Source organism: Candidatus Nanopelagicales bacterium (genome assembly GCA_041393815.1).
GTDB lineage: Bacteria > Actinomycetota > Actinomycetes > S36-B12 > JAWKJK01 > JAWKJK01.
On the sequence record JAWKJK010000005.1, the window covers coordinates 1 to 56997 of the forward strand.

Genomic DNA, 56997 nt, shown 5'->3' on the forward strand with positions numbered 1-56997 from the left:
GGCGCCACCCGCTACCGGCCCAGCGACCGGCTGCGCGAACTGGTCACCGCCAGGGACACCACCTGCACCTTCCCCGGCTGCACCATCCCCTCGGTCCACACCGACCTCGACCACGCGGCCACCTACGACGGGGCGAACACCACGGCGGGCAACCTGCACCCGGCCTGCCGACGGCATCACCGGATCAAGACCCACACCGGCTGGTCCGCGGCCCCCGACCCGGACAGCGGGCAGATCAGATGGACCAGCCCCACCGGCCACACCTACCCCACACCCCCCGATCCGATCTGGGACACCGGACCCCCGCCGCCCGACGAGGGCACTACTGACCCGACAGTCAGCGCACTCGAGACCTGGCTCGGCGCACACCTCGCCGCCTGACCATGGGCCTGCAGGCCTGTCCCGGTCGCAGGGATCCGCTCGTTGTCTGGCACGTCGCTGCCCCGCGCTCCTAGGGTCGGCGCGTGACCGAGTCAGAGCCCGAGCTCGAGCCCGGCGGTGCCCACGCACGACCCGAGCAGCGCGACCTGCCACAGCGGCCAGAGCCACCGATGGCGGGGGACGAGACGGCGACACTCCTCGGCTCCCTGGACCGTCAACGAGCGACGCTGGCCTGGAAGTGCGGCGGTCTCGGTCCCGAGGGGATGCGCGCCACCGTCGGCGTCTCCACCATCACCCTCGGCGGACTAATCAAGCACCTCGCGCTGGTGGAGGACGACTGGTTCTCCTGGCGACTGCACGGCAACGAACGACAACCGCTGTGGCTGAATGCCGACTGGGACTCCGACCCCGACTGGGAATGGCACTCCGCCGCCGATGACGACCCGGACGAGCTACGCGAGCTGTGGCAGGACGCCGTCGACCGATCCCGCCTCCTGATCCAGCAGGCGCTCGACGAGGGCGGCCTCGACTTCCGCGCCCGACGCGCGTGGCCGGACGGGCGGGCGCCCAGCCTGCGACGCATGCTTGCCGACCTGATCGAGGAGTACGCGCGCCATGTGGGCCACGCGGACCTGATCCGCGAGTCAGTCGACGGTCTGGTCGGCGAGGACCCGCCCTGGCCCCCGGAGCCGTAGGCACCGGCCACGACCGCACGCCGACGCCTCGACGCCGACGTCCGACCTGCACGACGACCGCGCCGATCACTCCCGCGGGACCGACTCACCGAGGCCGGGAGCGGGACGCCGCACCCCCGGCCGCGCGCCGTCGAGCGTCAGCGGCAGCCCGGGCACCAGCACCTCGCGGCCCGGCGCCACCTCCAGACCCTGCAACACCCCCAGCGCCGCCGCCTGCGGATCCGCCAGCAGGTCCTCCGGCAGCTGCACCCGGTCCGCCGGCACCCCGTGCGCCGTCAGCCTGGACACCACCTCCGCCGCCGGCAGCGCACCGAGGATCCGCTCCAGGTCCGCCCGCAGCTCCGCGTCATGGGCCACCCGGTCGGTGGTGCTGGCGTACCGCGCGTCCGACAGCAGCTCCGGTGCCCGCAGCGCCGTGCAGAGCGCCGCGAACCCCGCGTCGCCACCCACTCCGATGCACACGTCGCCGTCCGCGGCCGCGAAGATCCCGTACGGCGAGAACGCGGGATGCCCGCTGCCGAACCGACCGGACTCCGCGCCGGTGAGCTGGTGGGCGACGACGTGGTACGAGACCCAGGTCGCACCGGTCTCGAACAGCGACGTCGCCACCGCACCACCGCGCCCGGTGCGCTCGCGGCGCAGCAGCGCGGCCAGCACGCCCAGCGCCAGCCAGGTTCCGGCACCGACGTCCAGCACCGACACCCCCGCCCGCACCGGTGGGCCGTCCGCCTCGCCGGTCACTCCCGCAACCCCGGTCCGTGCCTGCAGCACCGCGTCGTACCCGGCGCGGTCCCGGTCCACACCCCCGTCGCCGTACCCGGACAGCGTGGCGTGCACCAGCCGCGGGAAGCGATCGGACAGCGCCTCCGCATCCAGCCCGTACCGGACCAGCTTCGCCGGCCGCAGGTTGCAGACGAACACGTCGGCGTCCGCCAGCAAGGCGTCCAGCGCGGCGCGCCCGGACTGCGTGCGCAGGTCCAGCCGGACCCCGGTCTTGTTGCGGTTCACGACGTGGAAGTACGCCGACCCGTCACCCGCCGCGGGCGCCATCCGCCGCGCGTCGTCGCCGCCGGGCGGCTCCACGTGCACCACGTCCGCGCCGAGGTCGGCCAGCACCGCCGCAGCCCATGGGGCGGCGATGTTCGACGTCAGGTCCACCACCGACAGGCCCGCGAGCGGGAGCTCCTCGTCCACGGGCCCAGCATCCCGCGTGCCCCGCCGTTCGACGGGTGCAGGGGCTCATCCCCGAGGACGAGGGACCCCGTGCCATCCGACCCTGACGACCGGGACCGCCCGGGTCGACGCTGGGGCTGGAAGCGGTCCCGGCTCGGGTCCGGACCGCCCTGGACCAGGGGGTGCCCCATGTCGTCGTCCCTACCCGCTCCCTGCCGTGCACCGCGACCGCGGATCCGGCTGGCCGCAGCCGTACTCGGACTGTTGCTCCTGCCCGGGCTCGCCGGCCTGACCGCCGCGTCCGCGCAGGACGTGTCTCCGTACGAGGCCGCCGTGACCAAGGAGGTGGCCGCGTTCGGCAAGCAGCTGGAGAACTTCGACCACTTCGCCGAGTCGCTGAAGCGGATCGCCGCCAACATGGCCCCGGTCATCGGCCGCACCGACGCGAACTCGGTCCGCCTGCGCAAGCAGCTGCAACTGATGGCCAGCGGGAACCGGATGGGGATCAGCACCTGGCGGCTCGGGCAGAACGACCAGCTGACCAAGCGGCTCACCTCGGCGCAGGCTCGGCTGATCAGCATGCTGCCGTCTCAGCGGAGCGTCATCGTCGCCGGCATCGCGCTGATGAAGAAGGGCGTGAAGACCCTGACCATGAAGGCCGGCCTGGAACTGGAGTCCGCGGCCGCCAACCTCGCCTCCGCCAGCATCGGCGCGTACAAGACCGACGCCACGGCGGCGAAGCGGGCGCGCAGCACGGCCAACGAGCAGTTCCTCGACGGCCGTGACAAGCTCATGTCGGTGGTGTTGCCCGCCGTGGAGTAGACGGACCACGCGCTGCCTCGGGTCGTCAGCCGCTCGCCGCGCAACGAGGCTGTCCCCGGTGCCACAGTGCGGACATGCGTCGACTCACCCTGCTGGCGACCGCCGCGGCCGTCGCCGTCGTCACCGCCGTCCTCACCGCTCCCGCCCAGGCCCTCGCGCCGGCGGCCAACAACTTGCCCACCCCCTCGTCGAGCGTGTGCTCGGAGTGGGTCTACGGCGGGAACTACGCCTGCATGAAGGTGAACAAGAAGGCCGTGCCCTCCGGGGAGACGGCGCTGTTCACCGGCACGTTGTCCTCGGCCGCGATGAAGGCGCTGAAGGACTGGACCAAGGGCGACAACGTCGTCTGCCTGACCCGGTACAACACCAAGCCGCTGGCCGGCGGCGCCTGGCCGTGGCAGTACATGGAGGGCGTCTGCACCACGGTCCGCAAGAGCGGCGGGTTTACCCTGCGCGCCGAGTTCGGGCGCAAGGGCACCTTCTACTACGGCCTGGAGATGGGCCCGTGCCGCGCCGGCACCGACCTGTGCGGCGACGGTGACCCCGGCCTGATCGGCGTCTACAACCGCGGCGACAAGGCGCTGCAGCTGAAGACGACCTGAGCCCCTGACGGGGGCCCACACTCGTCGAGTGCTCGCCGGTGGGGGTTCCGGGACGGTCCTGGAACCCCCACGCGCGAGCACTCGACGCAGGGCGAGGTCGGCTCAGCCGGTCACGGACCAGATCGGGGTGCCCCGTTCGATCGTGCGGCTCACCGTGCACAGCCGGTCGTGCGACTTCTTCATCGCGTCCGGGAGAACGGCGCGGGCGGCGTCGCCTTCCTCGCCGGCGGGGAACTCCACGGTGAACGTCACCCGCAGGTTCTCCATCCGGTTGCCCTCCTCGTCGCGCACCTTGTCGCCCTCCCCGGTGACGACGAACACGACCGGCTCGGCGCGCTTGGACGTGATGTAGTCGACGTCCGCCCCGGTGCACCCGGCGATGGCGACGAGCAGAAGCTCGGTGGGCGTGAACGCGTCCGCGCCCGCGGCCCCGAAGCGCAGGGTCGCTCCGCGCTCGTTGCGTGCGACGTAGCTTCCCTTCTCGAGCCGCTCGATGGTCACGGTCCTGTGGTGATCAGCCATGGCCGCACCCTGGCATGCGCCGCAGCACGCCGACACCCGGGGTCCGATCCGGACCCGATGGAGCGCGATTCCTAACGGCCGCGGGCCTCGCGGCCGCGCCGGACGTACACCACGCCGACGCCGAGCAGGACGAGCGTCGCGACGAGACCGCTGAGCCAGTGCCACCACTCGGACGCCCAGAGGATCGTGAGGACGAGCCCCACCGCGGCACAGAGCAGGAAGACGGTGCCCCACAGCAGGTCGCGTCCGCCGCGCTTCTGGTAGGTGGCGCTGTCCTCGGTCGCCATGGCTCCACCACCTCTCGTCGGCAGGATGATCCCATCCTTCCGCGGAGGGTGTCGCGCCCACGCTCAGGGCCGGGCGTCCCGTGGGATACACCGGGTGCGGGACGGCTCGATACTCGGCCGACGAGATCCAGCAACAGCCGGGGAGGCCCCGTGCAGCGCAGCCCGTACGCGCGACGACGGCGGACAGAGGGCAGGCCTCAGGGTCGCGTCAAGGGGCCGGTTCCCCGGAGGGAACACAGGTCAGCCTCGAGCGGCGAGCAGGTCGCGGACCTGCGCGGCGGTCGGCACACGACCGGTGAGCACGACCTCGTCGTCGACGACAAGGCCGGGCGTGGACATGACGCCGTAGGCGGCGATGTCGGCGTAGTCGGTGACCTTCTCGATCGTGGCGTCGAGGCCGAGCTCGTCGACGGCCTGCCGGGTGGCCTTCTCGAGGTTCTGGCAGTTGGCGCACCCGGGGCCGAGCACCTTGATGATCACGTCGGGCTCCCTTCTGGTTGTGAGGCGGGGTGGGCCGTCCGGTCAGGTGGCGAGGACGACGTTGAACAGGTAGCCGACGGCGACGATGGCGGTGCCGACGACGAGGGCGAAGGTGGCGATGAGCGGCAGCTTGAGGACGCGGCGCAGCAGGATCATCTCCGGCAGCGACAGGGCGACCACGCTCATCATGAAGGCGAGCAGGGTGCCCATGGGCAGTCCGGCCTCGTGGAGGGACTGCACGAGCGGCATGACACCCGCGGCGTTGGAGTACAGCGGGATGCCGAGCAGCACCGCGACGACGACACCGAAGGGGTTGGTGGGGCTGGCGTACGTCGTGAAGAAGTCGGTCGGGACCCAGCCGTGGATGGCGGCCCCGAGGCCGATGCCCACCAGCAGGTACGGCCAGATCTTGCGCAGGATGGTGGCGACCTCCTCGGCGCCCATCCGGAGCCGGTCGTCGAACGACAGTCCGGCGGTGGTGTCGACGACCTCGCCGCGCAGTCGCGTCTCGAAGACGAAGGGCTCCACCCAGCGCTCCAGCCGGAGCCGGCCGATGACCCAGCCGGCGACGATGGCCACGGTCATGCCGGCGGCCACGTAGAGCAGGGTCGGGCCGAGGCCGAACATGCCGAACAGCAGCCCGATGGCGATCTCGTTGACCAGCGGGGAGGCGATGAGGAACGACATCGTCACCCCGAGGGGCACGCCGGCGGCGACGAACCCGATGAACGCCGGCACCGCGGAGCAGGAGCAGAAGGGCGTCACGACCCCCAGGGCGGCGGCCAGGACGTTGCCGAGGCCCTCCCTCTTCCCGCCGAGCAGGGCGCGGGTGCGTTCCAGCGACATGTACGAGCGCAGCACGGTGACCACGAAGATGATCGCCACGAGCAGCAGGACGATCTTGACGGTGTCGGCGAAGAAGAACAGCAGGGCCGAGCCGAGCCCGCTGGCGGGGTCCAGGCCGATGCGGTCGACGAGCAGCCAGTCCCAGAACGGCTCGTTGAGACGGTACAGCGCGACCCAGACGAGGCCGGCGGCGGCGAGGGTGAGCCAGCGCCGGGTCGGGCTGGTCGGGCGGACCCGGTCGAGCAGGCTCACGGCGACACCGTCACGACGACACGGCCATCAGGGCACCCGGAAGCGCCGCGCGCATGCGGTCCCCGGCGTCGTCGGCGAGGGTGTAGTCGACCCAGCGGCCCCGCTTCGCCGCGGTCACCAGGCCCGCCTCGCGGAGCACCTTCAGGTGGTAACTGAGCAGGTTCGCGGCGACCGGGATCTGCTCCTGCAGTTCGCACACGCACGTGGTGCCGCCGCCCAGCCGGGACAGGACCGACCAGCGGACGGGATCCGCGAGCACGGCGAGCAGACCGACGGCGTCGCCCTGGTCACCCGACAGTTCAACGGTGCTTGATCCAGCCACGCTTGAAGCATCGGCCACCCGGCCAGGGCGACGGGAGGGGCGAACGACCCATCCGCCCGGTCTCTCGAACCACGGGATGCTTGTAGCGCGGGCGTCGGAGTCGGCCCGTCGTCACGCGTCCGCGGGGGCGAGGTGGGCGATCAGGGCCTCGACGCGGCTGCGGATCTCGTCGCGGATCGGTCTCACGGCGTCGACGCCCTGCCCGGCGGGGTCGTCGAGGACCCAGTCCTCGTATCGAGTGCCGGGGTAGTACGGGCAGGTGTCGCCGCAGCCCATGGTGATGACGACGTCGGAGGCCTCGACGGCCTGGTCCGTGAGGATCTTGGGCTGCTCGGCCGACATGTCGATGCCCTCCTCGAGCATCACGGCCACCGCGGCGGGGTTGACCCGGTCGGCGGGCGCCGAGCCGGCCGAGCGGACCTCGATCCGATCGCCGGCCAGGTGCTGGAGGTAGGCGGCGGCCATCTGCGAGCGGCCGGCGTTGTGGACACAGACGAACAGCACGGACGGCCTGGTACTCAACGGGAGCTGCCCTTCGTTTGTGGTGACGACGGTCGGTCGGTCGTGTCTAGCCGGCGACGGCGGGGGCCGTGGGTGCCAGCTCGGCGAGCAGGCCGTAGACCCGGCGGCGGATGTCGTCTCGGATCGGGCGCACCTGCTCCAGCGGCAGGCCGGCGGGGTCGGCCAGGTCCCAGTCCAGGTACCGCTTACCGGGGTAGACCGGACAGGCGTCTCCGCAGCCCATCGTGATGATGACGTCGGCTGCCCGCACCACGTCGTCGGTGAGCGGCTTGGGGAACGCCTCGACCAGGTCGACGCCGACCTCTGCCATGGCCTGGGTGGCCACCGGGCTGACCTGGTCGCCGGGCTGGGACCCGGCGGACCGTACGTGGACCCGCCCGCCGGACAGGTGGTGCATCCACGCAGCCGCCATCTGGGATCGACCCGCATTGTGGACGCAGATGAACAGCACCTCCGGTGTGGCCTTCGCGACCTTGCCCTCGGCCTGGGCGACCGCCAGCAACCGGTCGCGGGAGAACCGCTCGGTCAGCATCGGCAGGTGGGTCCGGACGGTGGCCGACGCCGCGAGCTGGTCGTAGGACTCCTGCACTACCTGCTCGACGGTCTCCCGGGAGAAGACGCCGTCGTAGCGGTACGCCAGGTCGGCGGTGACCTTCCTCAGCGCGAGGTGGGTCTCCAGCTCGCGGCGCCGCGCGTCATCGGGACTGGTCATGGACCGCCTCCGGCAGGTCGAGCGGCTCGGGCACCACGCCCGGCCGCGGATGGAAGACCTCGGTCAGCACGGCCCCCGCCGCGGCGCCGAGGAGCTGGAAGGCGATGAACGCCGGCACCGACGCAGGCGCGATGCCGGCGAACGTGTCGGTCAGCGACCGGCCGATCGTCACCGCCGGGTTAGCGAACGAGGTGGAGGAGGTGAAGAAGTACGCCGAGCCGATCCACGCCGCCACCAGCACCGGCCCCAGCGCCCCCCGCCCGGTGCGCGTCAACGCGCCGATGATCCAGAGCAGGCCGGAGGTGGCGACGACCTCGCCCAGCCAGATGCCGGCACCTGAGCGCACGTGCGTGGACGCCTGCCATGCGGGCAGCCCGAACATCACGTTCGCGACGGCGACACCCGCGACTGCACCGGCGATCTGCGACCCGACGTAGCCGAGCGCCTCGACCGGGGGCATCTCCCTGCGGACGACGGCGACGCCGGTGACGGCGGGGTTGAAGTGGGCGCCGGAGATCGGGCCCATGGTCCAGATCAGCACCCCGAGACCGGCGACGGTCGCGAGCGCGTTGACCAGCAACACGATCGCGAGGTTGTCGGTCAGGTTCGTCCCCATGATCCCGGACCCGACCACGATCGTGACGAGCAGTCCGGTGCCCAGGAACTCCGCCGCAAGCCGCCGCGCCAGCGGATGCCCGGTCATCAGGCCCCGGCCTCGTCGGTCGCGTTGAGCGGGCTGCCGAGGGTGCGGTGCGGCATGGCGGGCTCGTCCTCCAGCGTGGTGCGGTGCGCCGGAGCGTACTTGACGCCGCCCTTCATCTCAACCAGCATTGAGGCAGTTGCTGTTGAGTGAACGTGAGGTGACCTGGCGGTGGACGCTCAGCTGGAGCAGCGTGTGGCGGTCTTCCATGCGCTGGCCGACCCGACCCGGCTGGCGATCGTCGACCTGCTCGCGGTGCAGGACCTGTCCCCGGACGCCCTCGCCGTCGCGCTGAAGGTGCCCAGCAACCTGCTCGCTCACCACCTCAAGACCCTGCGCAACGCCGACATCGTGTCGCGTCACCACTCCCAGCACGACCGGCGGCGCGCCTACCTCCACCTCGAACTCGACACACTCGAAGGGCTGCTGCCCGCGCAGGCGCCTGTCAGTGTCGTCCCTCGGGTCGTGTTCGTCTGCACGCAGAACTCCGCGAGGTCCGTCCTCGCCGAAGCGATCTGGAGCACCGTCAGCGACGTGCCCGCCGCGTCCGCCGGCACTCTGCCGGCACACCGGGTGAATCCGCGCGCCCGGACCGCGGCCCGCCGCGCCGGCCTGACCCTGGCAACCACGACCCCGAAGCCGTTGGACGACGTACTGCTCGACGACGACCTCGTCATCTCGGTGTGTGACGCGGTCAACGAGGAGCTCGGCGACCTCGCCAACCCGCGACTGCACTGGTCGGTGCCGGATCCCGCCATCGGCGACACTGACGCCGCCTTCACCGCCACCGTCGAGGACCTCCGGACTCGGGTAGGCCGGACAGCACCGACCGTGCTCCACCGCGCTGGGCGGGCCCGCCGAGGAGTCCGCGCCCGGACGTAAGGGGGCCCGTCCCGCGGCGGCCCTCGCGGGCGCGCCCATCGGGGGCAGCGTGGCTGACGCATCCCTGGACTCGCACGGCAGTTAGGAACGGGGGATCAGCCCCAGCTTGGTGGCCCGTGCCACCGCCTCGTCCCGGTCGTGCACGCCGAGCTTGGCGTACAGCCGGCGCAGGCGGGTCTTGATGGTGTTGACCGACACCCCGAGCTGATCCCCGAGCTCCCGGTTGCCGGCCCGGGTCGGAAGCAGCGTCAGCAGCTGCAGGTCCCCGCGTGTCAGGGAGACGCCGACCGGGGCCGGGGCGGACTCCGTGGTCGCGGGGCGGGAAGGCGACCTGCGCTCGCCGTGCGCGGCCCGGGCCTGGTACGCGACGTCGACCGCAGCCAGCAGCGGGTCGTGCACGTAGTGGGTGCCCACGCGGCGGGCGAACTCCACGAGGTCGTCCGGACACGTGACCAGGTAGCGCGTCAGGCCGCGCCGGTCCGCGATGTCCGCGGCCCGGACGAGATGCTGCTCGGCGCGCTGCCGCGAGCCCTTCTGGTACGCCATCGCCCCGAGCAGCTCGTGCTCCACCTGCTGCCGAGGGGTCGACGGCTCGATGTCCCGCACGAGGGCGACCGCCCCCGGGGTGTTGCGCAGGAGCGCGAGACGAGCGTGCAGCAGCCTTCGGGGCACCCCGGCCGGCAGCACCGGGATCGCGCGCGCCGCCCGGACCCCGTCGCCGGAGGTGAGCCGGAGCCGGGCCTCGGTCAGGGCTAGGACGGGGAGCAACCCTCCGCGCGGCGCGCGGTCCAGGACCGCGGCGCGGGCGAGAGCGACCTGGCGCAGCGCCGCCTCGACCTCGAGGACGCTCTCCAGCACGTCGGCCGCGGCGACGCGGGCCAGGACCAGGTCGGTGAGCGAACCACCCTCCGCCCTCGACGCGGCCGCGACGACGCCCCGCGCAGCCTCGCGCGGCTGGCCCGACTCGGCCAGGCACAGCAGCCCGGTGACACCGGACTGGAATCGGCGGCCGGCGCGACCCGGGTCCTGGCCGCGCACCCATCGGTCGTGGCGCGCCGCCCACACGCGGGCCTCGTGCACATCCCCCCACTGCCACGCCAGCATCGCCTCGGTCGCGGCCCTGCGACCCTCGCTGACGGCCAGCGTGAACGGACTGTCACGCACCGACGCCAGGAGGTCCCGAGCCGCGTTCAGGTCGCCCTGGAGCGCCAGTCCGCGGGCCAGCACGAGCACCGCCACCTGGGTGGCCGTCGAGGTCGACCACGCCTCCCCGAACAGCTCCCGTGCGCGCGTCGCCGCATCGACCATGCGCGGGAGATCACCGCGGTACTCGGCCAGCCACGCCCGCAGAGTCTGGGTCTCGGCGTCCAGGCTCAGCATGGGCGGATGCGTCGTGGCGGACGGCGGGGTCCAACCGTCGAATGAGGAGCGGAGCCGATCCAGGGACGCCTCGGCCTCCGGGATCCGTCCCGACAGGGCGAAGGCCCAGCCCTCCCGCAGCAGGTTCTCGGCGGCCTGGCGCCGATCCGGCAGCGTCTCGTACCACTGCAGGGCCAGTGGCGCCCGGCCGGTCGCCATCAGCTCGCTCTCGACCGCATGGAAGCGGTCCGCGACCTGATCGGCGTCTCCGGCGAAGAGCCGATGGGCCAGCTCGTCGGCTGGATCCCCGTGGTCCCGGAACCAGTCCGCCGCCCGGCGGTGACGGGCCTGCTCACCCGGTCGCCCCGAGGCCAGGTAGCGCACCAGGCAGGTCAGCAGGGGGTGCCGGTCGAACCAGGCACCCTCGGCCGTCGGTGCAGCCCGCACCGGACCGCCGGGCGTGGCCACCATCGCGAGGAGGGAACCCGTCGATGCCTGCGTCACGGCATCCACCAGGCCGGGCTCCAGCCGGTCGAGGACCGCTGTGTCCAGCAGCATCTCCCGCACCGCAGCGGGCTGGACGTCCAGCCAGGGGCCCAGCAGTCGGTCGGCGCCGTGGGTCCGCAGCCAGCCGAGGAGGTCAGCGTCCGGGTGCAGCCCGTGGAAGCGGGCGGTCTCGACGAGGGCGGCCGCCCAGCCGTCGCAGAGCCTCGCCACCTCGACCGCCAGCGCCGGCTCGAGTGCGGGAGCGAGCGCACGCAGCAGGGCCAGGCTCTCGTCGCCGTCGAAGGCGAGCGAGTCCGCATTCAGCTCCACGAGTCGTCCCGCGAGGCGCACCTGGGAGAAGTCGCGACCCAGGTTCTCGGTGGTCGTGATGGCGATCCGCTGCCCGGCCGGGCCGTGGGGTGACCAGGAGCGGAGGTCGGCCACGGCCGGACCATGGCGGGCAGGGTCCAGGTCGAGGACCGCGAGCCACGGTGCCTTCTGCGGCAGCAGGTCGGCGAGGTCCTCGGCCTCGGCGCGGACGCCGGTCGCGCGGGCCACCAGGCGACGCCATCCGGCCAGGTCCAGGTCCTCGGCCGGGAGCTCGACGACCACGGCCTGACCCGCCGTGGCCTCCTCGACGAGCGTGCGCCGCCCGTAGCCCGGCGGCGCACTGAGCACACAGACGCCTCCACGGGGGACCGACCGGACGACCTCCACCAGTCGGGAGCGCGGCAGTCGCCACGACGGCTCAGCACGGCTGGGCCCGGCACGACGCACGCAGGCGACGGTACCCGCCCTCGGACATGGGCGCCCCCGCTCACAGTGGACGTCGGCGGAACGCTGGCGCTCAGTGGTTGACGGCGATCTTGAGGGCGAGGATGGCAGCGATCACGACAACGAGTCCGATCACGTACACCAGCGCATGGGTACGGCTCGCGCCACCCGATCGGGCGGCGAGGAAGCCCACGACGCCCACGAACGCGAGCAGCGTCAGCTCCGCCACGGTCAGCCCGATCTCCCCGAGGAGCAGCACGGGGACCGAGGCGATGAAGGCGACCGGCAGGCCGCCCAGGGTCTGCGCCCGCAGCAGCGCCACGGACCCCACGTCCACCACACCGCGGTTCGTCAGCTTCGTCGACAGGCGGAAGGCCACCTGGTGCGCGAGCAGCAGGCCGACCGCGGTGAGGAACAGCGTCAGGGCGACGCCGGCGCGATCCTCGCCGACGTCCGGGGTGGGCGTCGCGAGCGCGACCGTCTGCAGCGAGAGGCTCACGTACAGCCCCATGGTCAGCGCCTCGCGGAACTCCTCGCCGCGACGCTCCTCGACTGCGACGTCCATCTACCGCTCCACGATCGCCTGGGTGAGCAGGCCGTGGTCGTGCTCGGTGATGTCGGCGTAGGCCATCGCGAACTCGGCGACAGCGCTGTCGAACTCGTCGCTGGTACCGAGGTATCCCGAGATCGCAGAGGCGTCGCCCGCGCGGGCGTGCGCCCTCGCCAGCGTCGCGCCGCAGAGCTGGGCGTAGACGCCGAGCGCCTCCTGGTCCAGCAGGGTCGGCTCGATGGAGCCCTTCATGTCCTTGAGCTGCCGCACGTAGAAGTCGTAGGGCGCCTTCTTGCCGCCGCGGGTCCAGCCGAGGAAGGGGTCACCGGTGGTCTGCAGCACGCGCTGCCCGACGACCACTCGCTTGCCGGCGTTGTCGAACCGGCTGGCCCCGAGGTAGGGCTCGAGCACGGAGGCGTTGGCCTGCTTGACCTGCAGGAGCATCGGGTCCCCGTCCCCGGACTCCAGGAGCAGCACCAGGGCCCGGGTGCCCACGCTCCCGACCCCGACGACCTTGTGCGCGATGTCGACGAACGAGTACCGCATGAGCAGCGCGATCCGGTCGGGGGGCAGTGTCTGGAGGTACTGCCCGTAGGTGTGCGCAAGGGACTCCACCGTGGCGTCGAACTCGGCGGGGGGGACCGGCACGAGCAGCGGGGGGTCGGTGCGGAACCGGCGCTGCCCGTCGACCGTCTCGGTCAGCTTCAGCACCGCCGCGTCACCGGTGCTGCGCCTCGCCTTGGATCCGGCCTTGACCGTGGCCTGCCTCAGGGCGGTCTTGCGCAGCCTCTCCACGAGCAGGTCGACGTCCAGCTCCGCGAACCACACCCGCAGCGTGGGCATCTCGGCAAGGTCGGCCATGGTCACCCGGTAGGCCGTGACCGCGGCGCGCGCGGCCCGGGTGGCGTGCTTGTCCTTGAAGCCGTTGTTGCGGGCGGCCACGGCGAACGACGCGGCCAGTCGCTTGACGTCCCACTCGAACGGGCCCGGGTGCGTCTCGTCGAAGTCGTTCAGGTCGAACACCAAGGAGCGCTCCGCCGAGGCGAACATCCCGAAGTTGGCGAGGTGGGCGTCCCCGCACAACTGCACGCTGATGCCCGAGCTGGCGGTCTTGGACAGGTCCGCGGCCATCACCGCGGCCGAGCCGCGGAGGAAGGCGAACGGGTCCGTCGCCATCCGCGCGTAGCGCAGCGGTACCAGGGCCGGCTCACGGCTGGACTCCTGTGCCTTCAGCAGCGTCAGCGGGTCCTCGCGGTCGTCCGGTCCGGGGAGCTCGGCGTGCGACTCGAGAGGGACGGAGCGGCGGCGCTGCACCCCGTCGGCACGGCGAGCATCCCGGCTCGGGCGCCGCTGGGTGAAGAAGGCCTGGACGTCGATGTCGTCGGCGGTGGTGCCGGCGGTGCTGTGAGCGCTCATGCGGGAGCCTCCGAGGCAGTCACGGGTCGGGCCGCCTCGGCATCGCCGAGGTCGGGTGGGGCGTCACGGTGGGCCGGGTCGTCGGGGTGGGCCGGCCCGTCGAGGTCGGGGCGCAGGTCGTACCGCTTCCGGTAGATGCCGCCGAGGGTGATGATCATGGCCCCCACCGGAATGGCCAGCAGCGCACCGGCCACCCCGAACAGGGCGGTGCCCAGCATCACCGCGGCGAACGCGAACGCCGGGTGGACGTCGACGGCCTTCGCGCTGATCCGCGGCTCGATGGTGAGGTTCTCGACCTGCTGGTAGAGCAGGGCCCAGCCGAGGGCGATGACCCCGATCCACGGGTTGTCGCTGAGCAGCCCGACGAGCACCGGCAGCGCGATCGCGATGTAGGTGCCGATCGTGGGGACGAACTGCGCCACGACCCCGGTCCAGATGCCCAGGGCCAGCCACGACGGCATGCCGATGAGCAGGAAGATCACCGCGCTGGATGCCCCGTTGATCAGGGCCAGCACGAGCCGGGCCGCGACGTAGCCGCCGGTCTTCTGCGCGGTGACGTCCCACACCGTGACGGCGACCGGCTGCACCCGCGGTGGGAACAGTGAGGCCGCGGCCCGCCGCATTCGGGGCCCGTCGGCGGAGAAGTAGAAGGTGAACAGGGCGAAGGTGAACAGGGAGAACACGCCGCCGACCACGGATCCGAGCAGGCCGAGGATGCCGCCGACGACGGTGGCCGCGTACGAGGCCACCTGGCTGGACGTGATGTTGAGGCTGTCCAGGATGGTGGCGACGTCGTAGTTGCTTCCGGTGCGCTCGTTGACGAACCGGATCACCGAGTCGACCAGGGCCGGCAGACCCTCGAGGAGCTGGGCGATCTGCTGCACGAGCAACTGGCCGAACGCGAGGGTGAAGACAACGGCGAAGGCGGCGATCGCCGCCAGGACCAGGCCCGTGGCAGCACCCCGGCGCATCCTCCGGGCGAGCCTGCCCGCGGCAGGTTCCATGGCCAGGGAGGCGAACCACGCCATGAGAAGGGTGAAGATCACCGACCCGGCGTCACCGATGACGAACCTCAGGAAGAGGGCGACGGCGGCGAGGGCAATGCCCACGAACCCGACCCGCCAGATGTTGCCCGGGTCGAGGCGGACGGTCACGTCGGGCGAGGCGCCGGGGGTGGACACGGGCCGAACGTACGAACGCGCGGGTGGCCCAGTCATCGAGATCACCCTGCCGGGGTGACAGCCGGCAGAGACGCCGCTTCCCCGCCGTCACCCCGTCGCCGGCCCTACGTGCGGGCGCCCTCCCGGAAGGTCTGCCAGCCCATGTACCCCGCGGCGAGGAGCAGGAGCACGCCCACGCCCTGGCGGAAGTTTCCGACGATCACGGAAACGACCGCCCAGACAGTGGCGAGGAGGACCACGAGCACGAGGCCGTTGAGCAGGAGCTGGACGAGCCGACCCCGCAGCGCCGCCTCGATGACCACCATGACCAGGACGAGTACGAGCAGCGCCCCGACCACGTTGGGCACCCCGAGCAGCATGAGGACGCCGGCCGCGCCGAGCAGGAGCGAGGCCGACGCCGCGGCCCAGATCCGGAGCAGCCGCTGACGCAACCCGGCCGCGCCCGCGTGCGCGAGCGGGACCGCGCGGTGGCGCAGGTGCGCATGGACCGGCTCGGCGACCGCCGCCCGGGACCGGGCCCGCTCGACCCCGCCCAGCTGCTCGGCGAGCTCGGCGTCACGGGAGCGCAGGTCCGCCACCTCGCGACCGAGCCGGCGTACGGCCGCGGTCGGGTGCCGAGGGTCGTGCCCGCCGACCCGGTCGGCGTACCGCGCGCCACGCAGCCGCCTGCGGGTCCGGTCGAGCTCGGTCTGCAGCTCCTTGCGTTGGTGGCGGAGCTCCGTGCCCAGCTCGTCCAGCTCCTGGGTCGCCTCCGCTTCGGTCGGGGCCTCCTTGTCCAGACCGGCCCAGGCCACCGGCTGGCGCCAGGACTCGCGCACCGACCCGTCCCGGTCGTAGCGCGGGCCTGCGGGGCCACGCTCCCCGCCGAGCGGGTCCCGCGTGTCCAGCCCCCACAGCCCGCGGTAGCCCACCACCCAGTCGGTGTCGTCGTCGATCAGCACGGGGGTCCAGGCACGCTCCTGGCCGGGACCGATGGCCACGCCGTCGCCGCGGCGGTAGTCGATGTACGGGATGCCGATGTCTCCGCTGTCGGAGTCGCTCCACGGCAGCACCCGGGTCAGCCCGCGGCGCAGCCGGTCCACGAACGAGGGCAGCGGCAGTCCGACGCTGATCACGTACTCGCCGGGCAGGTCGGCGCCGGAGTGCGACCCCGCCCCCGCGTAGACCACCGGGTGCGTGCCCTCGGCGAACGTGATGTCCGGGTCGTCCCATCGGCGGCGCAGATCGTCGCCGACCTCGTCGTGGGAGGAGAACGCGACCCAGGCGGGCTCCGGGTCCGCGTCCGGGCCGCGATCGAGCAGGAAGATCGTCACCTGCTCCCAGTCGGCCTCGTGGTCGTTCACCCCGCCGAACGTGGACCGCCAGTCGTTCATCGCGTACAGGTACCAGTACTGCAGCACGACGTAGCCGGCGTCGCGGGTGACATGACCGTAATAGGCGAACACGGACTGGTCGCCCACCTGCCGGTGGGCTGCCGCGGCGTAGCCCCCGGGCACCCGGCCGCGCAGCAGCAGGGTCAGTCGCATGGTCGTGTCGATCAGCCGGGACAGCAGCCCCACCGATGCGAACCTGCTGCTGGCCGTGAACCGGGGCCGGTCGGGGTCCTTACGCCATTCCTTGAACTCGCTGCGCGACAACGGCGAGCTGACGTACTGCAGGTACAGCGGCTCCTCGTCGTGCTCGCGACCCAACCGGGCCAGCGTCCGCGGGTCCAGGGTCCCGGGAGCCGCGATCAGACGCGGCTCGTCCCGATCCCTCGTCGCGGCATACAGCGCGGCACCGGCGAGGTAGTCCCCGGACCTCAGGGGAAGGAAGAGCTCCCCCTGGGTGTAGTGGACGACCGGCTCGTAGCGGCGCAGCAGCTCCAGGTCACTGTCCATCGCCGGTCACGCCTCCGCCGCGTCGAGGGCGCGCGGGTCGACCGCCTTGCGGGCCGTCGAGCTCAGGACCCGGACAGCGGTGCCGATCAGGGCGAGGTCCGCCAGCATCTGCAGCGACACGACGACGCGGGCGAGGTCGCTGGACGCGGTGATGTCGCCGAACCCGACCGTCGACAGCACCGTGATGGACAAGTACACGCCTCCGACCCGGTTGAGCTGCTCGTCGAACGCCGCGGGGTCGCTCTGGGAGAGCGCAACGTACAGCACCGCGAACTGGATCAGGAACGTCCCGTACACCAGCACGAGCGCCTCGACCGCGGTCAGCGTCGGGGTCGCGCTGCGGCGGATCCGACGCAACTGGTGGACGAAGACCCAGCTGAAGACCACCAGGCCGACGACCGCGGTGACCACCACGACCAGACCGGCGGCGCCGCCCCCACCCAGGGGGGCAATCGCGTAGACCAGCAGCATCACGACGATCACCACGGTCGGCCGCAGTGCCGTCAGGACAAGGTCGCGCCGAGCGACCTCGCGGGGCGGGTCCGACCTCTCGGACATCGACGATTCCCTTCGCGTGGGCCGGACACCTCCACGGACCCTGCCGGGTCGAGCGGTGTCAGGGGCCGCCCGGCCGGCCGTTCACCCTCGCGGGGTGACCTGCTTGGTCGTGGCCGATCGGGTGCTGTCACCTGACGCTCCCAGGACCCACAGAGGGAAGGGACTCAAGGCAATGCGTCTCGGCCGCCAAGGAACTCGACTCCTGATCGGGACACCGTCGTGACCGTGGACATGCAGGAGAAGCAGCCCCCCGGCGTTCCTGCGCCCGTTCGCGCTGACGGTCGCCGGCGTCCTGGCCATGTATCTGGCCACGGAGGTGGGGTTCCTGCAGAACTGGCTGGAGACCGTCCCGCTCACCGGCGGGCAGTGGCTGGTCTGCTTCGCGGCCGCGGCCGTCCTGCCGGTCGTGGTGGAACTGGACAAGGCACGTCAGCGCCGCCGGGCAGTGACCGGGTGACGCACGAGACGACGGCTCCGGGAGGAGCCGGTCACACGAAGGCCCGGCAGCGTGCTGCCGGGCCTTCTTCTCTTTCGGGTGTGGTGCGCGAGGGGGGAGTTGAACCCCCACGCCCTTTCGGGCACACGGACCTGAACCGTGCGCGTCTGCCTATTCCGCCACTCGCGCGCGTCGCCCGGGACATCCCGGGCGAAGCCCCGCAAGGGTAGCACCCGGTAGGGCCTACCCTCGCCGCCGTGGAGTACCCCCACCTGTTCTCCCCGCTGGCTGTCGGCGGGCTCACGCTGAAGAACCGGATCTTCTCCTCCGGCCACGACACGGTCATGGCGGAGGATGGCCTCGTCAGCGATCGGCTGGTCGCCTACCAGGAGGCCCGCGCGGCCGGTGGCGTCGGCCACGTGGTGCTGCAGGTCTCCGGAGTCCACGACTCCGCGTACTACACCTCGCACGTCCTCATGGCGACCACCGACGACGTCATCCCGTCCTACCGCCGGCTCGCCGACGCGGTGCACCGGCACGACTGCCACGTCTTCGGCCAGCTGTTCCACCCCGGCCGGGAGATCATGGAGTCCCGCGACGGCAGCCTCCCGGTCGCGTACGCGCCCTCCGCGGTGCCCAATCAGAGATTCCACGTCCTCCCGCGGCCGATGTCGGTCGAGCTCATCCACGAGATCGTGGCCGGGTACGGCAACGCCGCGCGGCGCATGGTGGAGGGCGGACTCGACGGGGTCGAGGTCGTGGCCTCGCACGGCTACCTGCCGGCCCAGTTCCTCAGCCCGCGCGTCAACCTGCGCGACGACGCGTACGGCGGCTCCGCGGAGAACCGGCTGCGGTTCCTGCGCGAGGTGCTGGCCTTCGTGCGCGCCGCCGTCGGTCCGGACGTCGTCGTGGGCCTGCGCATCAGCGGTGACGAGGTCACCGACGACGGCCTGCGCCCGGACGAGGTGCACGACGCGTGCATCGCGCTGGATGGCGACGGGACCCTCGACTACCTGTCGGTGACCGCGGGCACCAGCGCGAGCTACCGCGGATCGGTGCACATCGCCCCGCCGATGTCGCGCCCCCACGCCTACACCGCACCGCTGTCCGCGGCGCTGAAAGCCGTTGTCTCCGTGCCGGTCTTCGTCACCGGCCGGATCAACCAGCCGCAGGACGGCGAAGCCTTGCTCGCCCGCGGTGACGCCGACGCGGTCGCGATGACGCGCGCGCTGATCTGCGACCCGCTGCTGCCGGTGAAGGCGCGGGCCGGACGAAGTGACGACATCCGCGCCTGCATCGCGTGCAACCAGGCCTGCATCGGCCACTTCCACCTCGGCTTCCCGATCTCGTGCATCCAGCATCCCGAGACCGGGCGTGAGCGGGAGTACGGCGACCTCGCGCCGGCCTCACCGCGGCGGCACGTCGTCGTCGTGGGCGGCGGTCCCGCCGGGCTCAAGGCGGCCGCGGTCGCCGCGGAGCGCGGTCACCGTGTCACCCTGCTGGAGGCGGGCCGCCACGTCGGCGGCCAGGCACTGCTGGCGCAGGAGCTCCCCGGCCGCGCCGAGTTCGGCGGCATCGTCACCAACCTGGAGGCCGAGGCCCGCCGCGCGGGCGCGGACGTCCGCACCGGCACGGCCGCGACCGTCGAGTCCGTACTCGCCCTGCAGCCGGACGTCATCGTCCTCGCCACCGGCGCCGTGCCGCACCGCTTCCCACTCGAGCGCACCGACGACGCCGTCGTTCTCGACGCGTGGGACGTACTGCGAGGAGCCGACCTCCCCCGAGACGGGCGCGTGCTCGTCGCCGACTGGCGCTGCGACTGGGTCGGCCTCGGGGTCGCCACCCTGCTCGCCCAGCGCGGACACCGGGTCACCCTCGCCGTCGACGGCTGGGCCGCCGGGCAGTCGCTGCAGCAGTACGTGCGCAACGAGATGCTCGCGGCCGCCATACGCGGCCGGGTCGAGGTCCGCACAGACCTCCGGCTGCTGGGAGTCGACGCGGACACGGCGTACCTCGAGCACACCCTGACCGGCGAGGTCGTCGAGATCGACGACGTCCGGGCCACTGTTCTCGCCCAGGGGCACCGCAACGTCGACGACCTGCTGGAGCCGTTGGCGGCCACAGGCCTGGAGGTGCACGTCGTCGGCGACGCCCTCGCGGCACGCACCGCGGAGGAGGCCGTGCTCGACGGCCTGCGCACCGCCGCCGCCCTGTAGCGCGGACCGGCTTTCGGCTTCCGCCGCAGCAGCGGTCACCGCACCGGCGTCACCCGCAGCCGCGGCACGATGGCAGGAACCTCGAGCCGACCGCCCGCGACGTCCATGACCAGCGCGAACGCCTCGTCGTCGGTGAGGTCGGGGAGATGGCCGTTGAGGTCGAGGAACACCACCGTGGCGAGCCAGGCCAGGCGCTTGTTGCCGTCGACGAGCGGGTGATTGCCGGCCAGCGAGTGCAGCAGGGCGGCGGCCTTCTCCGCCAGCGAGGGGTAGGCGTCGGTCCCGAACACGCAGGCCCTCGGTCGCGCCATCGCAGCGTCCAGCAGGCCCACGTCGACGACCGGGCCGATCCCGAGCCGCCGCACCAGCCCGAGCGCGTCCTCGAGGTCGAGGTACTCCACGGACGGACCGGTCACGCCGAACCGAGGCGGTCCAGCACGTCTGCCCACCGGGCCCGCATCCGGTCCGCCGCGTCCTCCACCCGGACGCGGTGACCGGCCCGCTCGTACCGATCGAGGACCGCGCGACGGATGACCTCCTGGCGGGAGGTGCCCTCCTCGTGGGCCAGCACGCTCAGCGCGTGCTCGAGCTCGGAGTCCGGTCGTACGGTGAAGGCCACGCGCCGATGATACCGCCGTGATACCACACCGCCCCGAATAGGCCCGTCGCCGACCGGCCCGGTCGGGCACCGGCTCCCGGGCCGCGGACCGCCCGGCGGTTACGATCACTCAGGGCGCCGGACCGGCGTCCCCGCGCGCGCTCAAGGAGGGTCCGTGGGACTCCTGGACCGGTTCGAGGCCAAGGTCGACAGCCTCGTCAACGGTGCGTTCGCGCGTGCCTTCAAGGCCGAGGTGCAGCCGGTGGAGATCGCCGGTGCCCTCCAGCGCGAGATGGACGACCGGGCCGCCATCGTGTCGCAGGGCCGCACCGTCATCCCCAACCTGTTCGTGGTCGAGCTGTCCGGGCACGACTTCGACCGGCTCGGGGTCTACCAGGACACCCTGCAGGCGGAGCTGTCCGGCATGGTCCGCGAGTACGCCGAGGAGCAGCGCTACACGTTCCTCGGCGGCGTGGAGGTGACGCTGCGCCGCGACGACGAGCTCGACACCGGCATCTTCCGCGTGCGCAGCGAGGCCCGGGCCGACGTCGTCGCCCAGCCGTCCCCCGCCACGCCCGCCACCCCGCCGGCCGGCGTCGGCCACCCGCGGCTGGTCGTCGACGACACGTCGTACCCGCTCACCCGTGCCGTCACCCGGCTCGGCCGCGGCAGCGACGTCGACATCCGCATCGACGACCCCAGCGTCTCCCGCCACCACGCCGAGGTGGTCCTCGGCCAGCCCCCCGTCGTACGCGACGTCGGCTCCACCAACGGCACCCTGGTCAACGGGGAGCGCGTCAGCGAGGCGGCGCTGGCCGACGGCGCGACCATCCGGCTGGGCGGTGTCACGCTGGTCTTCCGGACCGGGTGAGCGCGTGTCCGAGCTGGCACTGACGCTGCTGCGGCTGGGGTTCCTGGCCGCGCTGTGGCTCATGGTGCTGGTCACCGTCGGAGTGCTCCGTCGGGACCTGCGCGCCCCGCGCGAGGCCCGCCCGGCCCCGACCCGGCCGCCGAAGCCGGCCAAGCAGCCCAAGCCCGCGAAGCAGCCGAAACCGGCGAAGCCCCCGAAGACCCGCGGCGCCGCCCTCGTCGTCGTCGAGGGCCCGCTCGCGGGCACCGTCGTCCCGCTCGGCACCGGGCCGATCACCCTCGGCCGCGCCCCCGACTCCACCCTCGTCATCGACGACGACTACGCCTCGTCGCGCCACGCGCGGCTGTACCCCACCCCCGACGGCTGGGTGGTCGAGGACCTCGGCTCCACCAACGGCACCTGGATCGACCGCACGCGCGTCACCGGGCCGACCGTGGTCGCCGTCGGCGCTCCCCTGCGGGTGGGCCGCACGACCCTGAAGCTGCAGAAGTAGGCGCGCAGTGCCCCTCGTCCTGCGGTACGCCGCCCGGTCCGACGTCGGCCTGGTTCGCTCCGGCAACGAGGACTCCGGCTACGCCGGCCCGTCGCTGCTCGTCGTCGCCGACGGCATGGGCGGGCACGCGGCCGGCGAGCTGGCCAGCGCCACCGTCGTCGCGACCCTCGCCCAGCTGCAGGTGAGCCCGCCGCCGGACGCGGAGCTGCTGCCGGCGCTGAGCGACGCGGTGGACGACTCCGGCGCCAGCATCGGCGACGTCGCGGACGCCCAGCCCGACTTCGCCGGCATGGGCACCACCGTGACGGCGCTGTACTGGAACGGCACCCGGATCGCGATCCTGCACGTCGGCGACTCGCGGGCCTACCTGTTCCGAGACGGCGAGCTGACGCAGATCACCCACGACCACACCTACGTGCAGACCCTCGTCGACGCCGGGCGCATCACCCCCGAGGAGGCCCGGACCCATCCGCGCCGCTCGCTGATCATGAAGGCGATCGACGGCGCGCACCCGGTGGAGCCCGACGTCTCCGCGCGCGAGGCCCGCGTCGGCGACCGCTACCTGCTGTGCAGCGACGGGCTGACCGGCGTCGTGACCGACGACGCGCTGGCCGCCGAGCTGGCGACCGGCGACCCGCCGGGCACGGTGACCCGGCTGGTCGAGCTCGCGCTCGAGGGCGGCGCGCCGGACAACGTCACCGTCGTCGTCGCCGACGTCGTCGAGGTCGACGACGACACCGCGGCGTCGCTGCGCGAGGGCGAGCCCGTGGTCGTCGGAGCCGCCGGCGAGCCCAGGGTCCGCGCCCGGCTCCCCGGGCTGTCGTTCCCCGAGGACGAGCAGCCCGACCCGGACCGGCCCGACCCGCTGCCGCCGTCCGAGGGGCCGCCCACCCGGCCCACCGCCGTCATCACCGCGCCGCTGGCCGAGCCGGAGGAGCCGGACGAGGACGCGTACGAGGCGCAGGTGCGCGCGGGGCGCCGGCGCCGGATCGCGTTCTGGTCCGCCGTCGTCCTCGGGACCGTGGGCGTGCTCGCCGCGCTGGTCTGGGCCGCCACCTCGTGGCTGTGGGCGCAGTACTACGTCGGCGACCACGACGGCCGCATCGCGATCTACAACGGCGTCCCGGGGACCCTGATCGCCGTACCGCTGCAGCGGGTGGAGGAGGAGAGCCTCACCCTGGTGTCCGCGCTGCCCACGTTCGACCAGGAGCTGGTCATGCGCGGGATCACGGCATCCGACTTCGACGACGCCGTCCGGATCAAGGACGAACTCGAGCGTCGCGCCGTTGCGTGCACCCTGCTGCCCACCCCCGCGGGCTGCCCGGGCTACGACCCGACCGTCCCCCAGCCCACGCCACTGCCTACTCCTGAGCCGACGGTCAGCACGAGCGCAGACCCGCTGTTCTCCCCCGGGACCGGTCCGTGACCGCGCCCGCGCCCGCCGTGGCTCCCGGGGGCGCCGGAGGGACCACGCCCCGCCAGCCGACCCGCCGCGGCGCCGAGCTCGGCCTGATCCTGCTCGCCTGGGCCATCGGCGCCTTCGGCACCTGGCAGGTGGCCGTGGCCACCGGGGAGGGCATCACCGACCGGTTCTGGATCAGCGTCGGCGTCGCCGGCGCCATCCCGCTGGCCATGCACGTCGCCGTCCGGCTCAGTGCCCCGTACGCCGACCCGGTCCTGCTGCCCGTCGCCACGATGCTCACGATGCTCGGGCTGACGATGATCTACCGGCTCGACGTCGCCAACCTGGACCGCGCGCAGCGCAACGGCTCCCCGCCGCCCACCCCCGACGTCTACGCGCAGCTGACCTGGTTCGCGGTCGCCGCCGTGCTGTTCATCGGCGTGCTGGTGCTGGTGCGCGACCACCGCCGGCTGCAGCGCTACACGTACACGTCGATGATCGTCGGCCTGGTGCTGCTGCTCCTGCCGCTCGCGCCCGGCATCGGCACCACCGTCAACGGCGCGACCCTGTGGGTGCGCATCGGCGGCTTCTCGTTCCAGCCCGCCGAGCTGGCGAAGATCATCCTCACCGTCTTCTTCGCCGGCTACCTGGTGGTGCGGCGCGACTCCCTCGCGCTGGTGCGCACCAAGTTCCTGGGCCTGGGGTTCCCCCGCGGCCGCGACCTCGGCCCGATCGTCGTGGTCTGGCTGGTCTCGCTGGCGATCCTGGTGTTCCAGCGCGACCTGGGCACCTCCCTGCTGTTCTTCGGCCTGTTCGTCGGGCTGCTCTACATCGCGACCTCGCGCAAGTCCTGGCTGGTCATCGGTGCCCTGCTGTTCGCCGCCGGTGCGACGTTCGCCTACCTGGCCTTCGGGCACGTGCGGGTCCGCGTCCAGGTCTGGCTGGACCCGTTCGCCTACCAGCAGGAGCAGGGCTACCAGATCGTGCAGTCGCTGTTCGGCCTGGCCAACGGCGGCCTGCTCGGTGCGGGCTGGGGGCAGGGCTACCCGCAGCTGGTCCCGTTCGCCAACACCGACTTCATCATCTCCGCTCTCGGGGAGGAGCTCGGCCTCACCGGCCTGATCGCGATCCTGCTGCTGTACGCCGTGCTGGTGGAGCGGGGCATGCGCACCGCGGTCGCCTGTCGTGACGGGTTCGGCACGCTGCTGGCCGCCGGCCTGTCGCTCACCATGGCGCTGCAGGTGTTCGTCATCGTCGGCGGGGTCACCCGGCTCATCCCGCTCACCGGCCTGACCACGCCGTTCCTGTCGTACGGCGGGTCCTCGCTGGTGGCGAACTGGATCATCATCGCGCTGCTGCTGCGGATCTCCGACCGCAACCGCAGGCCCGACATCCGCGCCCCCCAGGTGGACGAGGCGCTGACCCAGGTGGTGCGGCTGTGAGCCGCCCGATCCGGCGCGTCGCGGCGCTGATGCTGGTGCTGCTGCTGGCGCTGCTGGTCAACGTCACCGTCATCCAGACCCTGCTCGCCGACGACTACCGGACCCGCGACGGCAACCAGCGGCTGCTGCTGGAGGAGTACAGCCGCGAGCGCGGGCCGATCCTGGTCGCCGCAGACCCGGTCGCCCGCAGCGTCCCCACCGACGACTCGCTGCGCTACCTGCGCCGCTACGACAAGGGCCCCGAGTACGCGTCGGCCACCGGCTACTACTCACTGGTGTACGGCCCCACCGGGCTGGAGCGGACCGAGAACGCGATCCTGTCCGGCACCGACGACCGGCTGTTCGTGGACCGGCTGCAGCAGCTGTTCGCCGGCCAGGAACCGCGCGGCGGCGCCGTCACCACGACCCTGCAAGCACGGGCCCAGGCCGCGGCCTGGGAGGGTCTGCAGGGCGTCAACGGCGCGGTCGCCGCCATCGAGCCGACGACGGGCCGGATCCTGGCGCTGGTGCAGTCCCCGTCGTTCGACCCCAACCGGCTGTCGTCGCACGACCCGGCGGACATCCGCACCTACTACGACCAACTGACCCGCGACCCGGACAAGCCGCTGCTCAACCGGCCGCTGGTGATGCTGCAGCCGCCAGGGTCGACCTTCAAGCTCGTCACCGCGGCCGCCGCGCTCGCGTCGGGGCGCTTCACGCCCGACTCGGTGCTGCCCGGTCCGGCCAGCTACCAGCTGCCCGGGTCGACCAAGGAGCTGAAGAACTGGAGCGGCACCGCGTGCGGCCCCGACGGCCAGGTGACCCTGCGGGAGGCGCTGGCGGTGTCGTGCAACACCGCGTTCGCCTGGCTGGGCAACGAGCTCGGCGCCGACGCCCTGCGCGACCAGGCCGAGGCGTTCGGGTTCGACACCAACTTCGAGGTGCCGCTGCGCGCGGCCGCGTCCCGGTTCCCCGAGGACCCCGACGACGCCCAGACCGCGATGTCCGCGATCGGCCAGTTCGACGTACGCGCGACCGCCCTGCAGATGGCCATGGTCGCGGCGGCCGCCGGCAACAACGGCACGACGATGTCGCCGTACCTGGTCAACGAGGTGCGCGCCCCGGACCTGTCCATCCTGGAGACGGCCACGCCGCAGAAGTTCGACCAGGCGATGACGCCGGTCAACGCGGCGCAGCTGGTGGACATGATGGTCACGGTCGTGGACCGGGGAACCGGAACCAACGCCCAGATCCCCGGCGTCCGAGTCGGCGGCAAGACGGGCACCGCGCAGACCGGCAACGACCGGCCCGCGGTGGCGTGGTTCGTGGGCCTGGCCCCCGCGGAGGCGCCCGAGGTGGCCGTGGCGGTGATGGTCGAGGACGCCGGCGTGCCCGAGGTCAGCGGCAACCAGCTCGCGGCGCCCATCGCGCGGGCCGTGATGGAGGCGGTGCTCCGGTGAGGCGCACCGCAGGACGACCACCCCGGGCTGAGATCATGGCCGGCGGGGCGATCCAGGAGGACACGTGAGCGACGACACCACCGCCGCGGGCGAACCGGTGCGCCGGCTCGGCGACCGCTACGAGCTCGGCGAGACGCTGGGCCGCGGCGGCATGGCCGAGGTGCACGAGGGCCGCGACCTGCGGCTCGGCCGCCGGGTCGCGGTGAAGATCCTGCGCCCGGACCTGGCCCGCGACCCGTCGTTCCAGGCCCGCTTCCGCCGCGAGGCGCAGTCCGCCGCCGCCCTCAACCACCCCAACATCGTCGCCGTCTACGACACCGGCGAGGACGTGCTCGGCGTCGGACCGGACGCCGTCGTGGTCCCGTACATCGTGATGGAGTACGTCGACGGCATGACCCTGCGGCAGCTGCTGCAGAGCGGCCGGCGCCTGCTGCCCGAGCGCGCGCTGGAGATCACCGACGGCGTCCTCGCCGCGCTGGACTACTCGCACCGGCACGGCATCGTGCACCGCGACATCAAGCCGGCCAACGTGATGCTGACCCGCACCGGCGAGGTCAAGGTCATGGACTTCGGCATCGCCCGGGCGCTGGCCGACTCCGGCCAGACCATGACGCAGACGTCGGCCGTGATGGGCACCGCGCAGTACCTGTCGCCCGAGCAGGCGCGCGGCGAGGTCGTCGACGCCCGCTCCGACCTGTACTCCACCGGCGTGCTGCTGTACGAGCTGCTGACCGGCCGACCCCCGTTCACCGGCGACTCCCCGGTGTCGGTGGCCTACCAGCACGTCAGCGAGCAGCCGCTGCCGCCGTCGCAGGTGGACAGCGCGGTGACCCCCCAGATCGACGCCATCGTGCTGCGCTCGCTCGCCAAGAGCCCGGACTCCCGCTACCAGACCGCGGCGGAGTTCCGCGCCGACGTCGACCGCGCCATCGCCGGGTCACCGGTGACCGCCGCGGTCCCGGCGGTCGTCGCGGACCCGACCCAGCGGATGGAGCCGGTGGCCGCCGCGTACGGAGCGGGCGTCGCCGGCGCCTCGGTCCACTCGGCCGCCGACGAGCCACGGCGCAGCCCGTGGATGTGGGTCGCGATCGTGCTGGGCATCGCGATCATCGCCGGCTCCACGCTGCTGATCGGGCGGTTCATCTTCGGCACCGCCGAGGTCGCGAAGGTGACCGTGCCCGACCTGTCCGGCCTCACGGTCGAGGAGGCCACGACCGTGCTGCAGGGCGAGGGGCTGCGGATGGGTGCGCAGACGCCGGAGATCTCCGACCGGCCCACCGACACGATCATCGGCCAGCAGCCACGCTCGGGCGAGCAGCTGGAGCAGGGTCAGTCGGTCAACGTGACCGTGAGCGCGGGCAAGGAGCAGACGACCGTCCCGCAGCTGGTGGGGCTGTCCTCCGTGGACGACGCCCGCACGGCCCTGGAGGACGCCCAGCTGCAGCTCGGCAGCGTCAAGGAACGCGACTCCGAGGAGCCGGAGGGCTACGTGCTCGCCCAGAGCGAGCCCGAGGGCACGCCGGTCGAGGTGGGGACCCGGATCGCCATCACCGTGTCGACCGGGCAGATCACGGTGCCGAACGTGGTCGGGCAGAGCGAGGCGCAGGCCAAGTCCGACCTGGCCAACGCCGGGTTCCAGGTGCAGACGCTGGAGTCGCAGAACGGCTCGGTGCCCGAGGGCACCGTGCTGGCGCAGTCGCCGCAGGCCGGGTCGACCGCCTCGAAGGGCTCGCTGGTGACCATCACCGTCGCCACGGCGCCGCCGCCGACCCCGACACCGACACCCACGCCGACCCCGACACCGACACCCACGCCGACCCCGACACCGACACCGACGGACACGCCGACCGATGTGGTGTCGCCGCAGGCGGCGGACGTACCCCCCTCGCCGTAGCCGCAGCGGGTCGCGGGTCCGGTCGCAACCGGACCCGCGGCGTCAGCGGGCGACGACCGGGGCGAGACCGACCGAGCGGTCGACCGCAGCGGCGTCGCCGCAAGCCACCAGCCAGTTGGCGAGCATCCGGTGGCCGCCCTCGGTGAGGACGGACTCGGGGTGGAACTGCACGCCCTCCACCGGCAGGCTGCGGTGTCGCACCGCCATGATCACGCCGGACTCGGTGGTCCCGGTGACCTCGAGGACGTCCGGGACGGTGGCGGGATCGATGGCCAGCGAGTGGTAGCGGGTGGCGGTGAACGGGTCCGGCAGCCCGGCCAGCACGCCGACGCCGTCGTGGTGCACCAGCGAGGTCTTGCCGTGCAGCAGCTCCGGCGCCCGGGTCACCTCGGCGCCGTAGACCGCGCCGATCGCCTGGTGCCCCAGGCACACGCCGAAGATCGGGACCCGGCCGGCGACCGCGTGCACCAGGTCCATGCACACCCCGGCGTCCTCCGGGGTCCCGGGCCCGGGTGAGAGCAGCACGCCGTCGTAGCCGTCCTCGGCATCGGGCGCCGTACGCGCCAGCACCTCGTCCACGGTGACCTCGTCGTTGCGGCGTACGTCGACCGCGGCGTCGAGCTGGCCGAGGTACTGCACCAGGTTGAACACGAACGAGTCGTAGTTGTCGACGACGAGGATGCGGGCGCTCACCGGGACATCATGACCTGCGCCGACGTGGTGCCCGCACCGTCCACCGTGACATCGGTGAACGGCAGCCGTGGCTGCAGCCAGGGGAACACCCACACGAACAACACCGCGACCACCGCGGCGACCAGCAGCACCGCGATCAGGGCGCGCACCGGCGTCGGGCCGGGCAGGTGCCGCCAGATCCATCCGTACACGCCTGCCTCACCCCACCCCTGCGCTCGCCGTGGCACCCGCGACGGCCGGGTCGGCAGCGCGCGCATCAAGGGCGGCGTCCGGGCCGGCCTCGATCGCCGGCGGCGTGCCCTTCCACTTGGGCAGCACGGACTCCCGCGTGCCCCACCAGATCCAGCGCTCGTACGACGCCCAGCGCGGGTTGCAGGTGGTCACGGTGATGAGTCGCTCGGTGGGCTTGGCCCCGGGGTCTCCCGGCACCGGGTCCACCACCCACAGCGCGGTGGGGTCGACGACCTGGTCCTTCTCCAGCACGTACGTGTACCAGGCGTCCTGCGTCTCGATGATCACGGTGTCGCCCACGCGCAGCCGGTCGATGTCCTTCAGCGGCTCGCCGTTGGTGGCCCGGTGGCCGGCGATCGCGAAGTTGCCCTTCTGCCCCGGCATCGCCGAGTCCGGGTAGTGGCCGATGCCCCGCGCCAGGTCCGGCAGCGTGACGCCCTCGATCAGCGGCGTGCCCCAGACCGAATCGCTCAGGCGCGGGATGTAGACCAGGCCGAAGCCCTCCCCGGCCTCCGGCTTCGGCACCCGGATCGGCCCGGTCGGCGTCGGGGTGGGGGTCGGCGCGCCGGACCCCGACGGCTGCGGCTGCGGCTCGGCGTCGCGGGCCCAGGTGGCCACGATCTCGTCGCGGACCTGGTCCGCGGCACGGTCGGCCTCCACGTTGGTCCACCACAGCTGGTAGACCACCAGGAGGAGCAGGACCAGGCCGACGGTAATGAGGATCTCGCCCAGGGTGCGGGCGACCAGGCGGACCCGGTCCGCCGTGGAGGCGCTCACGGTCGGACCGCCGTCGCCCAACGGGTCGTGACCGGGCCGGCGTACGCGGGCAGCACGGTCCCCTCGGCGCTGGTGACCTCGTACCCGAGGCCGACCACGTTGGCCCACTCGCGGTAGAGCCGGACCCCGGCGTCGTCGTCGAGCGCGGCCTGCAGCCGCTCGGGGTCGCCGATCGCGGTCACGGTGAACGGCGGGGAGTAGACCCGTCCCTGCAGGATCAGCGTGTTGCCCACGCAGCGCACCGCGCTGGTGGCCACCACCCGCTGGTCCATGATCTGCATCGCCTCCGCGCCGCCGGTCCACAGCGCGTTCACGACGGCCTGGACGTCCTGCTGGTGTACGACGAGGTCGTCGGGGGTGACGTTGCCCTCCAGCGGGCTGCCGGGCTCCAGCTTCGGTGCGTCGTCGAGGGCGACCGTCACCGACGGGCCGATCACGGCGGTCGTGCCGGCCGCCATCCCCAGGTCCTCGACCCGCTGCCGCGCCTGCTCCAGCGCGGGACCGGCCTCGTCCGCGGCGAGCAGCGCGTCCACGCTGACCTGCAGGGCGGTCACCTCGGCACCGAGGTCGGCGACCCGCTGGGCCTCGACGCGGGCCAGGTCGCGCAGGCCGGTGGCGCGGTCCGGGCGCAGGTCCCCCGAGCGGCCGGCGACCGCGCTCGCGGCGAACATCACCCCGGCCACGACCAGCAGGCCGGCGGTGACGAACGTGGCGGGGTGCAGGTGCCAGCGGTCCGGGCCGGGCAGTCGCACGGGATCACGGTAGTCGCTGCCCGCCTCGCGGGACGGCGCACGCCGCCGCGGCAGGTACCCTGGAGCATCCCGGTCGGGCCGCCGCCCGGTCCGCGGACGCCCCCGAGCAGCCGAGCAGTCCGTACCTCCCGAGCAGTCCGTACGCCCCGACGAGCCCCGTCCCCGACGAGCCCCGTCCCCGAGCAGCAGCAGGAGCCCGCCGTGCCCGAGTCCCGCGGTCGCAAGAAGGACGTCTACACCCCGCCGCCGGCGAAGACCGATCGCACGCCGGTGCGGCTCGGCTCCGGCCGCTGGGTGGCGCCGACGATGGTGACCCTGTTCGTCGTCGGGCTGCTGTGGATCGTGGTGTTCTACATCGCTCCCGACAACGCGCTGCAGAGCCACTTCAACGCGTTCGTGAACGTGCTCATCGGCTTCGTCTTCATCGGCGCCGGGTTCGTCGTCTCCACCCGCTGGAAGTAGCCCGCCCCCCGCGCGGAGTTATCCACAGGCTTCTCCACAGCTGGGGACGAATCACACCCGTGTAAGTCGCTGCTCCCGGCCTCCAGGCCGCATCCCCACCCACCTCCGCCACTCCCGCTCCGCCGGCGACGCCTCCCCCTCCACGACGGAATGAGTCTGGGCGTCGTTTTCGGGCCGAAATGCGGCCTCCAAGCAACGCCCAGACTCATTCGGCCGCGAGGTGGCGCGGCGGCCGGGGCTACCCGGGGTCAGACGGAGCCCTGGGTCAGAGGAGCTCGAGGATGGTGGCGTTGGCCATGCCGCCGCCCTCGCACATGGTCTGCAGGCCGTAGCGGATGCCGTTGCGGCGCATGTGGTGCACCAGCGTCGTCATCAGCCGGGCCCCGGACGCCCCGAGCGGGTGGCCGAGGGCGATCGCGCCGCCGTTGGCGTTGGTGAGCTTGGGGTCCGCGCCGATCTCGGCGTACCAGGCCCCGACCACGGACGCGAAGGCCTCGTTGACCTCGAACGCCCCGATCTCGTCCAGCCGCAGCCCGCTGCGGCCGAGCACCTTGTCGGTGGCCGGGATCGGCCCGGTGAGCATGATCACCGGGTCCACACCCGCGAGCGCCACCGTGTGGAAGCGGGCCATCGGGGTGAGCCCGAGCTCGGCGGCCTTCTCCGAGGTGGTGATGAGCAGCGCCGCGGCGCCGTCGGAGATCTGCGACGCGTTGCCCGCGGTCACGACGCCGGTGTCCAGGAACGGGGTCTTCAGCCCGGCCAGCGACTCCAGGGTGGTCCCCGGCCGCACGCCCTGGTCCACCGTGACCGGGCCGGCCTCCGTCTCCACCGGCACGATCTCCTCGGCGAACAGGCCCTCGGCGGTGGCGTACGCGGCGCGCTCGTGCGACGCGACCGCGATCTCGTCGAGCTGCTGCCGGGTGAGCCCCCAGCGCTCGGCGATCATCTCCGCGGAGATGCCCTGCGGCACCAGCTGGTCCTCGTAGCGCGCCTTCATCATCGGGCCGAACGGGCCGTCGCCCCCGAGCGCGTTGGAGAACATCGGCACCCGCGACATCGACTCCACGCCACCCGCGACGACCATGTCGTAGTGCCCGGCCACGACCCCGGCGGCCGCGAAGTGCGCGGCCTGCTGGGAGGACCCGCACTGCCGGTCCACGGTCACCCCGGTCACGTCCTCGGGGAAGCCGGCGGCCAGCGCGGCGTTGCGGCCGATGTTGAACGCCTGCTCGCCCACCTGCCCGACGCAGCCCCAGATCACGTCCTCGACGAGCGCGGGGTCGACCCCGGTCCTCCCGACCAGGCCCTGCAGCGCCACCGCGGACAGGTCGACCGGGTGGATCCCCGACAGCACCCCCTTGGCCGGCTTGCCGACCCCGATCGGGGTACGGACGGCTCCGACGATGACGGCGTCGCGCTGGCTCACGGGAGGACCTCCTGGTCGATGGTTACCCGACGGTAACAAGGCTGCGGGCCCGGGGGAAGGGCGGGCACGAGCCGACCCCGCCGGCGGGCAGCGCCGGCTAGGACAGCACGACCCCGAGCGGGGCAACCAGTTGCTGGATCTGCACCGTGCGCACCATGACCGCGATGACCAGGACGGCGAGGACGGTGAGGCACCCCAGTGCCTGCCACAGGGTGCGGTTGCGCTGCGGCGCGTACGCCAGGATCGCCGCCACGATCGCGCCCACGACCAGGCCGCCGAGGTGCGCGCGCCAGTCGATGCCCGGGGCGACGAACCCGATGACCACGTTGATGGCGAGCAGGATCAGGACCTGGGTCACGTCGTAGCGCAGCCGACGTCCGGCCACGATCAGCGCGCCCATCAGGCCGAAGATCGCGCCGCTGGCGCCGACCGAGACGGTGCGCAGGTCGGAGAACCAGTACGACGCCACGCTGCCGCCGAGCGCGGCCAGCACGTACAGCGCCAGGTAGCGCACGTGCCCGAAGATCCGCTCCAGGGTCGGGCCGAGCACGAACAGCACGTACATGTTGAACGCGATGTGCAGGATCGAGCCGTGCAGGAAGGCGCTGGTGATCAGCCGCCACCACTCCCCGCCCACGGCGACGCCGACCGGCCACATCCCCCAGTCGCCGGCCATCGCGTTGATGCCGAGGCCGAGCTGCACCAAGAAGACGGCGAGGTTGATGCCGATGAGCGTCCAGGTCACCTTCGCCTGGGCGACCATCCGGCCGCCGAACGGGGTGCGCGCCTCGCGCACCGTCGCCTGGCCGCCCTGGACGCACTCCGGGCACTGGAACCCGACCGCGGCCGGCGTCATGCAGTCCGGGCAGATGGGCCGCTCGCACCGGGCGCAGCGGATCCACGTCTCCCGGTCCGGGTGCCGGTAGCACCGCGGCGGGGAGGCGACCTGCGGGGGTTCAGGCCCGGTCGGGGGCTCCGGCTCGGCCGGGCGCCCAGGCTGGGTCGGGGGCTCGGGCTCGGTCACGCGGGACGCGGGGTCACTCGGACCGCTCGACCGTGACCCGCTCGATCGTGACGTCCTGCACCGGGCGGTCCTGCGCGCCGGTCGGCGTTCCCGCGATCCGGTCCACGACGTCACGCGAGGGCTGGTCGGCGACCTCGCCGAAGATGGAGTGCTTGAAGTTCAGCCACGCCGTCGGGGCGACGGTGATGAAGAACTGCGAGCCGTTGGTGTTCGGCCCGGCGTTGGCCATGGCCAGCAGGTACGGCCGGTCGAACTGCAGCTCGGGGTGGAACTCGTCGCCGAACTTGTAGCCCGGGCCGCCGGTGCCGCGGCCGAGCGGGTCGCCGCCCTGGATCATGAACCCCGGGATCACCCGGTGGAAGATCGTCCCGTCGTACAGCGGCGCGGTGGTCTTCTGCCCGCTGCGCGGGTCGGTCCACTCCTGGGTGCCCTCGGCCAGTCCGAGGAAGTTACGGACCGTCTTCGGCGCCTGGTCGGGGAAGAGGAGCACCTTGATGTCGCCCTCGGACGTGTGCAGGGTCGCGTAGGTCTCAGCCACGTCCCGCATCCTCGCACGACCCGCAGGGCTCCGCCGGACGGCCCCGGACCGGTGACGGACCGGGCCGTCCTCAGTCGATGACGGCGCGGTCCCCGCCGGCGGTGCGGGCCCGGGCCAGTCGCTCCTGCGCGGCCGCCAGCAGTCCCGCCCCGGCGTCCCCGGCGGGGGCGTCGGCGCCGGCCGCCGAGGCGCTGGCCGTCACCACCCCCGCGGGCGCCCGCTCGTAGCGGATCGCCAGCCCGCGCACCGTCGCGGGGACCGGGTCGGCCAGCTGCACCGCTTCGGCGAACGTGGTCTCCGGCAGGAGCACCGCGAACTCGTCCGGGGCCGTGCGCGCCAGGATCGCCCCGGGCCGCGCGGCCAGCGGCCGCAGCGCGTCCGCGACCGACACCAGGACGTCCTCGCCGGCCAGGTGGCCGTACACGTCGCCGTAGCCGGCCAGGTCGTCCAGGCCGACCAGCAGCAGCGCCAGCGGGCGGGCGGTCGCCGCCGCCCGCGCCGACTCCGACTCCAGCCGCTCGTCGAAGGAGATGCGGTTCAGGGCCCCGGTGAGCAGGTCGCGGAAGGACAGCTCGGCGAGCATGTCCGCCTGCTGCTTGAGCAGCAGGTGGGTGCGCGACCGCGCCTTGAGCACCCGGGGGGTCACGGGCTTGGCGATGTAGTCCGCCGCCCCGGCCTCAAGGCAGTGCGACTCGATCTCCGGCAGCACCTCTCCGGTGATGAACATGACCGGGATGTGCCGCACGTTCGGGTCCGTCTTCAGCTCGCTGATGACGTCGAACCCGTCCTGCCCCGGCATGGACACGTCGAGCAGGATCAGGTCGGGCATCTCGCTGCGGGCCAGTCGCAGACCGTCGGCCCCGTTGTTGGCCACGATCACCGTGCCGGTGTCCGCCAGCAGCTGGGTGAACAGCGTGGTGATGGTGGGGCTGTCGTCGACCACCAGGATGGTCGGGGTCGTGCCGAACCCGTCGGACTCGTACGCCATGTCCGGATCGTAGGAGTGGCGACGGGGTGGATGTCGGTTGGATGCTGTGCGGGTACGAGGTTCCTTGCCGCCGGCGGGGACGGTCGTGAAGGGCGGGACGCCAGGTGACCGCGGATCAGGGACGGCGGGGGCTGCCGGTGCCGCAGTGGTGGCGCTCCCTCGTGGCGTGGGCGCGCAGCCTGGTGGTGTCGCCCGCCGAGCTCGTCGGCCGGATCCTGCTGCGGGACCGGCCCGAGCCGACCCGCGAGGTCTGGACCGAGTCCGGCCGGCTGTGGATGCCCCCCAACAAGGAGATCGAGATCAGCGTGGTCATGCCGGCCTACAACCCCGGGGCGGGCCTGCGCCCCGCGGTGGACCGGCTGGTGTCGGTGATGCGCGAGGCCGGGGTCGGGTTCGAGGCCATCGTGGTCAACGACGGGTCCACCGACGGGTCGATGGCGACCCTGGAGGGGGCCGGTCCGGAGGTCCGGATCGTCGAGCTGCCCGCCAACCGCGGCAAGGGCGGCGCGCTGCACGCCGGCTTCTCCCGGGCCCGCGGCTCGTGGGTCGGCTTCGTCGACTCCGACGGAGACATCGACCCCGCGCACCTGGTCCGCTACCTCGAGGTGGGCCGGGCGACGGGCGCGGACATGGTGTACGCCAACAAGAAGCACCGGGAGTCCATCTCGGCCTCATCGCCGTTCCGCAAGGTCGTGTCGCTGGGGTTCTCCACGCTGGTGTCGACGCTGTTCACCCTGGGCGTCAACGACACCCAGACCGGCTGCAAGCTGCTGCGCCGCGAGGTCCTGGCCGACGTGCTGCCCCGGCTGCGGGAGACCCGGTTCGCGTTCGACCTCGAGCTGTTCGTCGCCGCGTCGACGGCCGGCTACACGACCGCGATCGCGGCGCCGGTCGAGCTGCAGGAGCGGATGTCCGGCTCCTCGGTCACCAAGTCGACGATCCTGCGGACCCTCAAGGACGCCCTCGTCGTGCTGGCGCGCCGGGAGTCGACGCAGACCTACGACCGCGCCGTCCGCCCCCAGGCGCAGGTGTACGCCCGCGGGGTCGGCAAGCCCCGCGGCGGTTCCGGCAGCTCCGGGAACCCGGCGGCGTAGCCCCGGGCGCACCGGTCCCGATCGCGCTCAGCGCCGATCGGGGTCAGCGCCGATCGGGGTCAGCGCCGATCGGGGTCAGCGCCGCCGGCGGTGGTGCAGCCGGACCACGCCGTGGTCGTGCGCCTCGGCGGCGACCAGGTCCCAGCGCTGCAGCCGGCCGTAGGTCGACTGCTCCCACAGCGGGATGCCGGCGCGCAGCAGCAGCGGCATGACGAACACCTCCGTCTCCTCGACGAGGTCCTCGTCGAGGAACAGCCGCAGCGTCTGCGCCCCGCCGACGATCCACACGTCCCCGGGGCTGGCGGCGTTGAGGCGGTCGAGGCAAGACAGCGGGTCGGTCCCGTCCCAGGCCTCGACGTCCGGGGGGACGTCGTCGTCGAGCGGCCGGTGCGTCAGGACAGCAGTGCGCCGACCCGGGTAGGGCCACTCGCCGAACGTGCGCACCTGGTCGTACGTCGCGCGACCCATCACCAGGCTGCCCACGGCCGCCAGGAAGCGCTCGTAGCCGAGGTCGCCGGGGTCGAACTGGTCCAGCCAGCCCACGCCGCCGTCGGGATCGGCGAGGTAGCCGTCGAGGGAGATCGCGGCGTACAGCACGACCCGGGAGGACATCCTCCGGACGGTAGCGCTCCGACGCGGGCTGCGGACCCGCGCGCGAGGATCAGACGGGTGCGCGGGTGATCCGGGTGGAGGCGAGGGGACTTGAACCCCTAACCCCCGCCTTGCAAAGGCGGTGCTCTGCCAGTTGAGCTACGCCCCCGGACGGGGCCAGGGTCAGCGCAGGTCCGGGGCCGCAGTGGCCTCGGTCCACAGGTCCTGCTCGGCCCGGCTGGCCGAGACCTGGCGGTAGACGAGGTAGCCGATTCCGGCAAGGGCGACGAGGAGCAGCAACTTCTTCACGTGGGCCTAGGAGGACTTGAACCTCCGGCCTCTTCCTTATCAGGGAAGCGCTCTAACCGTCTGAGCTATAGGCCCGTGATGCGCGCAGAAGGCTACCCGACCCCTCCGGGACGGGACAAAACCGGCCAGCGGGCCCGACGGCGCTCAGGCGTCGTCGGAGAGCGTGACCTCCAGGCCGCCGGTGATGCCGACGGTGAGGTTGTAGAGGAACGCGAACAGCGTCGCCAGCATGGAGACGATGACGATCTCGACCGACCCGATCACCAGGGTCACACCCATGACCCGGTTGAAGTCGACGAGCTGCATCATGTCGAAGGTCTCGGTCCCCCCGCCGACGACCTCGTTGACGTTGCGGGAGACCGCGTCGAAGACACCGGTCATGTCCAGCACGTACCACAGCGCGGCGACGGCGATCCCGAGCACGATCGCGATGGACAGCGCCAGCATGAACGACGCCTTCATCACCGACCACGGGTCGATCCGGGTGACGTAGAGGCGGGCCCGCCGAGGGCCGGTCGGCCGCACCGTTGCTCCGGTGGCCTGGGCCGTCATCGGGGGGGCCCCGGCCTGCGGCGCCGACCGCGTCAGCGGCGCGGACCGCACCACCCGCGGGTCCAGCGGCGGCTGCGCAGGGGACGGCGGCGTGCCCGCCGAGCCGGACGTCTCCGTCCGCTGGGTGCCGCTCATCCTCGCCTCTCCCGCCGCCGGGGAACTCCCGGACGCGCTGCGTCAGGACCCGCTGTCGGGCCCGTCCGAGTCACCATGATGACCGTTCGGAGCGGAATCCGCGTCCCCACCCACCTCTTCGGCGTGGTTCGGGCCGTCCGCGGGCCCCTCGACCGCCGGGTCCGCAGCACCGTCCGACTCGCCGTCCTCCTCGTCCTCGTCGGCCTCGGGCTCGGCCAGCCGGGCCACCGCGACCACCGACTCGTCCGCGCCCAGATCCATCAGCTTCACACCCATGGTGTCCCGGCCGGAGGCCCGCACCTCGGCCACCCGCGTGCGGATCACGATCCCGTTGCTGGCCACCGCGAAGATCTCGTCGTCGACGTCGCAGACCAGGGACCCGACCAGCGAGCCGCGCTCCTCGACCAGCCGCATCGCGCGGACCCCGAGGATGCCGCGGCCCTTGGTCGCCCACTCCTGCACCGACGTGCGCTTGGCGTAGCCGCCGTCGGTCACCGTGACGACGTACGCATCGGGGCGGACCACGTCCATCGACAGCAGCGCGTCGTCACCGCGGAACCGCATGCCGATCACGCCGGACGTCGCCCGGCCCATCGGGCGCAGCTGCGCGTCGTCGGCGCCGAACCGAGCCGACATCCCCTTGCGGGACACCAGCAGCAGGTCATCCTCCGGACCCACCAGCTGCGCGGAGATCACCTCGTCGTCGTCGGACAGGTTGATGGCGATGATGCCGCCGGTGCGGTTGGAGTCGAACTCGCCCAGCCGGGTCTTCTTCACCATCCCCGACCGGGTGGCGAGCACGAGGTACGGAGCCTGCTCGTAGTCGCGCAGGCACAGCACCTGGGCGATCGCCTCGTCCGGCTGGAACGCCAGCAGATTCGCCACGTGCTGGCCGCGGGCGTCCCGCGCGGTCTCGGGCAGCTGGTAGGCCTTCGCCCGGTAGACCCGTCCCTTGTCGGTGAAGAACAGGATCCAGTGGTGCGTCGTGGTCACGAAGAAGTGCTCGACCGCGTCGTCCTGCCGCAGCTGCGCGCCGCGTACGCCCTTGCCGCCGCGCCGCTGCGCGCGGTACAGGTCGCTGCGGGTGCGCTTGGCGTAGCCGCCCGCGGTGATGGTGACGACCACGTCCTCCTCGGCGATGAAGTCCTCGTCGGACATGTCGCCGTCCCAGGGCACGAACGAGGTGCGCCGGTCGTCGCCGTACTTGTCGACGACCTCGGTGAGCTCGTCGGCGACGATGGTCCGCTGCCGGGCCTCGGAGGCGAGGATGTCGTTGTAGTCGGCGATCTTCGCCATCAGGTCGTCGTACTCGTCGATGATCTTCTGCCGCTCCAGGGCGGCCAGCCGGCGCAGCTGCATGTCCAGGATCGCGGTGGCCTGGACCTCGTCGATCTCCAGCAGCGCCATCAACCCGACGCGGGCGTCCTCCACCGTCGCCGACGCCCGGATCAGCGCGATGACCTCGTCGAGGGCGTCGAGGGCCTTGAGGTAGCCGCGCAGGATGTGCGCGCGCTCCTCGGCCTTGCGCAGCCGGTAGCGCGTGCGCCGCTGGATGACCTCGATCTGGTGGTTGATCCAGTAGCGGACGAACTGCTCCAGCGTCAGCGTGCGCGGGACCCCGTCGACCAGCGCCAGCATGTTGGCGCCGAAGGTGTCCTGCAGCTGGGTGTGCTTGAACAGGTTGTTGAGCACCACCTGCGGCACGGCGTCGCGCTTGAGCTCGATGATCAGCCGCATGCCGGTGCGCGAGGAGGAGTCGTCGCGCACGTCGGAGATGCCCGACAGCTTGCCGTCGCTGACCAGCTCGGCGATGCGCAGCAGCAGGTTGTCCGGGTTGACCTGGTAGGGCAGCTCGGTGACCAGCAGGTACGTGCGCCCGCGGGAGTCCTCCTCCACCGTGACGACCGCGCGCATCGTGATCGAGCCGCGGCCGGTCCGGTAGGCCTGCTCGATCGTGTGCCTGCCGACGATCAGCGCCCCGGTCGGGAAGTCCGGGCCCTTCACCCGCTCCAGCAGCGCCTCCATCCGCTCCTCGCGGCTGGCGTCGGGGTTCTGCAGCGCCCACAGCACGCCGTCGGCGACCTCGCGCAGGTTGTGCGGCGGAATGTTGGTCGCCATCCCGACCGCGATGCCCGCGCTGCCGTTGACCAGCAGGTTCGGGAACCGTGCCGGCAGCACCACCGGCTCCAGCGTGCGGCCGTCGTAGTTCGGCGCGAAGTCGACGGTCTCCTCGTCGATGTCGCGCACCATCTCCATCGCCAGCGGCGCCATCCGGCACTCGGTGTAGCGCTGCGCCGCCGGCGGGTCGTTGCCCGGCGAGCCGAAGTTGCCCTGTCCCTGCACCAGCGGGTAGCGCAGCGACCACGGCTGCGCCAGCCGCACCAGCGCGTCGTAGATCGCGGAGTCACCGTGCGGGTGGTAGTTGCCCATGACGTCGCCGACGACCCGGGCGGACTTGGAGAAGTTGCGGTCCGGCCGGTAGCCGCCGTCGTACATCGCGTACAGCACCCGGCGGTGCACCGGCTTCAGGCCGTCCCGCACGTCCGGCAGCGCCCGGGACACGATGACGGACATCGAGTAGTCCAGGTAGGACCGCTGCATCTCGACCTGCAGGTCCACCGGCTCGATCCGGTGGTGCAGCGTCGGATCCCCCTCGTCGCCGGAGCCGGAGCCGGGGGTCCCGGGGCCGGGCAGGTCGGTGCCGGTGATGTCGGTGTCGTCGGGCACGGGTCAGTCAGTCCTTCCGGCGCGGAACCGGCGCCGCGGGGCGCCGGCCTCGCACGTCAGATGTCGAGGAACCGGACGTCCTTGGCGTTGCGCTGGATGAAGTTGCGGCGGGCCTCCACGTCCTCGCCCATGAGGACGGTGAACATCTCGTCGGCCTGGGCGGCATCGTCGAGCGTGACCTGCAGCAGCACCCGGCGCTCCGGGTCCATGGTGGTCTCCCACAACTCGTCGGCGTTCATCTCGCCGAGGCCCTTGTAGCGCTGCACGCCCTCCTCCTTGGGCAGCTTGCGCCCGGCGGCCAGGCCGGTCTCCATCAGCGCGTCCCGCTCGCGGTCGGAGTACGCGAACTCCGCGGTCTCGCGCTGCCACTTGATCTTGTACAGCGGGGGCTGGGCGAGGAACACGTGCCCCCGCTCGACCAGCGGTCGCATGAACCGGAACAGCAGCGTCAGCAGCAGGGTGCGGATGTGCTGGCCGTCGACGTCGGCGTCGGCCATCAGCACGACCTTGTGGTAGCGCAGCCGGTTGATGTCGAAGTCGTCGTGCACGCCGGTGCCGAACGCCGAGATCAGCGCCTGCACCTCGTTGTTCTGCAGCACCTTGTCGATGCGGGCCTTCTCGACGTTGAGGATCTTGCCGCGGATCGGGAGGATCGCCTGGATCCGCGGGTCGCGCCCCTGCCGCGCGGACCCGCCGGCGCTGTCTCCCTCGACGATGAAGATCTCGCACTCCTCCGGCTCGCGGGAGGAGCAGTCGATGAGCTTCCCCGGCATGCCGGACCCGCCGAGCAGGCCCTTGCGGTTGCGGGCCAGGTCGCGCGCCTTGCGGGCCGCGATCCGCGCGGAGGCGGCGTTGACCGACTTGCGCGCGATCTCCTTGCCCTCGGCCGGGTTCTTCTCCAGCCACTCGCCGAGCTGCTCGTTGACCAGCTTCTGCACGAACGTCTTCATCTCGGTGTTGCCGAGCTTGGTCTTGGTCTGGCCCTCGAACTGCGGCTCGGCCAGCTTGACGCTGACGATCGCGGTGAGTCCCTCGCGGATGTCCTCGCCGGTGAGGTTGGCGTCCTTGTCCTTGAGCACGCCCCACTCGCGGGCGAACTTGTTGAGCAGCGTCGTCAGCGCCGCCCGGAAGCCCTCCTCATGGGTGCCGCCCTCGGTGGTGTTGATGGTGTTGGCGAACGTGTAGACCGACTCCGAGAAGCCGCTGTTCCACTGCATCGCGATCTCGGCGCTCATGCGCTGGTCGTCGGTCTCCGCCGACACGTCGATCACGGTGGGGTTGGCCGGGCCCTTGCTGGCGTTGAGGTACGTGACGAAGTCGGCGATGCCGCCCTCGTAGTGGTAGGTGACCGAGCGCTGCTGCAGCTCCTCCACGTCACCGTCGTCGTCGATCGCGGGGGTCTCGACCGCCCGCTCGTCGGTCAGCGAGATGGTCATGCCCTTGTTGAGGAACGCCATCTCCTGGAACCGGCGCGACAGCGTCTCGAAGTCGTAGTGCGTCGTCTCGAAGATGTCCTGGTCGGCCCAGAACGTGACCGTGGTGCCGGTGGAGTCGGTGGCCTCTCCGCGGGCGAGAGGAGCCGTGGGGACGCCGTGCAGGTAGGACTGCCGCCACACGTACCCGTCCCGGCGCACCTCCACGTCCAGGCGGGTGGACAGCGCGTTGACGACGGACACGCCGACGCCGTGCAGACCGCCGGACACCGAGTAGCCGCCGCCGCCGAACTTGCCGCCGGCGTGCAGCACGGTGAGGACGACCTCGACCGCGGGCTTCTTCTCCACCGGGTGCTCGTCGACGGGGATGCCGCGACCGTCGTCGACGACGCGCACCGCGCCGTCGTCGAGCAGGCTCACCGAGATCTGGGAGGCGTAGCCGGCCATCGCCTCGTCGACGGAGTTGTCGACGACCTCGTAGACCAGGTGGTGCAGGCCGCGCTCCCCGGTGGAGCCGATGTACATGCCCGGGCGCTTGCGCACCGCGTCGAGCCCCTCGAGCACGGTGATCGCGCTGGCGTCGTACGACACGGCGGAGGTGCCTCCTCGGGCCTCGGGCGGACCGGCCGCGGTACGGACCCGGTCACGGCACAGGCCGCTCGCTCCGGCCGGCGCGCGGACGCGCCGGGGGCCGGGGAAGCGGCCTGTGTGTTCGGCTCATCCTACCGCGTTGCGGGGCCCCGACCGGCTCGGGACGGCCCCTGGGGACAACGTGGGCGCGTCGACCCCCCGGTCCGGTGTCCCCCCTCGCGGAACCGGTCCGAGGGCGTCTGGCTGCCGGAAACCGTGTCGGCGTCAGCCGTAGGTGTCCCGCGGACCGCGGCCGGGCACCCGGCGGGGACCGGAGGGGCGTACCGGCGCGGCCGGGCCGACCACCCGCACGTCCCGGATGACGCCGCCGCCGAGCTCGGCATCGAGACGGGAGCGCAGCGACGGCAGCAGCAGCCGCAGCTGGGTGGCCCAGGCCGTGGACGACGCGCGCAGCAGCAACCGCCCGCCGCGGCCGTCCGGGCCGGGCTCGAACGACTCCGGGACCACGTGCTCGGCCAGGTCCGGTCCGACGATCTCCCGCCACCGGCCGATCAGGCCCCCCGCGGCCGCCTCGGCCTGCCAGCCGCGCTCGCGCACCAGCCGGTCGACGGCGCTGCCGAGCCGCTGCGGGTCACGCTCGTCCGGGCCCGGGCCCGAGCGGGGCTCCTCGTCCGGCGCCACGCGCCGCACCGCGCCGGACCGCGCGGTCGGCCGGGACGTCGGCGCCCCACCGGAGCCACCGGTGTCGGCCCGGGTGCGCCGCCGGGCGTCCGCGCGGGCCCGGGCCAGCGCCGCGCGCGCCAGGTCCACCCCGTCCGCCGCCGGCCGGCTCTCGGGCCCCTCGTCCGGCCGGTCAGGCGACACGGCGCACCTGCCCGTCCAGGACGTCGACCCGTCCCCCGTCGAGCTCGACGGGGACGTCCTCGGCCACGGCCGCGGTCACCAGCACCTGCGGCGCGGGGGCGACCAGCTCGGCCAGCCTGCGCCGGCGCCGGGTGTCCAGCTCGGCGAACACGTCGTCGAGCACCAGCACCGGCTCGCCGTCGGGGCCCGCCTCGCCGCGCAGCAGGTCGTAGCAGGCCAGCTTGAGTGCCAGCGCGTACGACCAGGACTCGCCGTGCGAGGCATAGCCCTTGGCAGGGAACTCGCCCAGCAGCAGGCGCAGGTCGTCGCGGTGCGGCCCGACCAGGGTGACGCCGCGGTCCAACTCGTCCCGGCGCCGGGCGGCGACCGCATCGAGGATGACCTGCTCCAGCCCGGAGCGGTCCACCCCCGGGTCCAGCTCGCCCAGCGAGGACTGGTACCGCAGCGTGGTGGCGGCACCGCCGGACGACACCGCGTCGTACGAGGCCGCCACCAGGGGCTGCAGCGAGGACACCAGGTCCAGCCGCGCCGCCAGCAGGTCGGCCCCCAGGGTGGCGAGCTGGGTGTCCCAGACCTCCAGCGTGCGGACGACCTCCCCCTCGTGCGAGCGCCGCGCGATGCCGGCGGACTTCAGCAGCGCGTTGCGCTGCTTGAGCACCCGCTCGTAGTCCGCGCGCACCCCGGCGAACCGGGGCGCCCGCTGCACGAGCAGGTCGTCCAGGAAGCGTCGGCGGTCCGACGGGTCTCCCTTGACCAGCGCCTGGTCCTCCGGTGCGAACAGCACGGTGCGCAGCAGCCCGAGCACCTCACGGGCCCGCGGCACCGGTGCGCGGTTGATGCGCGCCCGGTTGGACCGTCCCGGCGCGATCTCCACCTCGAGCAGCAGCGACCGGTCGCCGCGGACCACCTCGGCGCGGACCACGGCGCGCTCCGCGCCGGCGCGGACCAGCGGAGCGTCGGTGGCGACCCGGTGGCTGCCGAGGGTGGCGAGGTAGCCGACGGCCTCGACCAGGTTGGTCTTGCCCTGCCCGTTGGGGCCGACCAGCGCGGTGACGCCGGGTTCGAGGAGGAGGTCGACCTCGGGGTAGCTGCGGAAGTCGGTGAGGGCGAGCCTGCGGACGAGCACGGCGGCAGCGGACGCCGGGGCGCCCGTCAGCCGGCCAGCCGGACCGGCATGAGCAGGTAGCGGTACTCCGGTGCCGGCTCGGCGCCGACCTCCGCCGCCCCCGACAGCACCGCCGGCCGGTTGGACTGGGTGAACGACAGCCGGATCACCGGGGCGTCGACGGCACCCAGACCGTCGAGCAGGTACTGCGGGTTGAAGGCGATCTCGATCGCGTCGCCCTCCACCCGGCACTCCAGCGCCTCCGAGGCCTGCGCCTCGTCGCCGGTCCCGGCGCTGAGCAGCAGCTCCTCGCCCTCGAACGCCAGCCGCACCGGGGTGTTGCGCTCGGCGACCAGCGCCACGCGCTTCACGGCCTCGACCAGCGGGCCGGTCTCCACCGAGGCGACGGTCGCGGCCTCGTTGGGCAGCAGCGAGCGGTACTTGGGGAACTCCCCGTCGAGCAGTCGGGTCGTCGTCCTCCGCCCCTGCCCCTCGAACCCGATGAGCCCCTCGCCGACGCCCCCGGAGGCCAGCGCGATCTCCACGATCTCGGCCCCCGCCAACGACTTCGCGGTCTCGGCCAGCGTGCGCGCGGGCACCAGCGCCTGTGCCTCCAGGCCCGAGGACTCCGGCGACCAGGCGAACTCGCGCACCGCGAGCCGGTAGCGGTCGGTGGCGGCGAGGGTCACGGTGCCGCCGTCGATCTCCAGCCGGATGCCGGTCAGCGTGGGCAGGGTGTCGTCACGCCCGGCGGCCACGGCGACCTGCGCGACGGCGGCGGCCAGGGTCGCGCCGGCCACGGAGCCGGAGGTCGTGGGCATCGCCGGGAGGCTGGGGTAGTCGTCGACGGGCAGCGTCGGCAGGGTGAACGACGAGCGCCCGCAGCGCACGGTCACCCGGGTGCCCTCCAGCGCCAGCTGCACCGGCTGCGCGGGCAGCGACCGGGCGATGTCGGCCAGCAGCCGACCGGACACCAGCGCGCGGCCCGGCTCCTCCACGTCGGCGGCCACGCCGACCCGGGCGGACACCTCGTAGTCGAAGCTGGACAGCCGCAGTCCGTCGTCGGAGGTGGGGTCCGCCTCGACCATCAGCCCGGCCAGCACCGGCAGCGACGGCCGCGAGGGCAGGGTGCGCGCCGCCCAGGCGACGGCATCGGCGAGCACGTCCCGCTCGACCCGGAACTTCAACGTGTCCTCCCAACGACGAGGTGCCCGCATCCTGTCAGCACCGGGGGGTGCCGTGCATGCCGCACCGTCCCCAGGCCGCTCGGTGCGTGGGTCTGGGGATTCCGCTGCCGTGAGTATCAGTCCCGTCGTCATCATCGGGGCGGTGGATGCTGGGGACACGCCGCATCCGTGCAGGTCGGACCGCGTGTCGCCGTCCCCAGCGGCTGGGGACGGGGCCGGGCCCGGCTGTGGACGGCTCGGGAGGAGCACCGCCCCGGCCGGGCCGGCAGTCCACCATCCCCAGGTCCGTCCCCGACCGGTCCCCGGACCCTGGGTGGGTTGTCCACAGGCCGGCCGGGAGTCGCACGCGCGCCCAGGGTCGCCGTACGAGGCGGACAGGGGTGCCGTCGGCGACGTCCCACCGATCGGGACGAAGATCCACATGACTGTCCCCAAGCGGGGGATGACGCGGGGACGGCCCCGGGGTCTGCCCCCCGGGGGTCAGCCGGCGCGGGCCTGCGACTTGATCCGGCTGGTGAGGTCGGTGACCTGGTTGTAGAGGCTGCGCCGCTCGGCCATCAGCTGGCGGATCTTGCGGTCGGCGTGCATGACGGTGGTGTGGTCGCGGCCGCCGAAGGCCTGGCCGATCTTGGGCAGGGACAGGTCGGTGAGCTCCCGGCACAGGTACATCGCGATCTGGCGGGCGGTCACCAGCACCCGGCTGCGCGAGGACCCGCACAGGTCGTCGACCGACACCCCGAAGTACGCCGCCGACTGGGACATGATCAGCGCGGCCGTGATCTCCGGGCCGGTGTCGGAGGGGATGAGGTCCTTGAGCACGACCTCCGCCAGGCCGAGGTCCACCGGCTGACGGTTGAGGCTGGCGAACGCGGTGACCCGGATCAGCGCGCCCTCGAGCTCGCGGATGTTGGTGGAGATCTTCGAGGCGATGTACTCCAGCACCTCGGGCGGGGCGACCAGCCGCTCCTGCGCGGACTTCTTGCGCAGGATGGCGATCCGGGTCTCCAGGTCCGGCGGCTGGACGTCGGTGATGAGGCCCCACTCGAACCGCGAACGCATCCGGTCCTCGAAGTCCTGCAACTGCTTGGGCGGCAGGTCCGAGGTGACGACGATCTGCTTGTTGGCGTTGTGCAGCGTGTTGAACGTGTGGAAGAACTCCTCCTGCGTCTGCACCTTGCCGGACAGGAACTGGATGTCGTCCACGAGCAGCACATCCACGTCGCGGTAGCGGCGCTGGAACGCGGCCGCCTTGTCGTCGCGGATGCTGTTGATGAACTCGTTGGTGAACTCCTCCGAGCTCACGTAGCGGACCCGGGTGCCCTGGTACAGCGTGCGGGTGTAGTGCCCGATCGCGTGCAGCAGGTGGGTCTTGCCCAGGCCGGACTCGCCGTAGACGAACAGCGGGTTGTAGGCCTTCGCCGGCTGCTCGGCGACCGCGACGGCCGCGGCGTGCGCGAACCGGTTGCTGGAGCCGATGACGAACGTGTCGAAGGTGTACTTCGCGTTGAGCCGGCCGTCCTCGGCGCGAGCCGTCGGCGAGCCGGTGCCCGGGCGCTGGTCCTGCGACCCCACGAGGTGCAGGGGCGGCCGGTCGGCGGCGGCCGGTCCGACGGCCGGCTGCGCCGGGGGTACGGGGGTGCGGGTGTCGGCGGTCCGGCTGTCGGGGGACCGGCCATCGGGGTGGCTGGTCGCCGGACCGGTGCGGGTGAGCAGGCCCACGGTGGCCGGACCCGCCTCGCCGGCCGTCGGCTCGTTCGGGCCGGTGCCGGCCTCGCGCACCGACGGACCGGCCCCGGCAGTGGCGGCGGCCCCGGTCGGGCCGGGGTCGCCGGCGTAGGTAGCGTCGGCGACCTCGTCGGTGGCGTCCTCGTCCAGGCTGGGCGCGATCGAGGGGTCGACGGTCACCGCCAGCCGGATCTCCCGGCCGACGATGGCGCTGAGGGCGTCCACGACCAGCGGGCGCAGCCGGGTCTCCAGCACGTCCTTGGTGAACTCGTTCGGCGCGGCGACCAGCGCGGTGTCCTCGACCAGGCCGAGCGGGCGGGTCAGTCCGACGAACGCCCGCTGCTGGGGGGACAGGGCGCCGTCGGAGAGGCTGTCGAGGGCCCGGGTCCAGACGCTGGCGAGGTCGACCGCGTTGTCCACAGACCCTCCGTCTCCCCCGCGACAATGATCCACAACGTTGTCCACAGGTGTGGACGGTAGGGACCGAGCGGGGACACTAGTCACCGGCGGGGGGCCGGTTCAAGCCGTTGTCCTCAGGTCGGGACGAAAACACGGGTGGTCCCCGGCGTGTCGCGCAGGTGTCCGCAGGACCGGGTGTGATGCTGCCAGGTTCCCCGAGCGGCGAGGGCACCGGGTGTCGCTCCCGGACCGGGTTTGACCGGCCCGGCCGGCGCTTCGTACCCTCGGGGGCGGTCCGCGTACGCGGCCGTTGTCGCATGCCCACGCAGTCCGGGCCCCGACCCTGCCCGACCGATCCGTGATCGGCCGAGGCGGCGCGCGGGGTGCGGGGCGTCGGCGTCCGGTGGCGGCTGACCGTGGCCCGCTGTCCTCCGCACCTTCCCCGACCGGTCCCGGCGACCGGCGACGCGCGACCAGGAGCCCCGCATGAAGCGCACGTTCCAGCCGAACACCCGTCGGCGCGCCAAGACCCACGGCTTCCGGCTGCGGATGCGGACCCGGGCCGGTCGCTCGATCATCTCGGCCCGCCGGTCCAAGGGCCGCGCCCGCCTGTCGGCCTGACCGACGCCCGCCCGGGACGTCGTGCGTCCACCACGCCCGGCTCGCCGACCACGGCCCGCGATGCTGCCCGCCCCGCACCGGTTGCGCCGCGGTGACGACATCCGTCGCACCGTCCGGCGCGGTCGCCGCGCGTCCCGGGGCGTGCTCGTGGTCCACCTGCACACCGATCCGGACGCCCACCCCGCGGCTCCGGCGCGGGCGGCCTTCGTGACCGGGCGCTCTGTGGGCTCCTCGGTGGTCCGGCACCGGGTCACCCGGCGGCTGCGCGAGCTGGTCCGGGCCCGTCTGGACCGGGTCCCCGCCGGGTCCCGCCTGGTCGTGCGGGCGCTCCCCGACGCGGCCACCGCGGACTCCGCCCGGATGGGCGCCGACCTCGACGCCGCACTGGCCGCGGTCCTGACCCCCGCGTCGGCGACCGCAGGGCGGTCCGGCTCATGAGCGGCGCGCCGAGCCTGACCGCCGTTGTGTCGGCGCTGCATCGGGCCTGGTCGCTGACGCTGGGCCGGGTGCTCGGCTGGGTGCTGATCGGGCTGATCCGCTTCTACCAGCTGGTCATCTCGCCGCTGACACCGCCGACCTGCCGGTTCCACCCCTCGTGCTCGGCGTACGCGCTGGGCAGCGTGCGGCGGCACGGCCCGGTCAAGGGGTTCCTGCTGTCGTCCTGGCGGGTGCTGCGCTGCAACCCCTGGAACGCCGGCGGACTGGACCCGGTGCCGCCCCCGGGGTCCTGGCGCCCGGAGATCTTGCCGGACGGGCGTCCGCGGACCCCGGCCACTCCCCCCACGACTCTGTCAGCGGACGATCCGTACCGGAATCCGGACTGCGGCCACGTCCACGCGGACGGTGATCACCGAACCGGCGTCCGTCCCACGGACCTCCACCACAGCGACGTCCACCACAGCGACGTCCACCACAGCGACGTCCACCACACCACAGCGCTGGGAGCCTGAGTGTTCATCCTCGACTGGCTGCGCACCGCGGTCTCCTGGATCCTGGTCCAGTTCCACAGCCTGCTCAGCACCGTCATGGACCCCGGGGCGGGCGTCACCTGGGTGCTGTCGATCGTCGGCCTCGTGATCGTCATCCGGATCCTGCTGATCCCGCTGTTCGTGAAGCAGATCAAGTCCCAGCGCAACCTGCAGCTGATCCAGCCGCAGATGAAGGAGATCCAGAAGAAGTACGCCGGCGACCGCGAGCGGCAGTCGCAGGAGATGATGAAGCTCTACCGGGAGACCGGGACCAACCCGCTGGCCTCCTGCCTGCCGATCCTGCTGCAGGCGCCGATCTTCTTCGCGCTGTTCTCGGTGCTGCAGGGCATCGCGACCAACACCCCGCAGGGGGTGTTCCAGTGGCCGCAGTACGCCGCCCAGTTCGAGTCCGCCCGCGAGGCGGTCTTCCTCGGGGTGCCGCTGTACGGCACCTTCCTGGGTGCCGCCGAGACGCCGAACCCGACGGCCACGCACATCCTCACGCTGATCCTGATCATCCTGATGTCCACCACGACGTTCATCACCCAGCGCCAGCTGATCGTGAAGAACACCGCGCCGGACAACCCGATCGTGCGGCAGCAGAAGATCCTGCTGTACGTCTTCCCGCTGGTCTTCGCCGTCGGCGGCATCAACTTCCCCGTGGGCGTGCTCGTCTACTGGTTCACCACGAACCTGTGGTCCATGGGCCAGCAGTTCTACGTGATCCGCAACAACCCCCAGCCGGGGACGCCGGCGTACGAGGCGTGGCAGCAGCGCAAGGCGGAGAAGGCGGCGCGCAAGGCTGGCGGCTCCGGCGCCGCCGAGGTCACCGGGGCAGGGACGACCGGGTCCGGCTCGACCGCCTCCGGGGCCGGAACGACCGGGTCCGGCTCGGCGGTCGGCACCGCGGAGGAACCACCGACGCCCACCCGGGTCCAGCCCAAACGGCAGTCCCGGGCGAAGAGATCCGGCCCGCCACCGAAGAAGCGCTGAGGCCGACGATGACCGACAGCACGCAGGAGGACCGGATGCCGCAGGACGCCGTGGACGAGGTCGTGGCGGAGATCGACCTGGACACCCAGGAGGAACCGGCGGAGGCGGGCACGCCGAAGCCCGCCGCCGGAGCCGAGCTGCTGGTCCAGGAGGGCGACGCCGCCGCCGACTACCTCGAGGGCCTGCTCGACATCGCCGACCTCGACGGGGACATCGACATCGACGTCGAGGGTGACCGAGCGCTGGTGTCCATCGTCGAGGCGTCGCCCGGCGACCTGGGGCACCTGGTGGGCGACGGGGGCGAGGTCCTCGACGCGCTGCAGGACCTGGCCCGACTGGCCGCCACCCGGGAGACCGGCGAGCGGTCCCGGCTCATGCTCGACGTCGCCGGCTACCGGGCCGAGAAGCGCCGGGCGCTGGAGAGGGTCGGCACCGAGGCTGCGGAGCGGGTCAAGCAGACCGGTCAGCCGGTGCGGCTGGAGCCGATGACGCCGTTCGAGCGCAAGGTCGTGCACGACGCGGTCGCGGCGGCCGGCCTGGTCAGCGAGTCCGAGGGCGAGGAGCCGCAGCGCCGGGTCGTGGTCCGGCCCGCCTGAGGGCCGACGTGACCCCGTCCGAACGCTCCCCCGGCGACGGTGTTTCCCGTGAAACACCGTCCCCCGATCCGTCGTCGCCCCCGTCGCGCGACTCGGACCCGCGGGCAGCGGAGCACGTGCCCCCGGCCGAGACGCTCCCGGAGTGGCTGCGACCGGCCCGGGCCGGCCTGGTGGCCTACGCCCGACTCCTCGCCGGGGACGGGGTCGAGCGGGGGCTGATCGGTCCTCGGGAGGTGCCCCGGCTGTGGGAGCGGCACCTGCTCAACTGCGCGGTCGTGGCCGATCCCGCCGCCGGGCTGGTGCCGCCGTCGGCGGCCGTCGTCGACGTCGGGTCCGGCGCCGGGCTCCCGGGCCTGGTGTGGGCGCTGGTGCGTCCGGACCTGCGGGTGGAGCTGGTCGAGCCGCTGCTGCGGCGGGCCACCTTCCTGGAGGAGGCGGTCGCCGCCCTGGACGTCGCCACCTCGCACGGCCCCGACCCGCGGTTCGCCGACCGCGTCCGGGTCAGCCGGGCCCGGGCGGAGGAGCTCGCCGGCGGCCCCGGTGCCACGGTCGTCACCGCCCGCGCGGTCGCCCCGCTGGACCGGCTGGCGGCCTGGACGTTGCCGCTGGCCCGCCCCGGCGGTGTGCTGCTGGCACTCAAGGGCGCGTCGGCCGGGCAGGAGCTGGAGGCCGCCGCCGCGACCCTGCGGGCCGGCGGGGTGACGACGCTGGACGTCGTGCGGTGCGGGGACGGGGTGGTGGATCCCCCGACCACGGTGGTCCGCGCGGTCCTGGGCGCGAGAGGATGGTCCCCGCCGGCCGGCCGGTCCCGGCGGGGCGGCCGCTCCGGCGGGACCCCACGGAACCGACCGGGTGCCTCCCGGACCACTCCGTAGCGGCCCGACCGGCGCCCACCGGAGGGACCGAGACCCCAGCGGCCCACCCCGAGGGGCCCTCCCCGAGGGGCCGGAGCCGAACGGCCCACCCCAGCCCTGACCCGCGGGGCCGGACCCGAGCGAGACCCCGAGGAGCGACGATGACCGACCCGGACCGCCCGGCGCACCCCTCGGGCCTGGGCTGGCCGAGCACGGCCGGCTGGGACCCGGACGGGCCGGGGCCGCTGACGGCGCCGGATCCCACCGAGGTGGCGCCGTCCCCCGGTGTTTCCCGTGAAACACGCGGCGGAGGCTGGGTACCGGACGACGCCCACCGCGCCGGCCTGGGCTGGCCGGAGGACGACGACCCGCCGGCCGCCGCGGACCCGTCGCCCGCCACGGACCCGTCGCCCGCCGCGGACCCGTCGGCCGCCGCGGACCCGTCGGCCGCCGACAGGGACGACGGGTGACCGCGCCCCGGTACGGCGGGCTGGACCACGGGCCCGCCGCGGAGTCCGATGACACCCCGTTGGCCCGGTCGGCGCACGCCGCGGTCCGGGTCCGCTCCGGTCGGGCCGGCGACCTGCCTCGCCCACCCCGGACCCGGGTCGTCACGGTGGCCAACCAGAAGGGTGGCGTCGGCAAGACCACCAGCACGGTGAACCTGGCCGCCGCTCTGGCGCTGCACGGCCTGGAGGTCCTCGTCGTCGATCTGGACCCGCAGGGCAACGCCTCCACGGCACTCGGCCTGCCGCACCACACCGGCACCCCCTCGGTCTACGAGGTCCTCGTCGACGGTCTCCCCCTGGCCGACGTGGTGGGCGCCGCCGACGGCGTGCCGGGACTGTGGGGCGTGCCGGCGACCATCGACCTGGCGGGTGCGGAGATCGAGCTGGTCTCGCTGGTCGCCCGCGAGTCCCGGCTGCGCCGGGCGCTCGAGGCCTACCTGCCCCAGCACGCGCGCCGGTCCGGGCGACCGCTGGACTACGTCTTCATCGACTGCCCGCCGTCCCTGGGACTGCTCACCGTCAACGCGATGGTCGCGGCGCGGGAGGTCCTGTTGCCGATCCAGTGCGAGTACTACGCGCTGGAGGGCCTGGGACAGCTGCTGCGCAACGTGGACCTGGTGCGCGCTCACCTCAACCCCGAGCTCGAGGTCAGCGCGATCCTGCTCACCATGTATGACGGCCGGACACGGCTCGCCGCCCAGGTGGCCGAGGAGGTGCGGGAGCACTTCGGCCCGCGTGTCCTGCCCACCGTGATCCCGCGCTCGGTGCGGGTGTCGGAGGCACCGTCCTACGGGCAGACCGTCCTCACCTACGATCCCGGGTCGACGGGGGCGCTGTCCTACCTGGAGGCCGCGGCCGAGCTCACCCGGACCGGACGCGACTCCGGTCTGGCCCCGGGATGACACGATCACATACCAGGGCGAACCACCACAGAACCGGACGAAAGGCGGTCGGATGAGCGTGCGGCGCGGGCTGGGCCGCGGCCTGGGGGCCCTGATCCCCACGGCGCCGATCCCCACGCAGCCGTCGGAGGAGACCGACGCCCCGACGCACGACGGCCACCGACCGGACGCGGGTCCCGATGCGGCCACCGACGCGACCACCGGCACCGGCGCCGACGCAGTGGGCACCGGGGCGGCCACCCCGGGGTGGCACGCCGACCGGGCACCGGCCGCGGTGGACGAGGTGGACGGGGTTGAGGACACCGAGGACGAGGCTGTGCACGAGGTGCCGGGGGCCACGTACGCCGAGATCCCGGTGGACGCGATCGTGCCCAACCCGCGCCAGCCCCGGCAGGTCTTCGACGAGGAGGCGCTGGCCGAGCTGGTGCACTCGATCCGGGAGATCGGCCTGCTGCAGCCGGTCGTGGTGCGCCCGGCGGAGGCCGGTGGCTACGAGCTGGTCGCCGGTGAGCGGCGGTGGCGGGCGACCCAGCAGGCCGGCCTGGACACGATCCCCGCCATCGTGCGGCGGACCACCGACGACGCGCTGCTGCGCGACGCCCTGCTGGAGAACCTGCACCGCGCCCAGCTCAACCCGCTGGAGGAGGCCGCGGCCTACAGCCAGCTGCTGCAGGACTTCGGCTGCACCCAGGAGGAGCTGTCCCAGCGACTGGGTCGCAGCCGTCCCCAGGTGGCCAACACCCTCCGGTTGCTGCGGCTGCCGACCGACGTGCAGCGACGGGTCGCTGCCGGGGTCCTGTCCGCCGGGCACGCGCGGGCGCTGCTCGCGCTGGACGACGAGGAGGCGATGACCCGGCTGGCCGGGCGCGTCGTCGCCGAGGGGCTGTCGGTGCGCGCGGTCGAGGAGATCGTGATGGTGGGTGACGGCGACGGACGCCCGCGCAACAGGACCCCCCGGCCCCGCGGCCCCCGTGCCGTCGACCCGGACCTGGTCGCGCTGGCCGAGCGTCTCGCCGACCGCCTGGACACCCGGGTCCGGATCGAGCCCGGGGCCTCCCGCGGGCGTGTCGTCATCGACTTCGCGGATGTCGACGACCTGCGCCGGATCATGGGCCTGGTCGATCCCGACCTTTCCTGACCGAGGAGTCAGTTCGCGGCCGCCCGCATCCGGCGGCGACGCGACTCCGCGGCCGCGTAGGCGACGAGGAACCACAGCACGACCAGGCCCACGTAGAACAGCACCCCGATCGCCTGCACGCTCGGCGCCCCCCAGCGATCGGCGAGGGTGAGCGTGCACACGGTCAGTGCGCCCAATGGAAAGATGAGTCCCCACGCTGACGGATGGAAGTGACTGGGGGAGAACGGGTTCCGCACCTGGTGGCGCCTGACCATGAGCGTCCCCGCGACCGCCAGCCACCACACGGCGAATCCCCACAGCGAGGCGGCCAGCAGCATCGCCGCACCTTGCACCGCGGTCCCGAGGTCCGGCCACAGCACCTGTCCGACGGACCCGACGGCCAGCGCTGCGAGCCCACCGATGGAGAGCGGGCTCATCATGATCCACAACGTCGGCGCACTGGACGCCGGCGGATGGGCCGCGAGGATGAGCCGGCTGAACAACAGCGCAGCGGTGAGCAGGAAGAGCACGATGCCGCTGCCGAAGAGCAGCACGGCGAGCACCGCCTCGACCGTGCGACCCTCCGGTGGGTAGTCATTCGCCAGGCGTGCCAACAGGATCGGGCCGATCATCACCACCGTGAGGGGGACGAACCACGACCCGTTGACGTCGTCGAGCGTGGTGAGGTCGGCGCTGAACGACTCCACGTAGAACACCAGGGTGAACAGCAGGGCGAGGACCGTCCCGACCACGCCGAGGATGGTCACGATCGTGACCCACCAGCGCGGCCCCGAGTCGAGAACGCCACTGGACGACACCGCGAGCGCGACCACGGACATGCCGCCCGGGAACGTCGCGTAGAGCGGCCCCACCGTCGCGGAGGTGAGGTCGTCCCGACCCGGACGCATGCCCCGGCGCCGCATGGCGACGACGTGGGACGTGAAGGTCAGCACCAGCAGGACCGCAGCGATCAACGTGAATGCGGCACCGACCGCACGGAACACCGGGGCGAGCACCTCGGAGCGCCCGGGGTTCAGGAAGGACGCCGCGCCGATGGCCGCGGTGCCCATGACCGCGCCGAACCAACCCGGATGGGGCAGTCGTCGCTGCGCGCTGGTCACGACCCCATGGTGCCGGAGTCGCCCGAGCGGCGGGCCCGCGCTCGCTCGACGAGCGCGCCCAGCACCGAGCCGACATCCCCACCGGCGGCCGAGACCGACTGGGGCAGAAGCGAAGTCTCGGTCATGCCCGGTGCCGCATTGACCTCCAGGAACCACGCGGTGCCCGCCGCGTCCACGATGAGATCGGACCGCGACCAGTCCCGCAGACCGAGGACGCGGTGCGCGAGGACGGCGACGTCGGCGGCCGCGGAGAGCGCGTCCTCGGGGAGGCGTGCGGGGACGAAGAACTCAGTCTGTCCGGCGATGTAGCGCGCGTTGTAGTCGTAGAAGCCCCCGTCGGGCACGATCTCGACGGCCGGCAGGGCCCGCGGCCCGTCGTCGTCCTCGACCACGGACACCGCGACCTCGACGCCGGTCACGAAGCGCTCGACCAGGACGACGTCGCCGTACGCGAAGGCCCCCACCATCGCGGCCGGCAGCTCCTCGGCCGTACGGACGACCGAGGTACCGAGGGCGGAGCCGCCGCGGGTCGGCTTGGCCACCAGGGGCAGCCCGAGCCGCCCCACCAGCGCCTCGATGACAGCTGGCGCCCCCAACTCGCGAAAGGTGCTCTGCGGCAACGCGATGAAGTCGGGCGTGGCGATCCCGGCACGCCGGACCAGCGTCTTCGCCACCGGCTTGTCGAAGGCCAGCCGGCAAGCCTCCGGCGTGGATCCGACGTACGGAAGGCCCAGGCACTCCAGCACCTCGCGGATGGCGCCGTCCTCGCCGGCAGCGCCGTGCATCACGGGAACGACGCAGTCAGGGCGGTCCGAGCGCAACGACGCCAGCAGGGCGGCGTCGACGTCCCGCTCGACCACGTCGAAACCATTGCCGCGCAGCGCATCCGCAACGCGACGACCGGAACGCAGGGAGACGTCGCGCTCGGGCGACAGCCCCCCGGCGAGCACCAGGACCGACACGGGTACCTCCCTTTGAGCCCGGGCCTCAGGCCAGGTCCGGTGACGGGGACTCCACGCCGTCGCTGTCCCGCAGCGCCGACGAGGTGCCGAACGTCTGGGCCAGCTCCAGCTCGGCCTCCAGCACGGTGGCCAGCCGGCGGACGCCCTCCCGGATGCGGTCCGGCTCCGGGTAGCAGTACGACAGCCGCAGGTTGCGGCGGCCTTGCCCGTCGACGAAGAACCCCGTGCCCGGCACGTACGCCACTAGCGAGGCGACCGCGCGCGGAAGCATCGCGGTCGCGTCCAGGCCCTCGGGCAGCGTGAGCCAGGAGTAGAAGCCGCCGGCCGGGACCGTCCAGGTGGTGCCGGGCGGCATCTGCTGCTCCAGGGACTGCAGCAGGGCGTCGCGGCGCTCCCGGTACAGCTCGCGGAACACCTTCACCTGCTCGCGCCACGGCTGGGTGGCCAGGTACTCCGAGATCGCCAGCTGGGTGAAGTTGGACGGGCACAGCACGGCCGCCTCGGCGGCCAGCACCAGCTTCTCCCGCACCCCGTGCGGCGCCACCGCCCAGCCGACCC

General features: G+C 72.9%; 60 protein-coding genes, 3 tRNA genes and 1 pseudogene (1 of these 64 only partly in view). 24 read left to right on the plus strand and 40 right to left on the minus strand.

What is annotated here, in order from left to right; genetic code table 11:
• Both R2737_14005 and R2737_14010 read left to right on the plus strand, forming a co-directional pair.
• A partial coding sequence (locus R2737_14005; protein ID MEZ5117372.1) for an HNH endonuclease signature motif containing protein occupies positions 1-381 on the plus strand: 381 nt, incomplete at its 5' end.
• An 83-nt stretch (positions 382-464) separates the two neighbouring features.
• Entirely contained in the window at positions 465-1076 is a 612-nt protein-coding gene (locus R2737_14010) for a DinB family protein (GenBank protein MEZ5117373.1), read from the plus strand.
• Positions 1077-1142: 66 nt separating this feature from the next.
• On the opposite strand, the gene R2737_14015 is transcribed toward R2737_14010, so the two are convergent.
• Entirely contained in the window at positions 1143-2270 is a 1128-nt protein-coding gene (locus R2737_14015) for a CoA transferase (protein MEZ5117374.1), read from the minus strand.
• A gap of 243 nt (positions 2271-2513) precedes the next feature.
• On the opposite strand from R2737_14015, the gene R2737_14020 reads away from it, so the two are divergent.
• Entirely contained in the window at positions 2514-3071 is a 558-nt protein-coding gene (locus R2737_14020; GenBank protein MEZ5117375.1) for a hypothetical protein, read from the plus strand.
• Positions 3072-3145: 74 nt separating this feature from the next.
• Positions 3146-3673 (plus strand): hypothetical protein, encoded by a 528-nt coding sequence (locus tag R2737_14025; GenBank protein ID MEZ5117376.1) that lies wholly within the window; start codon positions 3146-3148, stop codon positions 3671-3673.
• 102 nt (positions 3674-3775) lie between these two features.
• On the opposite strand, the gene R2737_14030 is transcribed toward R2737_14025, so the two are convergent.
• The 8 genes from R2737_14030 to R2737_14065 all read right to left on the minus strand — a co-directional run bounded on the left by R2737_14030 (position 3776) and on the right by R2737_14065 (position 8319).
• Complete coding sequence (locus R2737_14030; GenBank protein MEZ5117377.1) at positions 3776-4195, minus strand: OsmC family protein; 420 nt, start codon at positions 4193-4195, stop codon at positions 3776-3778.
• 71 nt (positions 4196-4266) lie between these two features.
• The gene (locus tag R2737_14035) at positions 4267-4482 is read right to left on the minus strand and encodes a hypothetical protein (GenBank protein MEZ5117378.1); all 216 of its coding nucleotides are present in this window, start codon (positions 4480-4482) and stop codon (positions 4267-4269) included.
• Positions 4483-4722: 240 nt separating this feature from the next.
• Positions 4723-4962, minus strand: a complete 240-nt coding sequence (locus tag R2737_14040) for a thioredoxin family protein (protein ID MEZ5117379.1) — start codon at positions 4960-4962, stop codon at positions 4723-4725.
• A gap of 42 nt (positions 4963-5004) precedes the next feature.
• Positions 5005-6060 carry a permease gene (locus R2737_14045; GenBank protein MEZ5117380.1) on the minus strand — a complete coding sequence of 352 codons (1056 nt, stop codon included), beginning with the start codon at positions 6058-6060 and terminating at the stop codon, positions 5005-5007.
• A gap of 10 nt (positions 6061-6070) precedes the next feature.
• Positions 6071-6382 (minus strand): metalloregulator ArsR/SmtB family transcription factor, encoded by a 312-nt coding sequence (locus tag R2737_14050; protein ID MEZ5117381.1) that lies wholly within the window; start codon positions 6380-6382, stop codon positions 6071-6073.
• A 111-nt stretch (positions 6383-6493) separates the two neighbouring features.
• Positions 6494-6886 (minus strand): arsenate reductase ArsC, encoded by a 393-nt coding sequence (locus R2737_14055; GenBank protein MEZ5117382.1) that lies wholly within the window; start codon positions 6884-6886, stop codon positions 6494-6496.
• Between the two features lie 64 nt (positions 6887-6950).
• Entirely contained in the window at positions 6951-7616 is a 666-nt protein-coding gene (locus R2737_14060) for an arsenate reductase ArsC (protein ID MEZ5117383.1), read from the minus strand.
• Positions 7600-8319 carry an MIP/aquaporin family protein gene (locus R2737_14065; GenBank protein MEZ5117384.1) on the minus strand — a complete coding sequence of 240 codons (720 nt, stop codon included), beginning with the start codon at positions 8317-8319 and terminating at the stop codon, positions 7600-7602. Before R2737_14065 ends, R2737_14060 begins: the two co-directional genes overlap by 17 nt.
• 168 nt (positions 8320-8487) lie before the next feature.
• Here R2737_14065 and R2737_14070 point away from each other — a divergent pair, with 168 nt between their 5' ends.
• Positions 8488-9198: a helix-turn-helix domain-containing protein gene (locus tag R2737_14070; GenBank protein MEZ5117385.1), complete on the plus strand. Its 711-nt coding sequence runs from the start codon at positions 8488-8490 to the stop codon at positions 9196-9198.
• 81 nt (positions 9199-9279) lie between these two features.
• Here R2737_14070 and R2737_14075 read toward each other — a convergent pair whose 3' ends face one another.
• The 6 genes from R2737_14075 to R2737_14100 form a co-directional block, all read right to left on the minus strand.
• Entirely contained in the window at positions 9280-11721 is a 2442-nt protein-coding gene (locus R2737_14075) for a LuxR C-terminal-related transcriptional regulator (protein MEZ5117386.1), read from the minus strand.
• A 169-nt stretch (positions 11722-11890) separates the two neighbouring features.
• On the minus strand, positions 11891-12382 hold the full coding sequence (locus R2737_14080) for a hypothetical protein (GenBank protein MEZ5117387.1): 492 nt from the start codon (positions 12380-12382) through the stop codon (positions 11891-11893).
• A complete protein-coding gene (locus R2737_14085) occupies positions 12383-13783 on the minus strand; it encodes a DUF2252 domain-containing protein (GenBank protein ID MEZ5117388.1) in 1401 nt (466 codons plus the stop codon).
• The gene (locus R2737_14090) at positions 13780-14964 is read right to left on the minus strand and encodes an AI-2E family transporter (GenBank protein MEZ5117389.1); all 1185 of its coding nucleotides are present in this window, start codon (positions 14962-14964) and stop codon (positions 13780-13782) included. Before R2737_14090 ends, R2737_14085 begins: the two co-directional genes overlap by 4 nt.
• A gap of 104 nt (positions 14965-15068) precedes the next feature.
• The gene (locus R2737_14095; GenBank protein ID MEZ5117390.1) at positions 15069-16844 is read right to left on the minus strand and encodes a hypothetical protein; all 1776 of its coding nucleotides are present in this window, start codon (positions 16842-16844) and stop codon (positions 15069-15071) included.
• 6 nt (positions 16845-16850) lie between these two features.
• Positions 16851-17402 (minus strand): potassium channel family protein, encoded by a 552-nt coding sequence (locus R2737_14100; protein ID MEZ5117391.1) that lies wholly within the window; start codon positions 17400-17402, stop codon positions 16851-16853.
• A gap of 298 nt (positions 17403-17700) precedes the next feature.
• Between R2737_14100 and R2737_14105 the strand changes: the two genes are divergently transcribed.
• Complete coding sequence (locus R2737_14105; protein MEZ5117392.1) at positions 17701-17859, plus strand: hypothetical protein; 159 nt, start codon at positions 17701-17703, stop codon at positions 17857-17859.
• 81 nt (positions 17860-17940) lie between these two features.
• Here R2737_14105 and R2737_14110 read toward each other — a convergent pair.
• Positions 17941-18027: transfer RNA gene (locus R2737_14110), tRNA-Leu, on the minus strand.
• Positions 18028-18095: 68 nt separating this feature from the next.
• Here R2737_14110 and R2737_14115 point away from each other — a divergent pair.
• The gene (locus R2737_14115) at positions 18096-20054 is read left to right on the plus strand and encodes an FAD-dependent oxidoreductase (GenBank protein MEZ5117393.1); all 1959 of its coding nucleotides are present in this window, start codon (positions 18096-18098) and stop codon (positions 20052-20054) included.
• 35 nt (positions 20055-20089) lie between these two features.
• On the opposite strand, the gene R2737_14120 is transcribed toward R2737_14115, so the two are convergent.
• Positions 20090-20470, minus strand: a complete 381-nt coding sequence (locus R2737_14120) for a Fic family protein (protein MEZ5117394.1) — start codon at positions 20468-20470, stop codon at positions 20090-20092.
• Complete coding sequence (locus R2737_14125) at positions 20467-20673, minus strand: CopG family transcriptional regulator (GenBank protein MEZ5117395.1); 207 nt, start codon at positions 20671-20673, stop codon at positions 20467-20469. The genes R2737_14120 and R2737_14125 overlap by 4 nt, the downstream gene beginning before the upstream one ends.
• Positions 20674-20827: 154 nt before the next feature.
• Here R2737_14125 and R2737_14130 point away from each other — a divergent pair, with 154 nt between their 5' ends.
• The 6 genes from R2737_14130 to pknB all read left to right on the plus strand — a co-directional run bounded on the left by R2737_14130 (position 20828) and on the right by pknB (position 28193).
• Complete coding sequence (locus R2737_14130) at positions 20828-21523, plus strand: DUF3662 and FHA domain-containing protein (GenBank protein MEZ5117396.1); 696 nt, start codon at positions 20828-20830, stop codon at positions 21521-21523.
• A gap of 4 nt (positions 21524-21527) precedes the next feature.
• Positions 21528-22016: an FHA domain-containing protein gene (locus R2737_14135; protein MEZ5117397.1), complete on the plus strand. Its 489-nt coding sequence runs from the start codon at positions 21528-21530 to the stop codon at positions 22014-22016.
• Positions 22017-22023: 7 nt separating this feature from the next.
• Positions 22024-23442 carry a protein phosphatase 2C domain-containing protein gene (locus tag R2737_14140; GenBank protein ID MEZ5117398.1) on the plus strand — a complete coding sequence of 473 codons (1419 nt, stop codon included), beginning with the start codon at positions 22024-22026 and terminating at the stop codon, positions 23440-23442.
• Complete coding sequence (locus tag R2737_14145; GenBank protein ID MEZ5117399.1) at positions 23439-24860, plus strand: FtsW/RodA/SpoVE family cell cycle protein; 1422 nt, start codon at positions 23439-23441, stop codon at positions 24858-24860. Before R2737_14140 ends, R2737_14145 begins: the two co-directional genes overlap by 4 nt.
• Positions 24857-26299, plus strand: a complete 1443-nt coding sequence (locus R2737_14150; protein ID MEZ5117400.1) for a penicillin-binding protein 2 — start codon at positions 24857-24859, stop codon at positions 26297-26299. The genes R2737_14145 and R2737_14150 overlap by 4 nt, the downstream gene beginning before the upstream one ends.
• A gap of 64 nt (positions 26300-26363) precedes the next feature.
• A complete protein-coding gene (gene pknB / locus R2737_14155; GenBank protein MEZ5117401.1) occupies positions 26364-28193 on the plus strand; it encodes a Stk1 family PASTA domain-containing Ser/Thr kinase in 1830 nt (609 codons plus the stop codon).
• 42 nt (positions 28194-28235) lie between these two features.
• On the opposite strand, the gene R2737_14160 is transcribed toward pknB, so the two are convergent.
• Genes R2737_14160 through R2737_14175 form a run of 4 tightly spaced genes read right to left on the minus strand, consistent with a single transcriptional unit; the run spans position 28236 to position 30646 of the window.
• Positions 28236-28886 carry an aminodeoxychorismate/anthranilate synthase component II gene (locus tag R2737_14160; protein MEZ5117402.1) on the minus strand — a complete coding sequence of 217 codons (651 nt, stop codon included), beginning with the start codon at positions 28884-28886 and terminating at the stop codon, positions 28236-28238.
• The gene (locus R2737_14165; protein ID MEZ5117403.1) at positions 28883-29077 is read right to left on the minus strand and encodes a hypothetical protein; all 195 of its coding nucleotides are present in this window, start codon (positions 29075-29077) and stop codon (positions 28883-28885) included. The genes R2737_14160 and R2737_14165 overlap by 4 nt, the downstream gene beginning before the upstream one ends.
• Positions 29078-29084: 7 nt before the next feature.
• On the minus strand, positions 29085-29894 hold the full coding sequence (locus R2737_14170) for a class E sortase (protein ID MEZ5117404.1): 810 nt from the start codon (positions 29892-29894) through the stop codon (positions 29085-29087).
• Entirely contained in the window at positions 29891-30646 is a 756-nt protein-coding gene (locus R2737_14175; GenBank protein MEZ5117405.1) for a DUF881 domain-containing protein, read from the minus strand. Before R2737_14175 ends, R2737_14170 begins: the two co-directional genes overlap by 4 nt.
• 201 nt (positions 30647-30847) lie before the next feature.
• On the opposite strand from R2737_14175, the gene R2737_14180 reads away from it, so the two are divergent.
• Complete coding sequence (locus R2737_14180) at positions 30848-31108, plus strand: cell division protein CrgA (GenBank protein ID MEZ5117406.1); 261 nt, start codon at positions 30848-30850, stop codon at positions 31106-31108.
• Between the two features lie 265 nt (positions 31109-31373).
• Here R2737_14180 and R2737_14185 read toward each other — a convergent pair whose 3' ends face one another.
• The 4 genes from R2737_14185 to R2737_14200 form a co-directional block, all read right to left on the minus strand.
• Entirely contained in the window at positions 31374-32534 is a 1161-nt protein-coding gene (locus tag R2737_14185; GenBank protein ID MEZ5117407.1) for a thiolase family protein, read from the minus strand.
• A gap of 97 nt (positions 32535-32631) precedes the next feature.
• The gene (locus R2737_14190; GenBank protein MEZ5117408.1) at positions 32632-33390 is read right to left on the minus strand and encodes a rhomboid family intramembrane serine protease; all 759 of its coding nucleotides are present in this window, start codon (positions 33388-33390) and stop codon (positions 32632-32634) included.
• A gap of 181 nt (positions 33391-33571) precedes the next feature.
• A complete protein-coding gene (locus R2737_14195; GenBank protein MEZ5117409.1) occupies positions 33572-34105 on the minus strand; it encodes a peptidylprolyl isomerase in 534 nt (177 codons plus the stop codon).
• A gap of 61 nt (positions 34106-34166) precedes the next feature.
• Positions 34167-35084, minus strand: a complete 918-nt coding sequence (locus tag R2737_14200; GenBank protein MEZ5117410.1) for a response regulator — start codon at positions 35082-35084, stop codon at positions 34167-34169.
• A 104-nt stretch (positions 35085-35188) separates the two neighbouring features.
• On the opposite strand from R2737_14200, the gene R2737_14205 reads away from it, so the two are divergent.
• Complete coding sequence (locus R2737_14205; protein ID MEZ5117411.1) at positions 35189-36178, plus strand: glycosyltransferase family 2 protein; 990 nt, start codon at positions 35189-35191, stop codon at positions 36176-36178.
• A gap of 75 nt (positions 36179-36253) precedes the next feature.
• Here the strand turns inward: R2737_14205 and R2737_14210 are convergent, their stop codons facing one another.
• The 11 genes from R2737_14210 to dnaA form a co-directional block, all read right to left on the minus strand.
• Positions 36254-36790: a dihydrofolate reductase family protein gene (locus R2737_14210; protein ID MEZ5117412.1), complete on the minus strand. Its 537-nt coding sequence runs from the start codon at positions 36788-36790 to the stop codon at positions 36254-36256.
• A 75-nt stretch (positions 36791-36865) separates the two neighbouring features.
• Positions 36866-36938: transfer RNA gene (locus tag R2737_14215), tRNA-Ala, on the minus strand.
• Between the two features lie 14 nt (positions 36939-36952).
• Complete coding sequence (locus R2737_14220) at positions 36953-37078, minus strand: DLW-39 family protein (protein MEZ5117413.1); 126 nt, start codon at positions 37076-37078, stop codon at positions 36953-36955.
• 1 nt (position 37079) lies between these two features.
• Positions 37080-37153, minus strand: a tRNA-Ile gene (locus R2737_14225).
• 69 nt (positions 37154-37222) lie between these two features.
• Positions 37223-37765 carry a DUF3566 domain-containing protein gene (locus R2737_14230; protein ID MEZ5117414.1) on the minus strand — a complete coding sequence of 181 codons (543 nt, stop codon included), beginning with the start codon at positions 37763-37765 and terminating at the stop codon, positions 37223-37225.
• A 42-nt stretch (positions 37766-37807) separates the two neighbouring features.
• On the minus strand, positions 37808-40492 hold the full coding sequence (gene gyrA / locus R2737_14235) for a DNA gyrase subunit A (protein ID MEZ5117415.1): 2685 nt from the start codon (positions 40490-40492) through the stop codon (positions 37808-37810).
• A 56-nt stretch (positions 40493-40548) separates the two neighbouring features.
• Entirely contained in the window at positions 40549-42516 is a 1968-nt protein-coding gene (gene gyrB, locus R2737_14240; protein MEZ5117416.1) for a DNA topoisomerase (ATP-hydrolyzing) subunit B, read from the minus strand.
• Positions 42517-42780: 264 nt separating this feature from the next.
• Positions 42781-43380: a DciA family protein gene (locus R2737_14245; protein ID MEZ5117417.1), complete on the minus strand. Its 600-nt coding sequence runs from the start codon at positions 43378-43380 to the stop codon at positions 42781-42783.
• A complete protein-coding gene (recF, locus tag R2737_14250; GenBank protein MEZ5117418.1) occupies positions 43370-44506 on the minus strand; it encodes a DNA replication/repair protein RecF in 1137 nt (378 codons plus the stop codon). The genes R2737_14245 and recF overlap by 11 nt, the downstream gene beginning before the upstream one ends.
• A 26-nt stretch (positions 44507-44532) precedes the next feature.
• Positions 44533-45672 (minus strand): DNA polymerase III subunit beta, encoded by a 1140-nt coding sequence (gene dnaN, locus R2737_14255; protein MEZ5117419.1) that lies wholly within the window; start codon positions 45670-45672, stop codon positions 44533-44535.
• A gap of 480 nt (positions 45673-46152) precedes the next feature.
• Entirely contained in the window at positions 46153-47817 is a 1665-nt protein-coding gene (gene dnaA, locus R2737_14260; GenBank protein ID MEZ5117420.1) for a chromosomal replication initiator protein DnaA, read from the minus strand.
• Positions 47818-48282: 465 nt separating this feature from the next.
• On the opposite strand from dnaA, the gene rpmH reads away from it, so the two are divergent.
• From rpmH to R2737_14305, 9 genes and pseudogenes are all read left to right on the plus strand, one after another.
• Positions 48283-48417: a 50S ribosomal protein L34 gene (gene rpmH / locus R2737_14265; protein ID MEZ5117421.1), complete on the plus strand. Its 135-nt coding sequence runs from the start codon at positions 48283-48285 to the stop codon at positions 48415-48417.
• A 60-nt stretch (positions 48418-48477) separates the two neighbouring features.
• Complete coding sequence (locus tag R2737_14270) at positions 48478-48855, plus strand: ribonuclease P protein component (protein MEZ5117422.1); 378 nt, start codon at positions 48478-48480, stop codon at positions 48853-48855.
• A 68-nt stretch (positions 48856-48923) separates the two neighbouring features.
• A pseudogene (gene yidD / locus R2737_14275) lies at positions 48924-49136 on the plus strand (membrane protein insertion efficiency factor YidD).
• Between the two features lie 231 nt (positions 49137-49367).
• Entirely contained in the window at positions 49368-50378 is a 1011-nt protein-coding gene (yidC, locus tag R2737_14280) for a membrane protein insertase YidC (protein MEZ5117423.1), read from the plus strand.
• A gap of 8 nt (positions 50379-50386) precedes the next feature.
• A complete protein-coding gene (locus tag R2737_14285) occupies positions 50387-50974 on the plus strand; it encodes a R3H domain-containing nucleic acid-binding protein (protein MEZ5117424.1) in 588 nt (195 codons plus the stop codon).
• 116 nt (positions 50975-51090) lie between these two features.
• Entirely contained in the window at positions 51091-51849 is a 759-nt protein-coding gene (locus tag R2737_14290) for a 16S rRNA (guanine(527)-N(7))-methyltransferase RsmG (protein ID MEZ5117425.1), read from the plus strand.
• Between the two features lie 140 nt (positions 51850-51989).
• Positions 51990-52298 carry a hypothetical protein gene (locus R2737_14295; GenBank protein ID MEZ5117426.1) on the plus strand — a complete coding sequence of 103 codons (309 nt, stop codon included), beginning with the start codon at positions 51990-51992 and terminating at the stop codon, positions 52296-52298.
• Positions 52295-53239, plus strand: coding sequence for a ParA family protein (locus tag R2737_14300; protein ID MEZ5117427.1), 945 nt, complete (start codon positions 52295-52297; stop codon positions 53237-53239). Before R2737_14295 ends, R2737_14300 begins: the two co-directional genes overlap by 4 nt.
• 52 nt (positions 53240-53291) lie before the next feature.
• Positions 53292-54377 carry a ParB/RepB/Spo0J family partition protein gene (locus R2737_14305; GenBank protein MEZ5117428.1) on the plus strand — a complete coding sequence of 362 codons (1086 nt, stop codon included), beginning with the start codon at positions 53292-53294 and terminating at the stop codon, positions 54375-54377.
• 8 nt (positions 54378-54385) lie between these two features.
• Here R2737_14305 and R2737_14310 read toward each other — a convergent pair whose 3' ends face one another.
• The 3 genes in view from R2737_14310 to R2737_14320 are tightly spaced (at most 25 nt apart) and all read right to left on the minus strand, a layout consistent with a single transcriptional unit that may run on beyond the window.
• Positions 54386-55477: a hypothetical protein gene (locus R2737_14310; GenBank protein MEZ5117429.1), complete on the minus strand. Its 1092-nt coding sequence runs from the start codon at positions 55475-55477 to the stop codon at positions 54386-54388.
• Positions 55474-56439: a D-alanine--D-alanine ligase gene (locus R2737_14315; protein MEZ5117430.1), complete on the minus strand. Its 966-nt coding sequence runs from the start codon at positions 56437-56439 to the stop codon at positions 55474-55476. The genes R2737_14310 and R2737_14315 overlap by 4 nt, the downstream gene beginning before the upstream one ends.
• 25 nt (positions 56440-56464) lie before the next feature.
• A protein-coding gene (locus R2737_14320) for a PLP-dependent aminotransferase family protein (protein ID MEZ5117431.1) crosses the window boundary here: on the minus strand, positions 56465-56997 show its 3' portion. 793 nt of this gene lie beyond the right edge of the window; the window shows 533 of its 1326 coding nt (coding positions 794-1326); its start codon lies beyond the right edge, outside the window; it ends in the stop codon at positions 56465-56467.

What these genes read in the sequence shown, in the direction of transcription:
- R2737_14025 (MEZ5117376.1), top strand. Translation starts at nt 3,146, where the DNA reads ATGCGTCGACTCACCCTGCTGGCGACCGCCGCGGCCGTCGCCGTCGTC.
- R2737_14030 (MEZ5117377.1), bottom strand. Translation starts at nt 4,195, where the DNA reads ATGGCTGATCACCACAGGACCGTGACCATCGAGCGGCTCGAGAAGGGA.
- R2737_14035 (MEZ5117378.1), bottom strand. Translation starts at nt 4,482, where the DNA reads ATGGCGACCGAGGACAGCGCCACCTACCAGAAGCGCGGCGGACGCGAC.
- R2737_14060 (MEZ5117383.1), bottom strand. Translation starts at nt 7,616, where the DNA reads ATGACCAGTCCCGATGACGCGCGGCGCCGCGAGCTGGAGACCCACCTC.
- R2737_14065 (MEZ5117384.1), bottom strand. Translation starts at nt 8,319, where the DNA reads ATGACCGGGCATCCGCTGGCGCGGCGGCTTGCGGCGGAGTTCCTGGGC.
- R2737_14080 (MEZ5117387.1), bottom strand. Translation starts at nt 12,382, where the DNA reads ATGGACGTCGCAGTCGAGGAGCGTCGCGGCGAGGAGTTCCGCGAGGCG.
- R2737_14085 (MEZ5117388.1), bottom strand. Translation starts at nt 13,783, where the DNA reads ATGAGCGCTCACAGCACCGCCGGCACCACCGCCGACGACATCGACGTC.
- R2737_14095 (MEZ5117390.1), bottom strand. Translation starts at nt 16,844, where the DNA reads ATGGACAGTGACCTGGAGCTGCTGCGCCGCTACGAGCCGGTCGTCCAC.
- R2737_14100 (MEZ5117391.1), bottom strand. Translation starts at nt 17,402, where the DNA reads ATGTCCGAGAGGTCGGACCCGCCCCGCGAGGTCGCTCGGCGCGACCTT.
- R2737_14105 (MEZ5117392.1), top strand. Translation starts at nt 17,701, where the DNA reads ATGTATCTGGCCACGGAGGTGGGGTTCCTGCAGAACTGGCTGGAGACC.
- R2737_14190 (MEZ5117408.1), bottom strand. Translation starts at nt 33,390, where the DNA reads ATGACGCCGGCCGCGGTCGGGTTCCAGTGCCCGGAGTGCGTCCAGGGC.
- R2737_14195 (MEZ5117409.1), bottom strand. Translation starts at nt 34,105, where the DNA reads ATGCGGGACGTGGCTGAGACCTACGCGACCCTGCACACGTCCGAGGGC.
- R2737_14200 (MEZ5117410.1), bottom strand. Translation starts at nt 35,084, where the DNA reads ATGGCGTACGAGTCCGACGGGTTCGGCACGACCCCGACCATCCTGGTG.
- R2737_14210 (MEZ5117412.1), bottom strand. Translation starts at nt 36,790, where the DNA reads ATGTCCTCCCGGGTCGTGCTGTACGCCGCGATCTCCCTCGACGGCTAC.
- R2737_14230 (MEZ5117414.1), bottom strand. Translation starts at nt 37,765, where the DNA reads ATGAGCGGCACCCAGCGGACGGAGACGTCCGGCTCGGCGGGCACGCCG.
- rpmH (MEZ5117421.1), top strand. Translation starts at nt 48,283, where the DNA reads ATGAAGCGCACGTTCCAGCCGAACACCCGTCGGCGCGCCAAGACCCAC.
- R2737_14270 (MEZ5117422.1), top strand. Translation starts at nt 48,478, where the DNA reads ATGCTGCCCGCCCCGCACCGGTTGCGCCGCGGTGACGACATCCGTCGC.
- R2737_14285 (MEZ5117424.1), top strand. Translation starts at nt 50,387, where the DNA reads ATGACCGACAGCACGCAGGAGGACCGGATGCCGCAGGACGCCGTGGAC.
- R2737_14295 (MEZ5117426.1), top strand. Translation starts at nt 51,990, where the DNA reads ATGACCGACCCGGACCGCCCGGCGCACCCCTCGGGCCTGGGCTGGCCG.
- R2737_14305 (MEZ5117428.1), top strand. Translation starts at nt 53,292, where the DNA reads ATGAGCGTGCGGCGCGGGCTGGGCCGCGGCCTGGGGGCCCTGATCCCC.